Raw genomic sequence first — 56,484 nt, 5'->3', positions numbered from 1 at the left:
CTCGTCGGCGCGCCAAACGCCGAATAGGTGGTTGCTGGCGGCCACGTCCGCCTGCCCCTGTTGCACCGCCAAAAACCCCTCGGCGAAGCTCGCAACGCCTACCCACTGCACGTCGATATCGAAGCGCTGAATGACGTTACGCAGGTAGCGCTCCTGCACCGATCCCGACACGACCGCCACGCGCTTATCCTCGAGATCGAATAGCGCCTCGATGGGTTCGCCCTCGCCCTGATAAAGCTGCGACCAGCTATACATCACCGGCTCTTGATGGTAGGCAAAAAGCTCAGCGCGCTCGCTGGTCCAGGCTACGTCAGGCAGCAGGTCGAGCTCGCCCAGCTCCAGCGCTCTCAGGCACTCTTGAAACTCGCAGGTGAAGGGGATGAGCTCCCACTGCTCTTCCTCGGCCATGGCGATGAGCAACTCGCCCATGATGCCGCTGAGCCTTTGGTCATCGTCGGCGACGAGTTTGGGCGGGTTGTGATAGACCCCAACGCGTAGCGACTCCTGTGCCACTGCCATGGGTGCAGACAGCAATACGGGCAGCACTAATAGCCCGATAGCACGGCTGAGCAGGCAGGCGCGCACAGCGTTTATCGTCATGCGGGCGTCACATGCCAGGCATGGTCAAAGGCCCGGCACGCTTGACCGCACGCTGCCATGCGGGGTCGGCATTAATGCGTGCAACGAAGGCGGCAATTGCGGGGTAGTCTTCGAGCGACTGGCTGGACGCTACTGCCTGGAGCGGGAAGCTCATCTGAATGTCGGCACCACTTGGCCACTGACCAGCAAAATTACCGCGCTCTTCGAGATGGCGCTCGATGAAGCGCAAATGCTGACGAATTTGGGGTTTCAAAAAACGCTTGAGCACGCTGTCGCTGATTCCTTGGGCTACGGGGCGAATGTACCAGGGGGAGCGCTTGGGAACTTGACCAAATATCAGCCGCATCAGCAGAGGCGGCATCAGCGAGCCTTCGGCGTAATGCAGCCAGTAGCGATACTGGGTCCACTCTGGAAGATCATTACTATCAGGTCGGCTGCGCCCTTCGCCATAACGCTCGATAAGGTAATCGATGATGGCACCCGATTCGGCCACGGTCAGTTCGCCATCGGTGATCACCGGCGATTTACCGAGAGGATGAATCTGCTTCAGAGCATCGGGAGCGAGCTGGGTGTTTTCATCGCGTGGGTAGGTCACCAGCTCGTACTCCAGCCCTAGCGACTCTAGCAGCCAGACCACGCGGTGCGAACGCGATTTTTCCAGGTGATGTAGGCGAATCATAACCACTCCATGGGGACCATGGTCCCAGCAGCACAGCCGTTAGGATGTAGTACAAGACCTAGCTAAAGGCCCTTTACTGACCCTAACGTAAGCTTAGCCGATTGCAACGTTGAACCCCATGGCGCCGCCCGCGTCTCTAAGCGCGAGAATTACACGCAAGCGAATGATACTTAGCCTAATTTTATTTCTTTTAGCGGTATTTTAGTAGGCATTATTTAGCCGTATAAAGTTCTCGTAAGCGCTTAAAGCCCCCTCAAACACCTAGGTACGAGAAGTTTCCCGGCGCCCATTCAGCCACTCGCGCAGCGACCATTTGCCCTGTAGCCACGGTGCCAAAAGGCGCGTGGAAAGCGGAATGAACATACCGACCATTATCGGCGTCAGTATCAGGGTGCTGGCCATGACCCGTGGCACCAGCGCCCAATCGGCGATCACGCTACCAAACAGCCACTGAAACAGCAGCGAGATGGGGAAGAAGGCGATCCAGACCGCGATCATCTGCTTCCAGCGCGGCGGCACGGGGGCATGGGCGGCTGAAAACCAGCGATCGAGCCCCGTGGCACGGTGTTCCTGAGGCGCTGCAAAGAGGCCTCGTCCGCGCGCAAGCCAAGCACGGCGTGAAGCCGAGTGCTCCCAGGTGGCCAGGGTCGCCTGGCTGCTGAAGCGAAAGATGATCTGGTACTCGTCATCGTCGGCAGGCGGCGCAAGCACGCCGGAGCCCAGATAACCGGGGAAGTCGGCAGCCAGATCGCGACCCTCGTTGAGCCAGCGATTGAAGTCCTGATAGCGGCCGTTGGCAACGCGACGCGCCACCATCAAGGTAACGGGTGAGGCAGACATGGTATATCTCCTATAAGACACGCAGCCCCGCCGGGTAAGCGGGCTGCCGCCTTTCGACGGGTGAGCCGAAAGCGCGAGACGCGAAGTATAGAAGCAAGCGCGGTGCCAGTAGAGAAATATTTACGCCTTTACGGGCCGATGGACCAAAAACGGCAACTTCTACAAGAAAATGGCCTCTTCGATTCGCCTCAAGAAGGCGCATCGCCTGAAAAACGCCCTCTTTGAGTGCATTGTCTTAAGTCGGCAGCCGTGTGATCGACTGAAACTTGCCCGCTTCGCTAAAGCACAGCCGAAATACCCCGTTGATCCCGTCGGGCCCAACGATGTGACGTAGCGCCGTGGCAGGAAAGTGCACCCAGCGCCCCTCGACGCTGCGCGCGCGCACGTTATCAAAGCGCCCTGCGTAGTAGGCAAGGCACGTGGCACGGTCCAACTGCAAGACGATATCGATGTGGGGCATGGTGATTCCTGCGCTAATCGCGCCCTGCTAGCGCTTGCCACGCCGTGCTCGATGGCCAGCCCGCCATCCAGTCGCACAGCGCGTCGGCGGGCATGGGGCGGGCGATGCCGTAACCCTGGGCCAGCTCGCAGCCGAGCGCTAGCAGCGCCTCGGCGTGGGCCACGCTCTCCACGCCCTCGGCCAGCATGGCGCGTCCGAAGCGTTTGGCCATGTAGATGACACTCTCGACGATCGCCATGTCGTCGGCGTCGCTAAGCATGTCACGCACGAAGCTCTGATCGATCTTGATCAGCTCCACCGGGAGCTGGCGCAGATGCGTGAGCGAAGAGAAGCCGGTGCCGAAATCGTCGATGGCAAAGCGCACGCCTAAAGCGCGACAGCAGGTCATGCGCGCAAGCGCAAGCTTCACATCGTGCATGGCAGCACTCTCCAGCACTTCGAGCTTCAAAAGGCTGGGCGGCACCTCGGGGTAGCGCTTCAGTAGTGCCGCCAAGCGCGGGCAAAAGTCATGGGTGAGCAGGTGCGCCGGGCTGATATTGACGCTGAGCGGCAGCGCCATACCTCGCCGTTGCCAAGCGCTTAGCTGGCGTAGCGCCTGCTCCATCACCCACTCGCCTAAATCGACCTCCAGCGGCGTCGCTTCGATGATAGGGAGAAAACAGGCAGGCGACAGTAGCCCTTTCACCGGGTGCTGCCAGCGAATCAGCGCCTCGACGCCGATGACCTCGCCGCTGGCCATATTGACCTGGGGTTGGTAGTACAGGCATAGCTCGCCGTGGGCCAGCGCTTCGACGAAGCGTTGACGCTGCTCGTGGCGCACCTGGATCTGTCGGTCCTGATCGGCATCGAAGAAGTGGAAGGTATCACGTCCGCGCTGCTTGGCGCGGTACATCGCCTGATTGGCGTGGCGCAGCAACACGTCGCCCTGCACATGGTCGCTAGGGTAGCGGGTCACGCCCAGGCTGACGCTGAGGTGCACGCCCTCCTTGTCGATCATCAGCGGTTGGCGGATCGCAGCGAGCAGCGTCTCGAAAAACGCCTCATCGACATCGTGATGCAGCAGCAGGACGAACTCGTCGCCGCCGGTGCGGGCCAGAACGTCGTCGCCCACGAGCAGGTGGCTCACGCGCTGAGCGAATGCGGCCAGTAGCGCATCGCCGACCTGCGGGCCAAGCCGGTCGTTGATCCCCTTGAAATGGTCGATGTCGAGGGCGCAGAGCGTCAGCGAGCGCTGCTGCGCCTCGGCGTGCTGAATCGACTCCTCGATCAGCTGGGTGAGCAGCTGCAGATTGGGCAGGCCCGTGAGCGCATCGAAATAGACCTCCCGGTTGAGATGACGCGCATGGGCGGGAATCGCCGAGAGATCGCTGAGCACGATGACGTGGTGATCCACCGCCCCGGCTGCGTCGCGCACCCGGCGTATCGATAGCATCCCGGGATAAAGCTCGCCGTCATGGCCGCGATAGCGCACCTGGCTCTTGCTGCGATCACGACGCTGCAGCGCCTTACTGATGGGCGCACCCGGTGCATCCAGGTCCAGTTGGCTGAACGTCTCGAGCGAGCGGCTCTTGACGTCGTTAAGGCCAAGCCCCGTCAGTTCGCTAAAGGCGGGATTGACGGCGACGATGGCGTTGTCGCGGTCGGTGACGATGATCGCTTCATTGGCGTTGACGAAGGCGGTACGCGCCAACGTCTCGGCGTGCGCGTCTAAGCGCGGGGCTACCTGAGCGAGCGTGGATGGCAGCAGCTCGGACGAGGGTGACAAACGCGACTCCTTAGCTCCTCGAAAGCATATTTACGGCAGCCCCCGGCTCCCCTTCCGGGCATGCGCGTTTTATTGGAATAAGTCGCTGTTCTGATTACCTAAAAAACGACCCTACGGTGAGTATCTTACTCACCTTACACGAGCGCAACGCTTTCGTGGTAACCCAAAGTGAGGCTAGGGCGCCAACCTTGCGGCCCCGAGAAAGCGGTTTTGCCAGTAGTCGATGTCTAGCGGCACGCTGACCACCGAGCGCCCGCTTCCTGGCGCGTGGATCATCTGCCGGTTACCGCGATAGATACCAACGTGGGTCGCTTTACGCCCGCTGCCAAAAAAGAGCAGATCTCCAGGTGCGGGCTCGTTTACCGACGGCAGGGCGCGAAACTGCTCATCGGCGGTGCGTGGCACCTTGATTCCGGCGGCGCGGTAGGCCATCTCGACCAGCCCCGAGCAGTCCAGACCATCGGGCGTATTACCGCCAAAGCGGTAGGGCGTGCCGATGGCCTGCTGGGCGTGGGCGAGGATCAGTACGCGCTCCATCGACATGCCTTGCGCAGTGATCGGCGGTGGCGACTGGGTGCCCACGTCGCGGCTGGCGCAGCCCGAAAGCCACACCAGTAGCATGAGCGCGAGCCACATGCGTCCATCGACGCCTCTCCCTGAGTATGTTGTCCCGACCGCGAGCATCGACGAACCTCCTTGTTTCCGCGTGAATGTTCCCAATAAAGAGCGCCCTCCATCATCGCCCAAATGTGACCATCTCGCTACGTTCGCGCCGCATTAGCGGCCGATCCACTCGACGAAGGCGGTTTCACCCAGCGCGTGGCGCTCCACACGAGCCCGACTGATCGCCGCGTAGGGCAGATCCATCACCAAGGTGCGCGCCAGCGGCTGCTGAATGACCTGACGCAGCAGGCCATTGCAAACGAACAGGTGGGCAACGACGAGCACGTGCCGACCCGGAGGGGTATCCACCAAGCGCCTCCACGCCTCGTGCAGTCGCGCATCGAAGTCGACCAGGCGCTCGCCCTCCGGCGGCGCTACCGCCTCGGGACTGTTCCAGAACGCGGTCATGGGGCCTTCACCCTCCTCGGCGAATACTTCGGCGTGGGTCTTGCCTTCCCAGCGCCCCAAATGCAGCTCGGCCAGGTCGTCGTCGATTAACACCGGCAGGTCGAACTCTTCGCCAAGCCAGAGGGCGAATTCGCAGCAGCGCGACAGCGGAGAAGTGACGATGGCGTCGTAAGGCAGCTCTCCCTCCGCGTTGGCCTGGCGCATCACCGCCTCGGTGACCTGCTGCCAACCCCGCTCGCTCAAGGGGTGATCCGTGCGTCCACGCAGCATGCGCCCGCCTACGGGTTCGCCATGGCGCAGTAGATCGAAGGTGGTGATGTCGGCGTTGGGAAAGCGCACGTGGTACTCCTTTTAAGGACTTTGTCAGAGCTCGTTATAAGCACTAGATGATCGCATGGCGCACCCGCGCCGAGATCCATTCGGAGACCAGTACGGTGGCGAAGATCATGATGAAAATGACGCTGACCTGATCCCAAGCCAGCGTATTGATCGAGGCATTGAGCTGCAGCCCGATACCGCCCGCCCCCACCAGGCCCAATACGGTCGACTCGCGAATGTTGATGTCCCAGCGATACACGCTGATACCAGCGAAGGCGGGAAGCACCTGGGGCAGTACACCGTAGTTCATTACCTGTAGGCGGCTCGCGCCTGTCGCGGTGATCGCCTCCACCGGCGTTGGGTGAATCTCTTCGATGGCTTCGTAAAGCAGTTTGCCGACGAAGCCGATCGAGCGCAGTGCGATAGCGATGATGCCCGCAAGCACGCCAGGCCCCAAAATGGTCACCAACAGCATGGCCCAGATCAGCGAGTTGATCGAGCGCGAAGCGACAATGACGCCCAAAGCCGCACTGCGTACGAGCGAGTGCGGCGTCGTATTGCGCGCGGCCAGAAAGGCAACCGGGAAGGCCATGACGATGCCCAGCGCCGTGCCTAGCGTGGCGATGTTGAGGGTGTCCCACATCGGCTGCCACAGCCGCTCGGCGTAGCCCCATTTGGGCGGTACCATGCGCGCCAACAGGTCGCTCCCCTGACGCCCCGCATCCTCCACGAAAACCCACATGGTGTTATCGGAGATCACGCGCCAGCATAGTACGATCAAGCACAAACCAACGAGCCACGCCATAAAGCGTAGCCACTCGGCGCGGCGGGTACGCAGGCGCCAAACCGGCTGCCCCTGGGGTGAGGTGGAAACGGGCATGAGGGCTCCCTCAGAGCGTAATAGGTACGGTGTTAATAGGTAAGACGTAGTGGACACATCAAGGTGGGTGAAGGGGCTGCGTCATCGTCACTGGGTCCAGCGCCGTACGTAGCTCGATGCGTATTCGCAGAGCAGCACGATAGCGATAATGATCAATAAGATCGCGGCGGAGGTGTCGTACTCGTAGCGGCTGATCGAGGTATTAAGCGTCGCCCCGATGCCACCAGCGCCGACGATGCCGATGACCGCCGACTCGCGAAAGTTGATGTCCAATCGGTAAACCGACAGCCCGATCAAACGCGGCATCACCTGCGGCTGGATGGCGTGGTTCATGGTCTGCCACCAGCCTGCGCCCGTGGCGCGAATCGCCTCGACCTGCTTCCAGCTCACGTCTTCGATGTCTTCGGCGAGAAGCTTCGCCATGAAACCGATGGTGGCAAAGGCCAGCGTGAGCATGCCCGCCAGCGGGCCAAAGCCGAACATCACCACGAACAAGATGGCGATGATGATCTCCTGAAAGGTGCGCGATACCGCGATGATGCCGCGGCATATCAGATAGATCGGTAAAGGGGCGATATTGCGTGCCGCTCCCAGCCCCACCGGAATCGCCAGTAGAACGCCCAGGACCGTCGAGGTGAGGGTCATGGTCAGGCTTTCGAGTAGGCCATTGAGGATGTCGCGCTGGCGGGTAAGAAAATCAGGCTGGGCGAAGGCGGCAATGAAGTTGAGCCCCCGGCTCGCCCCTTCGGCGACACGCGCCCAGTTGACGCCGACCGACCCCAGTGCCAGCACAAGATAGAGCGCGACGGCCAGCGCGAGCCCCCAGCGCAGACGCGGATCACGAATTAAAGGCATGGGCCGCCACTGCCCTTGGCGGGCAAGGTGCATACGCGCGCTATCGAACGTCGCCTCGCTCGAGGCCGCTTGCAACGCCCTCATGTGGCTACTCCCAGGGTAAGCGACGCCGGTGTCGTCGTCGGCGTCTCATCCGCCTCATCGGCTACCCGGGTATCCCACTCCTCCTCGCCGTAGATGGTGGTGAGAATCTCTGCCGTCAGGGCCTGGGGTTTGCCATCGAAAACGATACGTCCAGCGCGCAGGCCGACGATACGGTCAGCGAACTGCTGCGCTAAGGCCACATCGTGAATATTGATGATCGCCGCAAGCTCACGCTCGGCGCAGAGCTCGCGAATCAGGCGCATGATCTGGCGCGAGGTCTTGGGGTCGAGACTCGCCGTGGGCTCGTCGACCAGCAGCAGTCGCGGGTTTTGCAGCAGCGCCCGCGCGATCCCCACGCGTTGACGCTGGCCACCGGAGAGGGCATCGGCGCGCTTGTCGATGGCGTGGGAGAGCCCCACGCGCTCGAGCAGACGAAACGCCTCAGCAACGGCAGGTGCGGGGTAGCGGCGCAGGAAACTGCGCCAGAACCCGACGTAGCCGAGCTGGCCTGAAAGCACGTTCTCCATCACGCTCAGACGATCGACCAGGGCGTACTCTTGAAAGATCATGCCCATGGCGCGCCGCGCTTGGCGAAGCTTGGCCCCAGAAAGGCGGGTCAGTTCGCATCCCTCCAGCGCAATGCGCCCTTCGCTAGGTTCGACGAGGCGATTGACGCAGCGAATCAGCGTACTCTTGCCTGCTCCCGAAGGGCCAATCAGCGCCAGAACCTGCCCCTTGGGCAGGCTCAGCTCGATATCGCTCAGGGCGCGGTCGCCGGTCGGGTAGCGCTTCCCGACGCCGCTTAGCGTCAACATGCTAGGGCTAGACATGATAGGGCTCGACATGGCAGCGCTCATTGGCAGTCGTAGGTTTCGCCGGTCGCCTCGGCGATGGTGCGAATCACCGCCCAGTTGTCGGCGTAGTTGACTGGAATGAACTGCGCCTCGCCCGAGTTGGCGAACTCGGCCTCCAACGGCGTGCCCTCCCAGTCATAATCGAAGAAGGCGTCCTGGATCTTCTGAGCAAGCTCAGGGTCAAGGTTATGGGCCAAGCCATACGCCGTGGTCGGGAAGGTTTCGGAGGTGTAGATCACCTGGTAATCACCTTCTTCGATCACGCCGCGCGCGAGCATACGGTGGGCCACGGAGTTGGCGATGGCCGCCGCCTCGTAGTCGTGGTTGATCACCCCAAGGATGGAGTTGTCGTGGGAGCCAGAAAACGCCGTTTGGTAATCCTCATCGGCTTTTAAACCGTACTCGGAGGCGAGCAGCGCCGAGGGGGCGCGAAACCCTGAGTTGGAGGTGGGCGAGGTGAAGGCCAGTTGGCGCCCGGCTAGGTCCTCGATGCGGGTGATATCGCTATCGGCCGGGGTGATGATCTCCATCTCGTAGCCAAAACTGCCATCCTCGGCGGCCATGATGGCGAAGGGGCGGAAACCGCCGCAGTTCACCGCAATCGGCGTGCTGCCGGTATTGAACCCGGCCACGTGCAAGCGCCCGGCGCGCAGCGCTTCGAGCTGGGCGGCGTTGGACTGCACCGGGAAGAACTGCACCTGCTTGCCGGTCGCCTCACTCAGGTGATCGAGAAAGTCGGCCCATACCTCGGCGTAAACCGCCGGGTCTTCCACCGGGGTGTAGGCGAAGATCAGCGTATCGGGGTCGGCCCACTGCGCTTCATCGGTCGGCGCATCGGCGACCATGTCACCATCGGCATCGGTATAGCGCGACGACAGGTTGGCGCTGGCGCTGAGTGCGGCCAGGGTAAAGGTCGCGGCAATCGCCGTACTCAAAAGCGTACGCGGCAAGGTAGGAGCATGCATGAGAGTCACCTAAGGCTAAGCCTGAATGGAAGTTGGAGTAGTCGGCGAAAACGTCAAACGGTGCGAACATTGGACGGGGTTCATCCTGCCAAGCGCAGATGACGCGCGCGCGACACTCCTGTGACGCTAAGGTGACGGTACTGGGATAGTTTGAACTTGGGGCGATATGAACTTAGCCCGACGGCATGTCGGGCAGTGGGAAGCGTACGTCGCCCCCACGGGCGTCGAGCTGGCGAATGTCGCTGGGGCGGCCTTCTTCGTCCAGAGTGACGAGGCCAATACCGCAGCCGTTCCACACCCGCTCGCCCGCCTGGGCGCCTTCGGGGTCGCGCGGATAGACGCTCAAGCGACGGCGCTTGGTGAACCAGTTGAGCGGTGACCAAGGCGCGTAGAGCCAGCGATTGAGGCGATCGAACACGTTGAGTAGCGTCACCGGGAAGGCGTTCTTGATCCCGCTGGAGGTGATTTGCCACAGCTGCGGGGCGTTCTGGCGCTGACGCACGACGATGTCGTAGGCGAAGGAGTAGTGCACGTCCCCGGAGAGAATCACGTAGTTGCCTGGGGTCTTGGAGTGCCGCCAGATTTGCAGCAGAACGCTTGCCGCCCCGCGATGCGCCATCCAGTTTTCGGCATCCACCACCAGTGGCTGCCCCACCAGGGTGAAGAGCTTCTGTACGCTCTCGATCAGCTTGACCCCGAACATCGGCGCGGGCGAGACGATCACCGCACTCGGCGCCTTGAGTAGATGGTGCTGCATCGCCATCAGCGCCTCCCAATCCATCAGCCCCGAGGGGCGCTTGGGGCTTCTTTCGCTGCGCCAGCGCCGAGTGCGCGTATCCAGCACGATGAGCGCGGGCGCCCCCGACACGTTGATCTCCCAGCCCTGGTGGCGCAATAACCGCTCGATCAGGGCATCTTGAGCCTCACCGTCGAGCATCTGACGCGCCTCGTCGTCGGTGAGAAGGGTCGCTGCGTGATGAACGAGCGGATTCATCGCCTCAGGGTCGTTGCCCCAGCCCTGGCACAGCAAATAAGCAAGAAGCGCATTGCCGATGATGCGCTTGGAGAAGGGGTGGCCGTAGGCGCAGCGCTCCCAGTCGGCGGTGAGGTTCCAGTCATCGGTGACGTCGTGATCGTCGAAGATCATCAAGCTCGGCAGGTGCGCCAGCAGCCGCGCGCTCTGAGGCAAGCCCGCAACGAACGCTTCTATTACCTTCTGTTCCTCGGTGTAGCGTGCTGCCTCTTTTTCATCGAGCGCCGGAGCAAACGGGGCGACGAGCGTCCAGGGCGTGGGCGACCAAACCAAGCAGTACATGGCAATCATCTCGGCAAAAGAGACCAAGTGATTGTGGGCGTTGGCCGAGGTGAACACCGGCTTTTCCACCCCACCGAAGAAGCGCTCGCGCAGCGCGGCGTTACTCTTGACGTCGGGCAGCAGCGCCTCGCGGCGATAGTAGGTATCGGCGTTGGCATAGAGCGCCTGGGTGTCATCGACCGTCGCGCCTTCGAGGCGCTCATCGACCAGCCCCAGGCGCTCGATCAGCGCGTGGATCGCCCTCAGCATGGGGCCTGCCACGTCGTCGACGTAGACCTGATCGCCGGTCATCAGTAGCCAGGCAGGCCACTCGGCGGGCGCCGCTTGATGCTCACCGATCCAGGTATCGGCACGCACTAAGCCGTCCGGCCCATCGAAATGGGGTTTGCGGCAGGAGCCGTGCATCAAGCGGTGATGCCGAGCGGCGAGCACGAAGCCTGGGTACGCCTGCCCATCGTGGCACAGCCAGGGCGCCCACTCGGGCAGCGAACGGGGCACGTTCGCAGCGTCTACCACTTCCAGGTCGTAGGCGATGCGCACGTCCGTCGGTAGCGGCGCATCGAGGGCGACATCGATAAGATAAAGATGCGCGTGACACCCCAGGCGCAGCCGCTGGCTATGCCCGCCTAGCGGATAGCGCTGTGCGGCGCCGTCGAGCGAGGCCTCGGGGTCGAGCACCAGGGTCATATCAAGCGGCCGGGTAGCGGCGAGCCACAGCACTAAACGATGGGGAGAGAGGCGACGCAAAAGCGGCCCCGCCAGTACATCGGGAAGTGCTGCACTCATGGGGTCACCACCGGCAGCGTGAGCGTGACGCGCAGCCCACCGGCGGCGCTGCGACCGAGTTCGAGCTGGCCGTGATAGAGCCGCACCAGATCATCGACGATGGCCAGCCCCAGCCCGCTCTGCGAGCGCTGCTGATCCAAACGCGCGCCGCGCGTAAGCGCCTGGCCGCACTCCTCCTCGCTCATGCCTGGTCCATCGTCCTCGACGACGATGACGAGCGCGTCTTTCTGGGCGTACTGGTTCTGCGCATACTTGTCCTGGGCCTGGGCATATAGCCGCAGCCAAATGCTGCCGCGTGCCCAGCGCAGGGCGTTATCCAACAGGTTGCCCACCAGTTCCTGAAGATCTTGAGCATCCATGCGCGCCTTGAGCGGCGTAGAGAGATCCGCCAGCAGGCGTAAATCGCGCCGCTCGGCCAGCCGCGTAAGGCCCTTGAGCAGCGGCGCAAGATTTTCGGCCACCTCGATGGGCGCAAGCCCGGTGCCCTCACCCACCGCCGAGGCGCGGGCCAAGTGATGACGCACGGCCTCATCGATGCGTGCAAGCTCGGTCTCCCATACCGGGCGCTCTGCCGGTTGAAGCTGGCGCAGCTGTAAGCGCAATACGCTCACCGGCGTTTTGAGCGCGTGGGCGAGATTACCGGCGGTGTGGCGCCCGCGCTCGATCAGGCGCTGGTCGCGCGCCAGCACCGCGTTCATCGAGCGGGCGAGCGCTGCCAGCTCGTCCGGCAGTTGGGTAGAGAGTTCGCCCTTGGTGCCCTGCTCCACCGCCTTGAGATCGGCGCGCATGCGTCTAAGCGGCGCCAGCCCCCAGTGCACCTGAGCCGCCAGTACGCCAAGAAGCAGCGCCCCAAGCCCCAGCAGACTGAACCCGAGCAGGCGCTGGAACTCCTGAATGTCGCCCACCAACACGTCGTCGCGACCTGCCAGGCTCACGTGGATAGAAGAGGGAAGCGGAGCGAGGAAGATATCGCGCTCGACCAAGCGCAGACGCTGGCCACGCGGCCCGGTAATCTCACGCACGGTAGCGCCGCGCGCATCATTGACCGGCAGGCGCTGATCCCATAGCGAGCGCGAGGCCAACGTCTGCTCGGCATCGTCGGTGATCTGCCAATACCAGCCCGAATAGACTTGGTCGAAGCGCGGATCGCCCAGCGCCTGATCGTAGACCAGTTGCCCCGCTACCGGGTCGAAGGTGACCCCAGCGATGATCACGTTGAGCATCGCTTCCAGGCGCTCATCGAAGTTTTCGGTGGCCGCTTCGCGGTAGGTATGGGCAAGCCAAGCGCCGCCGAGCGGCAAGGCGACGCCCACCAGCACGACCACGGCCAGCAGCAGGCGCAGCTGGATCGAACGCCGCTCCCAGCGCTGGCGCAGGGAGGGCGAGGTCGCGCTCATGGGGCATCCTGAGGAGCGTCGAGCAAGCGATAGCCCTGACCGCGCTGGGTCGCGATCCGCCAGGCGCCGAGCTTACGTCGCAGGCGGCTGATCTGGACGTCGATGACGTTGGAGTCGGGTTCGTGATCGCGATCGTAGACGTGTTCGGCGAGCTCGCTGCGGCTGACCACGCGCGGAGCGGCGTGCATCAGGTAGCTGAGCAGGCGCGTTTCCTGGGCGGTGAGCGAAACCGGGCGCCCGGAGAGGGCAACGTGCTGGGTGTGGGTATCCAGGCTCAGCTCGCCAAGCTTGAGGACCGGGTGGGCGTGGCCGTGGCTGCGGCGCACCAGGGCGCGCAGACGAAACAGCACCTCAGCGGGCTCGAAGGGCTTGGTGACGTAGTCGTCGGCCCCGGCAGTAAACCCGGCGGCCTTGTCGGACCAGCGTTCGCGCGCGGTAAGGATCAGCACCGGAAGCGTAATGTCATCGTCGCGCCAAGCGGTTAGCCACCGCGTACCCTCGCCGTCGGGCAAGCCAACGTCCAGAATCACCGCGTCGTAGACTTCGGTACGGATGAGAAAGTCGGCCTCTTGGCCATTGGGGGCGTGCTCGACGATCCAGTCGCCATCTTCGAGTATCTGGCCAAGCTCCCGCGCCAGCGCCTGGTCGTCCTCTACCAGCAAACACTTCATCCGTATCCCTCGTTGGTCGTGCCCTCAGTCGCGGCGCATGGCGTCGATGCGCACGCCCTCGATCGACATCAGCTGGCCGCTATGGCCATCGAACTCGAACTCCACCACCTGCCCTTGGGGGCCGAGCATCTTGATCTCGTACTCGACCTGGCCTTTTTCCCGCTCGACCTCGACTTCGAGAATATCGCCCTGGTAGTGCGCCTCCAGCCAATCGAGAATGGCCTCCAGCGGCACCACTTCGCCCCGCCCCACCTCATCGTGCAGCGGGCGCCAGGTTTGCTCGCCAACGGCACTGGGGGCAAGCCCCAGCGCCAGCATACCCGCAAGCGCCCACGCCCCGATGCAGTAGCGTTGCGGGCAGCGAGCGGCGCGCAAAAAACGGCGCAAAAACGAATAAGGCGTAAGGAGCGTGTTCATGCGTCAAGGATGCCAAAGCCAACATGAATGCAAAATGAATGCTTCGGTCAGCTTCGTGACAGACCCCACTTGGTATAAGTCATCTTGTCACTTTCATCGAAGCGACATACTCGCAGTGAAACGACATACTCGTTGATGCCGATGTGCGCTTAATCCAGAAAAGGATATTGCCATGAACGCTATGCAAAAGATGCTTCTCATCCCCTCTTCCGCCCTGCTGCTGGCCGCTGGCGTAGGCAGTGCCCAAGCCGATTCGCTGCCGGTCGATCGTCTCGACGACGTGCTCAATCAGGCCTCAAGCTACGGCTTCACCCACTATGAAGAGATCGGCATCAAGAGCCGCGGCCGCGCCGAGGTCGAAGGTTGGATCGACGACGAGTGGTTCGCCGAAGTCGAAATTTCGCTGGATAACGGCGAAGCGCTGAAAGAGCAACGTGAACGGCGCATTTCCGGCGCCTGGGGCATGACCGATGACGACGTGCGCCAAGCCATGGACGTCGCCCGCCAAGAAGGTTTGGTCGAGTTCGAGGACATCGAAATCGACCAGCGCGGGATGATCGACATCGACGGCCGCGATGCCAATGGCCGCGAGCTCGAGATCAGCGTTCGCCAGGGTGCCGACAGCGCCAGCGGCATCGATCGGGACTGATACGTCAAAGCCGATCGCTTAACCTAGCGTATGCAGCAGGCTCCCTTCGAGGAGCCTGATGCGTTTTGCGGTATCAAGAGAGAAAATCGCCGCCTCAGTGGCCGCCTCAATGACAGTGTTTAATGACAGTGCTTGCAGTTGCCGCGCGCGAGAATCGCCTCGCTGATGCGCTCGATGCCCTGGCGGTAGGCCGCTTGACGCAGGGTAATGCTTTCATGCGCAGCACGGTCGAATACGCGACCGGCTTGATCGTCCAGCAACGCATCGAGGCGCTCGTTGACCGTCTGCTCCGACCATGCCTGCCCGGCGCGATTTTGTAACCATTCGAAGTAGCTCACCACCACCCCGCCGGTATTGGCGACTACGTCAGGCAGCACGGGGATTTTACGCTGAGTAAGCACGGTATCGGCGTCGCTGGTCACCGGGCCATTGGCGATCTCGAGCACCGCGCCTGCCTGCACGCTTTCGACGTTATCGCCGTGGAGCTGGTTTTCCAGCGCCGCCAGCACCAACACATCGACATTAAGCGCGAGGAGTTCCTCTCCCGTAAGCGCCTTGCCGCGGCGCGTCTTGGCGAGTTTGCCGTGCTTATCCTTGTCGCCTTTGAGGGCCTCGACATCGAGGCCTTTGGCATCGTAGCGCGCGCCACTGGAGTCGGAAATGGCCACCACTCGATAGCCCTTGGCGCTGGCCAGACGAGCAAAGTGGTAGGCCGCATTGCCAAAGCCTTGGACGGCAAGCGTGGTCTTCTCGGGCGTGCGCTTTTCGCGGTCGGCCCACAGATCGAGCACCTTCAGTGCGCCGCGCCCCGTGGCTTCGACTCGCCCAGGAGAGCCGCCAAGCGACAGTGGTTTGCCGGTGATCGCCCCAGGTGCCTTGGCACGCACGATGGCCTCGTATTCGTCGATCATCCAGCCCATGACCGTGGCATCGGTATTGACATCGGGCGCGGGAATGTCGCGATCAGGGCCGATGACATCAGCCACGGCGCGCACATAGCCCCGCGCCAGACGCTCGCGCTCAAGCGACGACAGCGCCTTGGCATCCACCTGCACGCCGCCCTTGCCGCCGCCGTAGGGCAGCCCGGCAACCGCGCACTTCACCGCCATCCAGAAACTCAGGGTGGTGACTTCGTGCTGGTTGACCTCGGGATGAAAGCGAATGCCGCCCTTGGCGGGACCAAGGCTGGTGTCGTACTGCACGCGCCAGGCGGGAAACGACTTGAGGCTGCCATCGTCCATACGCACCGGCACGCTCACCTGTAGCGAAAGGCTTGGCTGGCGCAGGCGCGCCTGGGCATCGGGGTGAATATCGAGCGCTTCGAACACCTCTTCGAGGCGCGAGCGGGCGTCTTCGAATAGCGCCGCTCCTGACTCGGGCGTCAGCGCGCGGGGGGCATTCTCGGGGTGGGGGTCTTGCGCCTCGCACCGGTTATCCGGGGTATGCTTGGCATCCTGCTTGGCCTTCGGCGATGCCGCGCTCTTCGCTGGCGCTTTCTTTGTCGATGTCTTCTTTGCGGGTGCTTTCTTTACCGCTGCTTTATCCGTACTTTTGCCGCTCATGCTGCGAGCTCCTTTCGCCGAGAGAGAAGTACAAAAACGGGCGTACAAACCGTTACGTTCTCTGTCAGCGTAGCAGCTAGGCGGTCACCGGCGAGCCGCGAGTACGCTCAGACGATGACCAGGTTGTCGCGATGAATCAGTTCGTGGGCCTCGACGTAACCGAGGATCGCCTCGATCTGGTGGCTCGGCTGGCCTGCCAGCAGTCGCGCCTCGTCGGCGCCGTAGTTGACCAGCCCTTTGGCCACCGGCACGCCCGCATCATCGACGCAGACCACCATGTCGCCACGACGAAAGCCGCCAGCCACGCCGCGTACGCCCACGGCCAAGAGGCTCGAGCCCTTCTCGCGCAGCACCTTGACGGCACCGGCATCCAGCGTCAGCGTGCCGCGCACCTGTAGCTGCCCGGCAAGCCAGCGCTTGCGCGCGGCCATGGGCGCCTGCTCGGGGTGCAACAGGGTGCCGAGCGCCTCGCCCGCCATGAGCCGCGTGATGACCTCGGGCTGACGCCCGCTAGCGATTACCGTTACCGCCCCCGAGCGCGCCGCGAGCTTGGCCGCGCGCACTTTGGTGCTCATCCCGCCACGCCCGAGGGCACCGCCGCTGCCCGCCACTGCCGCCAAGCGCGGATCGTCTGCCCGCCCTTCGGCGATCAGTTGGGCGTCGGGGTTATGGCGTGGGTCGGCGTCGAAGAGCCCTTCTTGGTCGGTGAGCAGAAGCAAAGCATCGGCTTCGAGCAGATTGGCGACCAAGGCACCGAGGGTGTCATTGTCGCCAAAGCGAATCTCGTCGGTGACCACGGTGTCGTTTTCGTTGATCACCGGTACCACGCGCATCTCGACCAGGGTGCGCAGCGCCGAGAGCGCGTTGAGATAGCGCTTGCGGTTGGAGAGATCGTCATGGGTGAGCAGAATCTGCGCGGTGAGCATGGCATGGCGGGCAAAGTGCTGTTCGTAGCACTGAGTCAGCCCGTTCTGGCCCACGGCGGCGGCGGCCTGCAGCTCGTGCACGGCACTCGGACGAGCCTGCCAGCCCAGGCGCACCATGCCCGCCGCCACCGCGCCCGATGACACCAGCACCACCTCGACGCCGCGTTGATGCAGCGCGGCAATCTGATCGACCCAGTGGCCGATGGCCGCTTCGTCGAGCCCCCGGCCGTCGTTGGTCAACAGCGCGCTGCCGATCTTCACCACGACCCGGCGGGCGCCGCTTAGCGTCGTCCGCCCTGCCATCCGCTCAAGACTCTCCATGCGCCTTCTCTCCCTTGCCGTCTCAGGGCGCGTATTCGATCTCGACGTCGTAGTCATCGTCGTCGAAGTCGTCGTCATCTTCGTCATCGCGACGCTTCTTGCGCCGCCCCAGACGTGCCTCGGTACGCGCGACGGACTCCTCCTCCATACGCCGACGCATCTCTTGCTCGCGCTCGAAGGCCTCTTCGTCCTCGTTCTCCAGGCGCTGCTGCTCGGTCAGCCAGCGGTAGGCGGCCTGCACCAGCTTATCGGTGCCGTCGCTACCGATGGCGGAGATGCGAAACACCGGGCCCTCCCACGCCAAGGCATCGATGATCGCCTGGGCACGTGCGTCGCGCTCCTCTTCCGGCAACAGGTCGAACTTATTGAGCACCAGCCAACGCGGCCGCTCGGAGAGCGCAGGCGAGAAGGTCTTGAGCTCGTGGACGATGGCCTTGGCCGCCTCGACCGGATCGCTCTCATCGAAAGGCGCCACGTCGACCACGTGGAACAGCAGCCGCGTGCGGGTCAGGTGCTTGAGAAAACGCAGCCCCAGGCCCGCGCCGTCGGAAGCGCCTTCGATCAATCCCGGCACGTCGGCCATCACGAAGTGCTCGTGCATGCCCAGCTTGACCACGCCAAGGTTGGGCACCAGTGTGGTGAAGGGGTAGTTGGCGACCTTGGGCTTGGCCGCCGATACCGAGCGGATCAGTGTCGACTTACCGGCATTGGGCATGCCCAAAAGGCCAACGTCCGCCATCACCTTCATCTCCAGGCGCAGGTTGCGCCGGTCGCCTTCGGTGCCCGGCGTGGTACGCCGAGGCGCGCGGTTGGTGGAGGATTTGAAGTGAATATTGCCAAGACCGCGCCGACCACCCTGGGCGACCAGCACGACCTGGCCAATTTCGGTGACGTCGGCGATGACTTCGAGGGTCTCCTCGTCGATCACCGTGGTGCCGACCGGCACCTTGACGTGCAGATCTTCCCCGGCCTTACCGCTCATTTGGCGGCCCATGCCGCCCTGGCCGTTCTCGGCCTTGTAGAAGCGCTGGTACTTGAAGTCGATCAGCGTATTGAGGGCATCGTCACCGATCAGGTAGACGCTGCCGCCATGGCCGCCGTCACCGCCGTCGGGGCCGCCCTTGGGCACGTACTTCTCGCGGCGAAAGCTCAGACAGCCATTGCCGCCTTTTCCCGCCTCCACGATGATGGAGGCTTCATCGACGAACTGCATTGGTTTCTCCCGGCCGCTTCCGCCGCCCTGTTTAAGAACCGTTTCGACCAACCGTTTCTACAAACCGTTGCTGCGAAAACGGATACTACTTACAAATACGGAGCCTACTGACAAAAAAGCCCCGCAATGGCGGGGCTTTTTGTCTGGCAAGTGCTAACCGCTAGCCCTTGCTCGGCGCGTCTCAGGCAGAGACGACGCTGACGAACTTACGGTTGTTCGGACCTTTGGTCTCGAACTTGACGACACCGTCGTTCAGCGCGAACAGGGTGTGGTCACGGCCCAGGCCAACGCCAGTGCCTGCGTGAAAGCGTGTGCCGCGCTGACGCACGATGATGTTGCCCGCCGTTGCGGCTTGGCCACCGTAGAGCTTGACGCCCAGGCGTTTGGATTCAGAATCGCGACCGTTACGCGTGGAGCCGGCTGCCTTCTTATGTGCCATTGCAAAATCCTCCTCTTGGGGAATTGGCCGCTTACGCGGAGATTCCGGTAATTTTGACTTCAGTGTACCACTGACGGTGGCCCTGACGCTTCATGTGGTGCTTACGGCGACGGAACTTGATGATGGTCACTTTATCGCCACGGCCGTGAGATACGATTTCAGCAGACACCTTGGCACCGCTGACCAGCGGCGCGCCGATGTTGAAGTCGTCGCCATCGGCAACCAGCAGCACTTGGTCGAACTCGATGGTTTCACCCGTCGCCACTTCGATTTTCTCGAGCTTGAGGGTCTGGCCTTCCTGAACGCGGTACTGCTTGCCACCGCTTTTGATAATTGCGTACATGTCACTCTCCGGTACGGTAGTGGTGCCGCGACCGGCAGGCCGGGCGGCGCTCATCGGGAATCGCTCTTGTCGACCTGCGGCGAGTGGCGCCCCTTTTGGCAGCCATCTGACAGGGAGCATGATGAGTGGGCCGCGGATTATAACGACTCTTGCCACATACCACAAGACGCCCGTGCATTGTCAATCCACGCATGCCCGCGAGCGCGGCGCCTTTTCTTGACGGCCACGGGGGCGCCCCATAGCATGAGCCAAGTTCACGGCGGCAGCGGCCGCCCTCACCTCCCGCGATGAACGGAATCCATGACCGCCAACGTCTCTTCAACCCAGCCTGCAAGCTCTCCGTCTTCACCGCTGCATGCCGTCGTGGCAGACGATTTCGACGCCGTCAACCAAACGATCGTCGCGCAACTGGCCTCCAAAGTCCCGCTGGTCGAGACCATCAGCCAGTACATCATCGCCAGCGGCGGTAAGCGCCTGCGCCCGCTGCTGGTGCTGCTGGCCGCGCGTTCGCTGGGCTACCAGGGCGACAAACACGTAACGCTCGCCACCTTGATCGAGTTCATGCACACCTCGACGCTATTGCACGACGATGTGGTCGATGAATCTCACCTACGGCGCGGCAAACAGACCGCCAACGACCACTGGGGCAACGCCCCCTCGGTGCTGGTGGGCGATTTTCTTTACTCGCGCTCGTTCCAGATGATGGTCGACGTTGGCTCCCTGCGCATCATGGCGATTCTCTCGGCCGCTACCTGCATGATCGCAGAAGGCGAGGTGCAGCAACTCACTAACATCGGCAACCCCAATATCTCCGAAGCCGACTACTTCGAGACCATCAAGGGCAAGACGGCCATGCTCTTCGAGGCCGCCTCGCAAAGCGGTGCCGTGGTGGCCGAGGCCACTTCCGAACAAGAAGAAGCGCTTAAGCTCTACGGTCGCTATCTGGGGCTCGCCTTCCAGCTCATCGACGACCTGCTCGACTACGAAGGCGACGCCGACGCCATGGGCAAGAACGTCGGCGACGATTTGGCCGAAGGCAAACCGACCCTGCCGCTGATCTACGCCATGGAGCAGGGTACACCCGAGCAGACCAAGCTGATTCGTCAGGTGATCCGCAAGGGCGGGCTCGAACAGCTCGACGACGTATTAGAAATCGTGCACGCCACCGGCGCGCTCGACTACACCCGAAAGCGCGCCAACGAAATGGCCGATTTGGCACTGGCCCAGCTCGACGCCCTGCCGCCCAGTCCCTACCGCGACAGCATGGCCCACCTGGCCCGCTTGGCCGTCGACCGTCAGGCATAAAAAACCGTACAGCGCTTCCCAGGGCTTGAAAAACGCCCCGGCAGCGCGTATGATCCATCTCCGTCGTTGAGCCTCTCAACGACCCTCGGAATATAGCTCAGCTTGGTAGAGCGCTGCCTTCGGGAGGCAGAGGTCGTAGGTTCGAATCCTGCTATTCCGACCATATTATTGAAAACGGCCACTTAGCTAATATAGCTAGTGGCCGTTTTTGTTTATGTCTGCTTCTAGGTTCCAAAGCCAGCCCTTGATGAGAATCCACTTAAGAAAATGCATATTGCAAGCTCCAAATCCGTGGATCATCCTCACATACCGATATGGCATAAACTGAAAGCACGAAATTATAGAACCAAAAAGAGTGGCGCACAAGTGAAAACCGAAACCTTAAATCTTATACAGGCAACTGCCTCAGTTGCATCGCTAATTGGTTTATTTGTTGCCATATACGTTGCATGGCTAAGCAATATATTAAGGAAAGAGGAGTTGTACAGCAGAGTCCTTGAGAAGGCCACGCGAAATGCAATAGAAGCTAAGAAAATTCTAATCTCAACAAGTGATCTAAGGTCAGAGCTGAAAAAGAAAAAAATCAATGACCCTGTCAAGAAGGCAGCATTTAATAAAGCAAAGGAGTGGCTAAAGCAGCTACATGAGGTAGAAGTGATTGGAATGAGAGAGGATGCTGAAAGTGCACAAAATTTTATAATTGAAGGAAGGAAAAATCTTAAAGTTGCGGATTTACACCAAATTTCAGCACGCTTAGATAAAACTTACTCACGCATGGCTTTAAACTCTGACAACATCGTAAAGAAAGTTACGTCTCTAACAGATGAAATCATTAATTCCGAATAGGCTTTTCAGCACACCTAATGAACTGGTGATTAAAGCGTGAACGCCGCCCAAAAATTAAGATATTCCGCTACTCCCTGCGCGAAACGCCCACCGGCGAGCCCACTATCGTTTTTGATATCCGCCTGCAGAACCAAGGCGCGAAAGTAGGCCTTACTCCCTCCGACACAGTGAAACTATGGATAACCTATGCCGAAATGCCTCACGTGATTGACCACCTAATGGATGAGCGAACCTGAGAGGCTCACCGAAAAAACATCTTGAATCTGCTCGCCTCGCACTTCACCCCACCACCTTGTTGAACACTGCGAAAAAGTGCATAAACGCGCATGAAAACGCATAAAAAACAACTCCTTAGAACCGCCTTCCCGCCCAGCAGTGGCACGGCTTGAGAGCCTACCGCAAGGGTGCATAAAAACCTCTACATTTAGCGCGCGGGCGGGGCGGGGTGACGATGGCGCGGCGTGGGAAAGCTTTTAGCTCGCCTGATGCTCATCTACTAGTCTCTTTAGCTCTTGAACATGCGACTCCAAAGAAGCACTCTTAGTTGTTATTACTGTGATATAGATACCATAAGCTCCTGTACTGATAAGTGCAGGGCCTAACGTTCCAAAGAAAAAAGTAAAAAATAAGAGAACTTCTTTTGAATCATGGAAGTCACTGAGTGAGGCTTTAACCCATAGCACGATCACTTCGGCTACAGCAAAAAAACCTGTGAATAGCAGAAACGCGGATGCAAAAAACAGGACAGGAGTTGAGAAAACTGAAAAAGCTCTCCATATTTTTGGATGCTTAAAACCCCACTTTTCTTTAATTGAATGGTTTGCATGGTTCCATTGAATTAGCGCCGGGCTTGATTTGCCGAAAACTTCCCATGCATTCATGGGTCCCCATGACACCTGAGCAAGGTCGTCTATAAGCTTTGCAGAGGCTCTTTTTTTATAGCAGCGCCAGTAGGCTACCTCTAGGCCAAATTGTGATGGTCGGTGATTGGTGTTAAATAGATACTTATCATAAGCATTCTCTAAATACTTATAATCCTTCGCTTTAACTGGCAACGATACTCCTGGGAGGCTAAGTGTAATCATTTGGCTTTTCCTGTATCTATCGAAAAACACCGCCCCTTTCGGAGCGGCTTAGCATGGGTAGCTGGCTAGAGACTTACCGGTTGGTGATAATGAGCTCTCCGCGTGGCTCGGTCGCTTGCTGCCCCACAGTATACCTAATTAAAGTTGTTTGCAGAGTTAAGCCCTTAAATGCATCACGCATCTCCGGCGTATCGTTAACGCTAATAGCAAACTGCCCCTGCCCTGTTCGGGCTAGCTCGCCCATCCGATAGTACTCTTCCAAGGTGAAGTCGCAGCCGTACCCAGCGGTGCCCCAGTATGGCGGGTCGAGATAGAACAGCGTGCCTTCCCGATCATAACGCCGGATGCATTCCGCCCAATCCAGGTGTTCGACCACCGCCCTTGATAGGCGTAGGTGGGCATCGCTTAAATCTTCCTTAATGCGTAACAGGTTCATGCGTGGTGGAGAAACCGCTGACCTTACCGCCAAACGCCAGCTTCTGCAGGTAGAAGAAACGCGCCGCCCGTTGGATATCGGTTAAGTGGCGTGGCTCGATCTCTTTTTGAGTGAGATACTCTTCGCGGCTAATCAGCCCCCCACCGGAACTGCTTCACCAACTCATCAGGGTGGTGCTGAAGTGACCCCCTCCCGAGCTGCACAGGCTATAGTGCAGCCATTAGGAGGATAAAATGAGCAATGAACCTACCGTCAAACGTTGGACGGCGAAGCGCAAAGCCGCCGTCGTCATGGACATATTCAAAGGCAAGGCTACCGTCGCTGAAGTGGCTCGGCAGCACGATCTCACCGTCTCCGAGCTTGAGGGTTGGATGAATGAGGCCCAGCGCAGTATGGAAAACGGGTTCAGAGCTCGCCCGAAGGACGTCCGCGAGCAGTGCGAATCTGAACTACGGGAGACCAAAGAGGCGCTGGGAGAGGCCCACCTGCAGATCTATGCGCTAAAAAGTTTCGACGCCTGCTCGACGAGGACGAGAACTCGTAAGGTCGCTGCAGGCGCAACTGGCCGAGGAGGGCCATGTGGTGTCGCTGGTCAAGCTCTGCCGATGGCTGGGGTTACCCCGGCGAAGCCTGTATTACCGGCCCCAGTCGCGGCAGCGTGTCATCAGTGACGACTTAGCGGCGCGGGTGAAGCTGACGTTGGAGCGGTTCCCCACCTATGGCTATCGCCGACTGGCGTGTGTGCTGGGTGAAAACCGTAAGCCGATTCAGCGCATCCTGCAGCTCAAGGGCTGGCAGGTACGCAAACGGCCTCAAGGCTTCCGCCCTCGCGCTAAGAGCTTGCCATCCGCTGCCTCGAGGCCTGATGAGCGCCGGGCGACAGACCTCACCCATGTGTGGTGCGGTAAGAATCGGCGAGCTAGTCTGGCAGTGATCATTGACCGCTGTACACGAGAGATCCTCGGCTGGCGATTATCCGATAATGGCAGCAGCAAGGCGGCAGAGGCTGCGCTGGAGGAAGCACTGATCTATCGGCTGGGAGCGCTAGAACGTATTCAGCAACCGTTGGCTCTTCGATCAGATAACGGGCTTGTGTTCAGCAGTCGCCACTACACCGGTACGTTGAAGGCCTATGGCCTCAGGCAGGAGTTCACGATGCCGTATACCCCGGAGCAGAACGGGCTCGTCGAGCGCTTCTTCCGCTCCTTGAAGGAAGAGTGCATCTGGCTCCATCGCTTCGAGTCTCTGGGCCAAGCCCGAGCCGTGATTGATCGCTGGATCCGGTACTACAACGAAGAGCGGCCGCATCAGTCTCTAGACTATGTGGGCACCCCGAGCCCACCCCCGCAGTATCTGCGTAGGGTGTGCAGAAACCAGGGGGGGCATTACACGGAACGCAAGGAAGTGCTGGTGGGCAATAGCGAAAATGCAAAGCGCCTACGCCATACCTACGCGACAGAAGCGCACGCCATTGAAGAAGCCACCGCCGAGCTCACGCGCCTGCAACGCAAACATTCCGAACTGACGCTAGACCTGGCCGAAGGGCGCGCCGACATCTACCCAGAAACCCCGGTGGCCACCGTGGGCTACAAACCCGAAATCGATGCCACGCCCTGGATCATTGACGAAGTGCGCCACGATCTGAACGACCGTGGTTACACGTGCAGTATCAGGATGGAGACGCTTTCTTCTTGCGCTGTCCACGTAAAGTGTCAGACTATAGCCATGTGCAACAGAGTAAAACACTCTAAAATACACCCGTTCAAGCCGCCGTATTTCATACCTAGCGCTACGCTAGGGGGTAGACCATGACCGCATTCACTAACATCGGGCTTTACAGCCCCAAGCAAGCAGAGCGCCTGACTGGCGTAGAGGCGGATAAAATTCGCCGCTGGCTCATGCCTGCGCGGTCGTCTAAAGGGCCTCTCTGGCAGCCAGAACCCCAAGCGTTAGGCGCAGAAGACACACTCAGCTTTAAAGACCTGCTCGAACTCCGTGCCGTGGCACAGTTCCGCCGCCACAACGTCAGCCTGCCGGTAATTCGTGAAGCACTGCATGTACTCAGAGACTACCTACAGCGTGATTATCCCCTGATCAATCCGCAGCTCAGCACCGATGGCAAAAAAGTATTTTTAAAGGTGCTGGAAGAAAGTGGCGAGACGGCTATCACCGACTTGGTGAAGCGTCAAAACGTGTTTCACGATGTGATCTCACCCTCACTAAAAGCGGGCATTGAGTTCGACGCGGCAGGCTACCCCATTCGCTGGCAGCCCGACCCCGAAGACACAAGTGTTGTGATCGATCCGCGCTTTGCCTTCGGCAAGCCCATCGTGTTACCAAGCCACATGCCCACCGCCACACTGGCCCAAGCGGCTAAGGTAGAAGGTAGCGCAGCAGATGCAGCGCGTGCGTATGACGTAACGCAAGAAGAAGTAGAGCGCGCAGTAAAATTCGAAGAAAGGATTTTATCGGGTGCACTTCTTCATTGACGAAAATATAAGCCATCACATCGCCAACGCCCTTAACCAACTAGCCAAACTCTGCAGTGAAAGCCACACAGTTTTGCATGCCCGTGAGGTCAACGGCGGCCCTGGCATGCCAGATGAAGTGTGGCTGGAACAGCTCAAGCAATCAGATAAGAGCTGGGTGATCGTGTCAAAAGACCGTTTCCAAAAAGGGAACCGTGAAAAATTTGTATTTGAAAATTGCGGTATCACCACGATCAACCTGGGCAATGATTGGAAAAACGCTAAGGCATGGGAAACTGCCTTACGGCTGATTGAATGGTGGCCAACCATTTCAAAAGAAGTATTAGATACGCCAGGCCCTATGCACTATGACCTTCCATGCAAGAAGCCCACCAAGCTGAAGGGCCGTAAGAAAGCCGTAAAGTAGTGTACACACCAACCACTCCAATACCTCTAAAGGCGATATAGCAAATATTCACCTCCTAAGGCAACATAATTCGACTAGCGGGATACAACGCTAGCTTTCACATCTAAGGGAAAAACGCAAAATGAAAAAAATACTATTATCTACTTCAGTAGCAGCCTTGCTAACAGGGTGTGCAGCCCCCTCCATACAAGCCCCCTATGATCCAGGCCGCAATTATATTGAGACCTACAATGGCGAGTTTTCACAAGTTTGGGAAGCCACAGTAGACTGGTTTGCGACAAATAACATACCCATTAAAAATATTGAAAAAGCGTCAGGTATTATTGGCTCTGATTACGCCCTAGGTGCTAGCCATAGCCAGATTGATTGTGGCGCTATTGATGTAGGAAGTATGTACGTACTGAGAGACGTAAACGCCACAGCAAACTTGAATGTCCTGGTGCGAGAGCAAGCTGGTCGAGTATCCGTACAGCCAAATATCTTCGGCAATGCAAGCTATACGTTGCAAAGCACGTGGGACGGCAGCCTAGCCGTCGTAAAACCAGATCGTTGCATCTCAACGGGAGAGCTTGAGAGAAGTTTGCATCAATACTTATCATCACGATTTTAAGCAACCATGCCCCATCGCAGATGGGGCAATTATCCCTACACCGCCCAGCACCGCGCCTGTCTCACCACCACCCCCTTGAACTGTTTCGTATTGACAAAACACCCCTGCCCACCATTAGCAGGCAGCAACCGGCAGCGGCTGCCCACCCGGTGCGATTTAAACAGCCGGTATTCGCCCTCTACTTCCGCCACCACATGATCGACATGGCCAAACGAGCGCGCCTCATCCACCACCAGCACATCGCCTTTCAGCCATAACCCGCCGGGTTTAGCCTCTTCACTCACCTCAACAAAAAAATAACTGGGCGGAAATTTCTGCTTATCAATATCGGCTACGGCTGGGTGCTCCACGCCCACCACTGCTGGCCCCAAGTAATTCACTCGCATGCTGTTGCCCTGTGCTTTCTCCACATTAAGCGACGACGATTAACGCTTGCATGCCGCTTTCCTTAGCCATAATACTATATAAAAAACATATATCAGCTAAAAAAGCGATTGATCAATCGCACAGCATACCGCCAGAGCAAAAGAGCAAGTGGAAAGCTAATTTGTGGGAGATGTCTGAGCACCCCGGGCTTGTAGCAGCGCTTGGTGCTGTATTAGGCGGGTAGAAGGAAGAGGGCGATAGCCCCCTAGCAACTACATTGCGCGAGCCGAAGTCCGCGCTATACAACGAACTAGGATGAATTGACGAAGGCTCATAAAGGTGAAGAGACAACTCATCGAACACTCACTACTCAGTCAAAATTTAAGTAGTTGAGTACTTTTTATTATTCTATACTAGACGTTTTTTACTCATATTTTAAATATGATACTTAAGCACTACTTTGCTTTTTTCTCTTCAACTTGGTCATCATACTTCGCTAGCTGCTTGTTAATAAGCTTATCTGGCAATGTAATGGAAAACAGAAAAGCTATAACTGAAAAGAATATAAAGGAACGTTCCAGCCATAAGTGAAATAAAGGATAGGAATTATCATCAACCAACCGTGATAAGAAAATCAATGCTAAAGTAATAAGATAAGCATGAAAAAGATCCTTATGCCTAATCAAAGATTTTACATAATTATTCCTTGCTGCTCTATTATACCTCCATGTTTTCTTACGATAAAAAATAGGCTCTCCTATAATAGTCATCACCGCTATAAGAAAACCAGCAAGAATCGAAAAAACATTTATCAATACATCCGAAGCATCAGAATTATCATGAATTAATGGCTGGCCATAAAAAGCCCCTACCGCAGCAACGAGGCATACAACAAGGAGCTTAAGTGACAAAAACCAATCAATATTTTTCATCTCATTGCCCTAACAAGCGATCTCCTTCCAGCTTTCTATAATAAGCCTTCAGCTTAACCCAAACACTATCATAGTACACACTTTTCCCATATCTCTCTACGGATGCTTTCGTTTGCAATCTCATATCAAAAGAACGAAGAGGTTCCCCATCATGGGTATAAATAACTATTCCGTCATCTTCTATTGCTTCTTCTGCAATCTCTCTGAGCTGGGATTTTGCAATATCATTAGCTCTTGTATTACCTTTTAACTTAACTGTCCCCTCGACGATCAAGTCTTCCATCGCAGTCATTTGAGATTCATCATCATATCTTCCAAGTCTGTTTTTAACAGCATCAGCGGTCGCTTGTAAAACATACCTTCTAAACCAGTTCTCATGATGACCATGTTCATAGTAACTGGCATTATATGCACTAGCGGAAAACTCCACCCTTGAGACACCATGTCTTTCTATCACACGATACTTCTCTAAGTTCAATGCAGTACTTAATTTAAAACTATACTCAATACCTTCTGGGTTAATATTATCAGTTGTTCCAATTTGCAAGTAGTACTTAAGATATTGCGTGATTTTAGAATGATGCATACTTCTACCATGAGCCGTTCCAATCACATCATGGCCGCAACAATACATAAAAAAATCACCATCTTTATACTCCATGCCTTGGGGGGCAGGATAGGGTTCTTCGTTATCCTCTTCACTTTCTGCGCCAGGTGTAAGTGTGTCACTGCTCTCTCCAGGCACATAGCGAACAAAATGCAAAAGTACTCCGTGATTTTCCTGCCGATAATGTTGAATTCGAATGACCTCTCCAGCTTGGCGCCACTCTGATTCACCAACTGTGCCCACTTGCTCTCTACAGAAGCTTATTAATGACTCCAAATCAAAGGGATTATTATCACTAACGCACCTAAAGTAACGTAAAACTTTATTAGTTGTAGCCATAATTATACCTTGTTGAATTTTCCTTTAGTTTCATTACACCACTTAACACCGAATGTTTCTCAAAACTATAATTACTACAACCAACAGATTTATTAAACTAATTTTCCATCCATTCCATAAACTCATCCCAAGAAACTTTAATTCCATTTTCCTTTTTGATTCGACCTTTACACCAAATTAGTCCAGAACTGACAACGTACATATCACCTTTAAAGTTGCCTTGGTTATCGTAAACACGAAATTCAACACCACGTTGTTTTACTTCCATATCAACGCTAAGCTTATTAATATTGACTTTCATATATATTCCCTAATGTTTTTGAAGTATTCAAACCACCCGCCCAATCCGAATCTCACATCGCCCCAGAATTTCCATATCCCCCATATCCTGCGGCTTGATCATCTCGGGCTGGTACAGCTCGTTATCACTGATCAGGTACAACGCCTCCCGGCGAGGCGCTGCACGCGCTTGATCCGCCGCTCCCCACTCACCAGCAGCAAAAACACCCCTCCTGCTTCGGGTCGCGGGCCGCCCGGTTCACCAGCACCCAATCGCCATCAGCTAGGGTGCCGTCCATCGAATCACCCCGCACCTGCACCCCCACGACCTGCGCGGGGTCCAGCCCCTGGGCGGTCTGCTCGCTGCGCGGGAACTGCAAGGAGGTCTTGATCGGCTCGCCCTCGAAGCTGCGCCGCGTACCGGCGGCGGCTTCGATTTCGTATATGGATATGAATACCATACCTTCGGTTAGATCAACTAGCTCAACGCTCGACGAAATCGAACGGTTTCCAGCCAGAACGTACTTAACGTCAGCACTTTGAGCTGCAATCGTTACCAGATAGTCGCCTTTTGGGCTGAGCTGATCAGCCTAGCAAAACATTTGAGACTTTTTAATCACATGGGCAAGGTCGCCGAACTGGGTTTGAGCCCCCGTCGCTCTCTCTTCCTTTAATTAACGTTAGGGCTAACGCGCCTCCACCGCCGCGCGGCCTTTGATCAATGAACGCGCGAGCAGTAGATACGCTACCGCGCCGCAGGCGGCCATGGCCAGCACGACGGATTCCAGCGATTGGGGCAAGGCGGTGGAGAGACCACTCAGTATACCGGCGATGCCGAACTGGGCTGCGCCCAGAAGGGCTGCGGCGGTGCCTCCGCTGGTGGGGAAGAATTCCAGGAAACAGGCCTGGATATTGGGCGAGATAGCGCCTACCGGGCCGATGGTCAGCATCATGGCGGGTAGGAACAGATAAAGCGGCGCCCCCAAGAACGTCGCGGCCAGCAGCGCGACCATACCCACCGCCTGGCACGCCGTTGCCAGCTGGAGAATACGCAGCGATGGCAGCCGCGATAAGAGCACCCGGTTGAGCACGTTGAACAGGAACATGGCGACGATATTGGCAGCGAACAGCAGCGAAAACGTAGAAGAGTCCTGGGCAAAATGGCCCTGGTAGATGAACGAGGCGTAGGTGATGAACATCATCATCACCGAGAACGACCCTGCCTGCCAGGCGATGAACGGCAGCGCCGGTTTGGTCGAGAGCACGAGTTTATAGCGCGCCAATAGGCCCATTTCAGGCCCCTTAGCCCGCGAGACCCTGCCCGGCCCGGTAAACAGCACCCGGATCAGTAGCGGTATCAGCGCTAGCGCATACGCCGCCAGCGCAAAGAAGATATAGTGCCAGGAGCCCAACGCAAGGATCGCGCTGCCCACGCTAGGGGCGATTCCGGGAGCCAATACGATGATGAACCCCATCATCGAGAAGAGTTTGGCCGCGTCGCGCCCGGTGACCCGGTCGCGCACGAGCGCAGGTACCGATACCAGCGTCCAGCCAGCGCCGAAGGCTTGCACTATCCGTCCGCCCAGCAGCATGCCAAGCGAGTCAGCGGTACCGATGGCGATGCTCGCCACGATAAAGATCGCAAGGCCACCCATCAGCACCCGTTGACGTCCGAAACGGTCCGACAGTGCCCCACCCACCAACTGCCCCAGCGCCAGAGCAAGCACGTATACCGACACGCTTAGCGACACCGCATGCTGAGAAACCCCGAGTGATTCGCCGATAGCCGGAAATGCTGGCAAATAGGTATCCATGGAAAATGGGCCCAGCATGATCGTCAGCGCCAAGGTCAGCACGACGATGAAGGGTGTTTTAGCGTGGGTCATGAGCACTCGCAACGGGGATAGGTTTGACGGATTGGGCCTTATGATAAGGGCCGCTAGGCTTCGCGGCCAGTCGCTACCGACCAAGAGCCTTGGCTGGCGACAAAAAGTAGCGGGCTAACCGCTGTGCTAAGCTGGGCGCTTTCCTACCGAACGTCTAAGGATGTCCACCATCATTCATAACGCCCACACCAAGGCCGTACTGCTGCTCGCCAGCACCATGACCGTGATGTCCGGTGCGATCATCTCCCCTGCGCTGCCCGGCATTGGGCGATTCTTTAACGAGGCGCCACAGGTAGTGATTCAGTTGATCCTGACTCTGCCTGCGCTGATGATCACGCTCTTCAGCCCCTTGATGGGTTATCTTGCCGACCGTTTTGGGCGCAAGCCGCTCTTGCTCGCCATGCTCTCCGTCTATGGGCTGGCTGGGGCTTCCGGCTTTTTGATCGATCAGGTCGGCCTGCTGCTGGCCTCGCGGGCGCTGATGGGGGTGGCAGTGGCGGGCATCCTGAGCATCAGCACGACCCTGGTAGGCGACTACTTCAGCGGTACGGAGCGGGTGCGCTTTCTGGGCCTGCAGAGCAGCGCGATGGCGCTTGGCGGGGTGATCTTTATCAACCTCGGCGGGCTCTTGTCGGATTGGAGCTGGCGCGGCCCTTTTCTGCTCTATCTCACCGGTGTCTTACTCTTCCCTTACGCCTTGGCCGTACTTAGGGAGCCGCGGACAAGCACTGCCTCCAGCCCTGAAGCCAGCATACCTACCGCGCGGGTAGACGTCGGCCGTACCGCGCTCGCCTACTTCATCGCCATGATCAGCATGGTGATGTTCTACATGTTTCCCGCCCAGTTGCCCTTTCTGCTCTCCGAGCAGGACGAGGTTAGCGGCGTGGCGATCGGCATTGCGCTCTCCATGGCAGCACTGACCGCCAGCATCGTCAGTTTCTGCTATGGCCGCCTCAAAGCCAAGCTCTCGGTGATGAGCATCTACGTGCTGGGCTTCGCCATCGCCGCCTCTGGCTTGGGAATCGTTGGGGCAACCCACAGCTACGGCGCGTCGATCCTTGGTGCGGCGGTGGCCGGCAGCGGGCTTGGGCTATTCATGCCCAACACCACCACCTGGCTCATGCGCATCACCCCGGAGCGGGTGCGCGGGCGTGTGTTCGGCGGCTTCACCTCGACGTTTTTCTTTGGTCAGTTCGTCTCACCCATCTTCGTCGCCTGGGTGTCGGGCTGGCTACCGTCGCTACGTGACGTCTTCATCGCGATGGCGCTCGTGTGCCTGGCGCTTACCCTCATCGTCACCCTACTCGGCAAAACGCTGCTCAAGGCCGATAGCCAGCACTGAGGGCGCGGGCGCCACCCTTTATCAAGCGGTGAGCAGAGCGCGATAGAGCGCAACATAGTCGTGTGCCATCCGCTCTGCGCCGAAGCGTTCGAGAAACGCCTGGCGCACCCGGCGACGGTCGAGCTCGGGCAGTCGCCCCACCGCCTCGACCGCTTGGGCGTGCGACTCGACGATGAAGCCGCTTACGCCCTGCTCGACGATCTCCTCCACGGCACCGTTGCGCCAGGCAATCACCGGCGTACCGCAGGCCATCGCCTCGATCATCACCAACCCAAAGGGCTCCGGCCAGTCGATAGGAAAGAGAAGCGCGGACGCCTCGCCGAGAAACGTCTGTTTTTGCCGATCATCGAGCGCGCCTACGTGCTCGATGCCTGCGCCTAGCGCGGGGGCTACGTGACGGTCGAACCAGCCCGGGTTACCCACGTCGACCTCACCGGCAAGCTTCAGCGTGCGCCCGGTGGCGCGCGCCACCTCAATGGCGCGATCAGGGCGTTTTTGGTCCGTCATCCGACCAATGAAGGCTAAATATTCTCCCGAACCTTCACCTAAATTAAAGCGCCTGGAATCGAGGCCGTGATACACCGTTCCAAGATGGTTGCCCGTGGGGATCGAAATTCCCTGGGCGCGCGATATGGAGGCCACCGGTAAATCGGGAAAATTGGCGAAGAAAAGCTGACGATCCAGCTCGTCGACGCGCCAGTGTACGGTGGTTAGGCTTTGCCGCCGCCGCTCGCCTAGAAGCGCAGCGTGGCCGAACTCACCGTGGCAGTGAATGACATCGAACTCGTCGAGATGGCGCCGGAGAAGTTCGAGCACACAGGCTTCCAAAACGCCGGGCACGCCGGGCGGCACTTGGGCCTCGCGCGCCTGCCAGTGGTGCAAGCTAGGCGGTGTTGCCAAGTGTCGCGCTCGCGTACGGCTATCGGCGGGGGCAATGAGGGTCACCTCATGACCCAGTGCGACCAGCGCCTCGGTCAGGTCGGAGACGATCCGCTCGGTGCCGCCATTGTCGATAGGCGGCGTGGGGTAAATGACAGGCGCTACCTGAGCAATGCGTAAGGGCGTTTGCAAGAACATAGCGAGGAAGACACCTCTTTAGTGAAAAGGAATTCACGATATGCATATCGTACATCTGGCGTTACAGGGTTGCCTGCGCAGCCATGATATCGAGTATGGCATCACCGCCGACACTGGGGGCCACATTCGTTACCTGCTCGAATTGGTGGAAGCCTCGGCCGAAGATCCGGCCATTACACGCATCACGCTCGTCACCCGCGCATTTGAAAACGACTTTAGCGCTATCGACTACGCCTGCCGTGAGGAGTACGTCGGCCCCAAGATCACGCTGATTCGGCTTCCCACCGATCAGCCGGGCTATTTGCCCAAGGAGGCGCTGTGGACCGAACTCTCCTCTTTCGTCACCGCCTTCGATGCCTGGCTTGCCGCCCTACCCGCGCCTCCCGACATGCTTCACGCTCACTATGCCGATGCCGGTGAAGTTGCCGCCCGCCTCCATGCGCGCCATCGCCTCCCCTTCGTTTTTACCGCGCACTCGCTGGGACGCAGCAAACTGTTCTGCCTTGAGCAAAACGGCAGCCGTATCGGTGCCGCCACGCGCGCAGCGCTCGAGCGGCGCATCGCCTTCGAGGAGCGTGCCATCGAGCACGCCGCGCTGATCATCGCAAGCTCACGCGACGAGGCCGAGCGTCAATACGCCGACTACCACCACTACGACCCGGGCAAAATACGCATCATCGCTCCCGGCAGTCATCTCACCGACTTTCTCGATGCCGAGCCCACGCCTGCGGTGGAAGCGCTGCTGCATCCGTTTTTACGCCAGCCCGAAAAACCCGCCTTACTCGCCATCGCCCGCCCAGTCACGCGTAAAAACCTAGCCACGCTGGTACGCGCCTTTGGTGAGTGCGCGGCACTACGGGCGCGGGCTAATCTCGTGATCGTCGCTGGGGTGCGCGATCACATCGACACCCTAGAGCCAGAACTTGCCGATAACCTGCACGAACTGTTGACGCTGATCGATGACTACGACCTTTACGGCCACATTGCCTATCCCAAGCATCACGCCCCCGAGGACGTGCCCGCGCTTTATGCCTGGGCACGGGCGCGCGGCGGCATTTTCGTCAATCCAGCCTTCAACGAGCCCTTCGGGCTTACGCTACTCGAAGCCTCGGCGGCGGGCTTGCCACTGATCGCCACCGATAGCGGCGGCCCTAACGATATCGTCGAGCAGTGCGGCAATGGCGTTTTGATCAACCCACGCCACCACCAGGCGCTCGCCCAAGAGGCCATGGCGCTCTTCAACGACCACGACCGTTGGCAGCAAATGGCCGTACGCGGGCGCGATGCCGTCAGGGCTTTCGACTGGCAACGCCATGCCCAGCGTTATCACGATTTACTCACACGACTGCGCCGCCCAGTGGTCGATCCCAAGCCGATCACGTCGCTACTGATCTGCGACATCGACAACACCCTCACCGGCTCTGCCGAAGGTATCAGCGCTTTCAATGCGTGGTACGCCGCGCAGGGCGGGCTTGCATTCGGCGTTGCCACCGGGCGCAGCTTTCACAGCGCGCTATCGATACTCGAGCAAGCGGGTATTGCCTATCCACGCGTGATCATCGCCTCGGTGGGTGCCGAGGTGTACTACCGCCAAGCCGACGGCGTGACCTATCGCCAAGACACCGCTTGGTCGGCCCATCTCGATAGCCGCTGGCAGCGCGAAGCGATCCAGCGCGCGCTGAGTGAAATAACCGAACTAACGCCCCAAGGCTCACTCGAGCAGCGCCACCACAAGCTAAGCTACTTCAGCGACGGCGATAGTGCCCTTCCCGACCGTCTCAAGGCCGTTCTGACGGCGCGTGGTCTTAAAGCCAACGTCATTCACAGTCACGGTCGCTATCTCGACGTTCTACCATTGGACGCCTCCAAGGGTCTGGCAGTCGATTACCTGCGTGCGCAGTGGGGGATTGCAAGCGAAGCGCTCTACGTTGCCGGTGATTCGGGCAATGATCTCGACATGCTGCGCGCAGCGCCCTGCTCGATCGTCGTCGCCAACTACAGCGATGATCTCCTCGACGCCCCTGGCATGGCGCACGCCTACTGTACTCAGGCAGCCCACGCCCAGGGTGTCATCGAAGGGGTCGAGCACTTTCGCCAGCAGCACGCTCGCCGCCTAGGAGACATCGCCTAATGAAGCTCAGCGTGCTGACCCTGGTGCGCCACCGGCGCGAGCATCTAATCAATCTGATGAAAAGCCTCGATGCCCAAACGCAGGCGCCTGACGAGTTGGTGATCGCCTGGATGCAGCCAGCCCCCGAGAGAGACCTTCCTGCAACGCGCTTTCCCGTGCGCCACGTCATGGTCGAAGGCGATGTGCTGCCCCTTGCCAAGGCGCGTAACGCCGCCGTGGCGGCGGCCCGCTTTGAGGCCCTGGTGTTTCTCGATGTGGACTGCATCGCTTCCCCTCGGCTCGTCGAGCGCTATGGCGCCGCGTTGCGGTCACGCGCAGCGCTCTATTTGGGCGAGGTTCACTACCTCCCCGCCGACGCCGTACGTCTAAACGAAGCAGGCGCTCTCGATCTCGGGCGCTTGGCCGCCTTGGGCGAGCGTCATCCGGCGCGCCCTGCCATCGCCGAGAACGCCACTATTTCAGAGGCCGATCACGGCCAGCTTTGGGGGCTATCGTTTGCCTTGCTGAAAGAGGATCACCACCGCGCGGGCGGTATGGACGAAGGCTATATTGGCTATGGCGGCGAAGAGACCGACTACGCCTGGCGTCTGGCCAAGGCGAAGGTGCCGCTCTATTGGATCGGGGGCGCGCTTGCTTGGCATCAGCATCATCCACTTTATGCTCCGCCCTGGCAGCACTTCGATGCCATCATCGCCAATGCGCGACGCTTTCATGCTCGCTGGGGGCGCTGGTGCATGGAGTACTGGCTAGGTCAGTTTCGTGACGCGGGTGCCATCGACTGGACGCCGGATAGTCCCCGAATCGACGTACGCCGCCAGCCGAGCGACGCCGATATCGCCGCCGCTCGCCTGCCCGACAGCGCGCGCTACTGCTGAACCCGAGCTAGGGTCGTAAGCGCTCCATCTTCGGTCTTCTCAGTGGCTTGAGCATCGTCTTGGGCATCGTTTTGTGCATCGATTTGTGCCTCGGCCTGGAGATCGTTGGCGGCTGCAACCGGCGCTACGGGGGCATTTTCCCACAGCCTATCGACGCACGCTTCGAGCCAAGCTGCGGCACGCGTCGCCGCATCGGCGGCGTAAAGCGAGGCCAGACGCTCGACATCGAGCGCTCGCGCCTGGGCGAGCACCCTTTGCCAGCCCGCAAAGTCACTCGGCCATACCGGCATGTCGACCGCAGCCCCCAACTCGGCGAGGCGTTCGGCCTTGCGCGTCTGCTCACCGAAATAGCGCCACTCTGGTGCGACGATGTAGGGGCGCTCGAGCATGGCGATCTCGTGCACCGTGTTGTCGCCCGCCGAGGCTAGCACGATGTCGCTGGCCGCCAGGTACTCCACCACGTTATCCACCCAGCCGATGTTAATGAGATTGGCGAAGTCGGTCTCGTGTCCCTCTCTATGCAGTGGCCCAAGCGTCAGAAAGAGCGTTTCCGGCGCCGCCCGGGCAGCGACCGTGAGCGGCGCATAGGGGGTTCCCGCGCCACCGCCGCCGGTCAGCGCCACGACGATCTCGCGCTCGGGGTCGAGACCCAAGCGACGGCGGGCGTCGGTGCGCTCCGGCATACGCGAAGACGTGGTGCAAAGCCCGCCGGTATAGAAGGTCTTCTGGCGCAAATCGGCAGGATAGTCGGCCTGTTCCAGGCGCTCGTCGAAGGGCGCGAGCATGCCCACGCAGGCCTCGTAGGCGCCCAGATGGCCGGGGTCGTTGCGATCGCCGTGCATGCGTACCTTGACCGCAGGTACGCTGGCGATGCGCGAGAGTAGCGCCAGCTCCGCCGACACGTCGATCACGAAGAGCCCCACATCACGCTCGTCGAGGTGATCTAGAATGCTGCGCATGGTTTGGCGCATTTCACGCACGCCCATGGGCACGCAGTGCATCACTGAAGGCGTAGGCTGATCGAACAGCGCCTGGGTAGGCACCGCCGCGCCGATCATGTCGGGCAGGGCGATGAGCTCGATGTCGCGCTCGAAACCGTCGAACAGCGATGGGTCGGCAGTCAATACGCTGACCGGGCGCTCGGGCGAAAGGGCACGAATGATGGCCATGGCGCGACGGGCATGTCCGCGCCCCTGGTGATGCACGAAAAAGCTGATCGGTTTTTGCATGACACGTCCACTGTGTTAGCGAAAAAGACATCGGCCACCACGATGGCAACGAAGAGGCCACCGTAAGCATAGTCGCACTAAGGCTAAGTAGACCTGAGCGGACGCAAGTCCGAGGCAAAATAGAACCCAGATAACATAGAATCGGGAAAAAGGTCGTTTGGCTACAGCGCCCACCAGCGCGGCAGCATTGCCTGAACGTCACGGTGGGCGAAGCGATCATCCATCAGCACCACCACGCCTTCGTCATCTGGGCTGCGGATGACGCGCCCGGCGGCTTGGACCACTTTGATCAGGCCGGGGATGCGGTAGGTGTAGTCGTCGGGTGTGGCAAAGCGGCGTGCCAGACGCGCTTTGATCGCCTCGTTGAAAGCGTTGAACGGCGGCAGGCCCAGCGTGGCGATAAAGGCGCCGATGAGCCGGTCGCCGGGCAGATCGATCCCTTCGGCAAAGGCGCCGCCCAGCACGGCGAAGCCAACGCCCTGGCCACCAGGGGAAAAGCGTTCCAGAAAGGCCTCGCGCTCGGGTTCGCGCATGCCGCGCGTTTGTGCGAAAGCGGGAATATCGGGGACCTCGAGGCGAAAGCGGACGAGCACGGCCTCGAGGTAGGCGAAGCTGCTGAAAAACGCCAAGTAGTGTCCTGGGCGCTGGCGAAACTGCTGGGCGATCTCACTGGCAATGGGCGCAATTGAGGCGTCGCGGTGGCGAAAGCGCGTGGAGATATCCTGGCGGATGCGCACGTCGAGCTGGCGCGCGATAAAAGGCGCCTCCACCTCGCACCATACGGTAGTGGCAGGAAGCCCCAGTAGATCGCGGTGGAAGCGCGCCGGATGCAGCGTCGCCGAGAACAGCACCAACGCCTTCGCCGCCTCGATGCGTGGGGCGAGAAAATCGGCGGGAATCACGTTGCGAATCCCCAGCACCGCCTGGCCGCGGCCATGGCGGATCAGATCGCACAGCGAATGCTCGCCGAAGCGCTCTGCCAAGCGGCAAAAGGCCAGCGCTTCGAACAACAGCTCCTGAAGCTCAGCGCTCGCGCGCTCGGGATGCTCGCCGAGATAATCGGTGATCGCCGAGGCGAGCGCCTGCAGCGCTGCCACCCACGCGGAAGGCAAGGCGTCGAGCACCCGGTAGGGGGCGCTCTCGCCCTCGGTTTGCGTCTTGAGCACGGCCTGCCACTGACGCCCCAAGCGGGCTAGGGGCTTGGCAAGCGCTGCCGGTGCCATTTTGCGCGCCCGGTTGAAGCGGCGCTGGTCGATTTCGGCGCTGTACATGCCGCGAGCGCGTTCGACCAAGTTATGCGCTTCGTCGACCAAAACGCCCACGCGAGCATCGCTTGCCTGCGCCAGGCCGTGCAGCAGGGCATGCGCATCGAACCAGTGGTTGACGTCGCCAACCGCCACGTCTGCCCAGCGCGCAAGCTCCTGCCCCAGGTAGTAAGGGCAGACGCGGTGGGCGAGCGCGATCTCGCGCAGCGCGGCGCGGTCCCACCAGGGTGCGGCCACCGCCGCTTCGCGCGCTGCCGGTAGCCGGTCGTAAAACCCTTGGGCCAGCGGGCAGGCATCACCGTGGCAGGCAAGGTCGGGATGCTCGCAGGCCTTCTCTCGCGCCACCAGTTCGAGTACGCGCAAAGGAGTCGCCGAAGAAGACCCACCGGCAAGCGTGGCCAGCGCGTTTAGCGCCAGCTGCCGCCCTGGCGTCTTCATGGTGAGAAAGGCAACGCAGTCGAGATCCTTTGGCGGCATGGCCTTGAGCAGTGGGAATAGCGTACCCAGCGTCTTGCCGATGCCGGTTGGCGCCTGGGCGAGTAGACAGCGCCCGGTGCTGGCAGCCTTGTAGACGTTTTCGGCAAGCTCACGTTGGCCGGGGCGAAAGGCAGCGTAGGGAAAGATGAGTGAGGTTAGCGCCGCGTTACGCGCCTGGCGGTGCGCCGCCTCCTGCTCGGCCCAGGCGAGAAAGCGCTGGCAGTGGTCGACGAAAAACGTCTGCAGCGCCTCGGCCGAGGCTTTATGGGTCAGCACCGTCTCCTTCTCAGTGACAATATCCAGATAGACCAGCGCCAGCGTCAGGGAGTCAAACCCGCGCTCGGCGCACAGCAGCGCACCGTAGAGTTTGACCTGCGCCCAGTGCAGCGCGCGCTGGTTCTCGGCCATACGATCGAGCCGCCCGCGATGGGTCTTGATCTCCTCCAGGCGCTGGCGTTCGAGGTCGAAGCCGTCGGCGCGCCCGCTAACGGTAAGATCGCCATAGCGCCCACTAAGCGGCAGCTCGGTGACATAGCCCTCACCCCGCCGTCGCGCTACCAGCGCATGGCCCGCGATGCCCTCCTGCGCGCTTGGGGCGGGGGTAAAGCGGTGATCGAGATCCCCCGTGCGGGCGGTAAAATCGCACAGTGCCCGCACCGCTACGCGGTAGCGTGGCTCGTTCACGGTGTGAGCTCTTCGCCTTCGCTTGGCGCTTCGCGCTGCCAGCGCACATGACATACCGCCACCGGCAGTGCGTGACGGGCGAAAAAGCCAAGCCAGCGCCGCTGGTTGTCCTGCAGGCGATCCCCCGGCCCCTTCACCTCGATCATGCGGTAGCGCGGCGCACCGGGCGCGGCCTGGGGAAACAGCTGGATCAAATCGGGTAACCCTGCCCGGTTGGTCTTGAGATCACTCAACAGCCGAGTAAACAGCAAGCGCAGGTGCGCGGCGGGCAGGCAAACCAGCGCTTGGTCGAGCAGCGTTTCGGGCAGCGCCGCCCAGTGCACGAAGGGCGAGGCCAGCCCCCACTTCTCGGTCCAGGTAGCGCGAATGCGCTGGCGGTAATCGTCGCCGGGGCCGTCGAGTAGGGCCAGGCAGGCATCAAACGCCTCGCGGCGACGGCTGACGAAGTCGTCGCGATAGAGATCCGCCGGGCCGTGGTGAAAGGGGTGAAAGAACGCACCGGGCAGCGGAGCGAAGATCGCCGACCAGCAAAGCAAGCCAAAAAGCCCGGTGATCAACGTGTTCTCGACGTAGTAGACTGGCGCGTGCGGGGTAGCGACGTGGGCCGCCACGGCCGCTTCGACCGGCTGCGGCCCCGGCAGCGTTAGCTCCCAGCGCTCGAAGGCAGGCGCCTGCGCGCGGGCGACGGGTGCAAGGCCTAGGCGCTTGGCCAAGCGCGGCATCAAACGCTCGAGCGCCTGGGCTTCGTGCTCGCCCGGCCCACCGGCAAGCGCCCGCTGGGCCACATCCAACGCCTCACGATGGTGCCCCTCGCGCTCGAGCACGCGTAGGCGGCGCACGCGCGCCTCAGTGGTGTCGGCCTCGGCGTAGAGCGTTACCGCAAGCCGCGCCTCCCCTGCGCGTTCGGCGCCCTGCCCCAGCTGAAACAAGAATCGTGCGCGGCGGGCGTCGAGCCAGGCGTTATCAGCGCGCGGCGGCAGCTCGGCATAGACACTAGCGGGCGACTCGCCCTCGTCGAGGCGTTGGCGCAGCCAGTGCAGGTGAAGATAGACATCGACCTCGGCGCGGCTTTGAAAAGCGCGCGAGGCGGCGTTAAAGGCCACGCGCTCGAAGCGCTGCAGGCCAAGCTCGGTAAGCACGAACTCGGCCCAGTCCTGACGAAGGTTGCCAAAGAACATCAAGCGTAGGCGGTCGCATAGCGCCATGACCTGCAAGCGCACGACGACCGTGGTCGCCTCGGGCCACCAGCGCGCCAGCGGCTGCTGAAGATGAGACAGACGCGCGGTCAGCTTTTCTCTTAGCAATGCTTTGGCGCTCGAAGGCTTGAGCGGCGTTTGGCGTATTTCGTCCGCCAGCGCCTGGCGCAGCTCGGACAAGCGCAACTGGTCAAAGAGCTCGTCAAGCGTGAGTTCAGGGGCGTCGTCCACCCAGCCCAGCGCCTTGAGCGGCGCCATGGCCGTGGCGCTATCGCCAATTTCGGCGTAGACGAGCTTATCGAGGCGAAAGAGCTCGCCTTTGCGCATCACCATGCGCACCAGTAGCGCCTGGGAGGCACGCGAAAGCGCAGCGAAGCGTTCGATGAAGTGCCGCTCTTCGACCGCTAAAAGATCATGATGGCGCTTTTCTACCCAGGCCAACACGAAGCGAAAGTTCGCCAGATAGTAGAAAGGGTCGTCGAGGGAGGCCGCCGTAGAAGCCGGAGCAATACTGTTCATGCATCCATTGTATAGCGCCGAAAAGACGGCGTCATCGGCACTTTAGCCAACGCGGTGTTGGCGCAGCCAAGTCAGCGCATCGGCGTCGGTGTCATCATGAGCAGCAGTGGGCGGCGCGGTAGGTTTGGGGCTCGTCAATACGTACCATTCGGCTTCGCTGAGGTAGACCCGGCACCAGCGGCCAAGCGCTGCGGCCGTAGCGTCGCTGGTGACGCGGTTGCTGCGATAGCCCTGGGCGAGATGAAGCAGGTCTTGGCGAGCGGTGCGCGCACGGGCAGTGCCACCGTGCACGCTGGCCAGTGGGCAGCGGCGGTCGAAAGCGGCATTGATTAAGGCGTTGAGCCAGCGATCCAGCTCCCGCGCCCGTATCTCCCCGTAAACTGCCACGCCCTCTCCTGTTAGGTTGTGAATGCGTTAAAAGGCGTCAGCCTGCCCTAAATCACGCCAAGTGTCATCTACTGCGCTGCGTCGGCCGTGCTTTGTTGAAAGCCTTTCAGCACGTTGACCACGTTAAGGCCGATCTCATCGACGGCGTAGCCGCCCTCCATCAAGAAGGTGGTGGGTAAGCCCGCCTCGGCCAGCCGCTGCCCCAGGGTGATAAAGTCTGCGCTTTGGAAGGTGAAAGCGCTGATCGGGTCGCCTTCGAAGATATCCACGCCAAGTGAGACGATGACTAGCTCCGCGCCGTAGCGCTTGATGGCATGCAGCGCCTGATCGAGCGTCTGCATCCAGGTGTCGACGTTCGTACCTGGGGGCATAGGATAGTTGATGTTGAAGCCTTCGCCAGCGCCCACGCCGGTTTCGTCGGCGTAGCCCAGGTAGTAAGGAAAGGTGACAGCGGGGTCGCCGTGTAGCGAAACGAAGAGCACATCGTCGCGGCCATAGAAGATCTGCTGGGTGCCGTTACCGTGATGGAAGTCGACGTCGAGAATGGCGACGCGTCGTCTCCCTTTATCCAGCGCGTACTGCGCGGCGACAGCGGCGTTGTTGAAAAAGCAGTAGCCGCCGAACTGATCGACGGCGGCGTGGTGGCCGGGTGGGCGGCACAGCCCAAAGCTCGGCTCATTGCTCTCCAGCGTGTATTCGACCGCGCCCAGTGCCACGTCCTTGCTTGCCAGCGCCGCCTCGAAGGTGCCCTCGGCAATCGAGGTCTCCGCCGCCAGGGCGTAATAGCCGAGCTTGCCACACACGGTCTCTGGAATGCGATCGGCACGCAGAGTGCGCGCGGGCCAGATGTTGGGAATCGCCTCGCCCTCGCGACCGGCTGCCTGCCACTCGCGCCAGCAGCTTTCGAGAAAGGCGACGTAATCACGATCGTGCACCGCCAGCACCGGCGCTAGCCCGTAGTCACGCGGGGCGTGGATCTCACCGACCTCGGCCCGGCGCAGATGATCGAGCACCAGTGACACCCGCTCGGGACACTCGAAAGGGGACACCAGCACGCCATCGTGCAGCTCGGTGCGCACCTGGCGCAGGCGGGTGGCGTCGGAATGGAAAATGCGCATGGGGATTCCTCGAAGAATGGGGCGATCAAGAGGTGGCGTCAGTGGCCGCCAGGGCCGCAACGACCTCGGGCGGCAGCGGCGCAGCGGCGATCCAACGACGCTTATCTTCCGGCGTCTGGCGTTTGAGCCAGTACTCCATGCGACTGGCTTCGGCGCGGTCGGCAAACGCTCGTGCGCCCAATATCGCCTGGGGCGGATTGGCCCGAGTGTAGCGCGCCCCGCGGCCGGCGCAGTGGGCGCGGTAGCGGCGCAGCAGATCGTTGGTGATGCCTACGTAGGTGCCACGACGACACGCCAGCAAATAGACGTACCAGGGGCGAGGCGCGGTCGTGGGCATGGCGGTTTTTCTCACGTATTTTCTCACCTACTATTCTCACGTACTTCTCTTACACGGTGACGTTTCAGGTTAGCGCTTGGGATGCCAGGCGGGCAATGAAGACATCGAGTGCGCCAAGCGGCATGGGCCGCGCCAAACCAAACCCCTGAAACGCATCGCAGCCGTAGGCCAATAGACGCTGATACTGCTCGTCGGTTTCGACGCCTTCGGCGACGACGTTCAAACCCAAGTGATGCGCCATGGAGATGATGCCCTGAACGATGGCGGTATCGTCGGCGCTGTGCGGTAGCTCCTGAATGAAGCTGCGGTCGATCTTCACCGTGGTGATTGGCAGGTGTTTCAAGTAGCTCAGGCTCGAATAGCCGGTGCCGAAGTCATCGATGGCGACGCCGATTTGCATACCGCGCAGGGCGTGAAGAATATCGATGGCACTCTTGGTATCGTCCATCAAGATACCCTCGGTAAGCTCCAGGCGCAGCTGCTCCGGGGGCAGGCCCGTGCTCGCCAGCGTCTCACGCAGGGTGGCAAGAAAACTCGCGCGCTGAAACTGCAGCGGCGAGAGATTGACCGCAACGCGCACGGGCCCCCGCCCCTTCTGCGCCAGGATTTTCATGTCGAGACAGGCGCGTTTGAGTACCCACTCGCTGATGGGAATGATCTGCCCGGTGGTCTCGGCCAGGGGAATGAAGCGGCTGGGCGAGATCGCCCCCTTCACGGGATGCTCCCAGCGCAGCAGAGCCTCCACGCCGACCAGCGCTCCGTCGCGGCCGATGAGCGGCTGGTAGTGCAGCGAGAGCTGTTCGCAATCGATTGCCTCTTGCAGGTCGTTACGCAGCACCATGCGCTCGCTCATGGTGTCAGTGAAGGCGTGCGCAAACCACTCGTAGGCATTGCGCCCCTGCTGTTTGGCCTTGTACATCGCCATATCGGCCTGCTGGATCAACGTTTGCGGCTGTAGCGTTTCGGCCTGACTCATGGCGATACCGATGCTCGCCGTGAGGCGAAGCTCCTGGCCCTCGAGGCGGTAGGGCCGGGCCAGAATCGGTAACAGCCGCTCGACCAGGGTCACCACCTCGCTGGGCGCGGTGATCGCACTTTGCAGCACGACGAACTCGTCACCCCCTAAGCGCGCCACGGTATCCTTGGCTTCGACGGCGGCACTTAGGCGCCTGGCGACTTCTACCAGCACCTGGTCGCCCACATTGTGCCCCAGGTTATCGTTGATCGGTTTGAAGTCATCAAGGTCAACGAACAGCACCGCCACCTGACGCCCTTGACGCTGGGCCTCGACGCAGCTGGCCACCAGCGCTTCTTCGAAGAGGGTGCGGTTGGGCAGGCGCGTTAGCGCATCGTGGGAGGCGTGGTAGGCCAGTAGCAACTGCTGCTCGCGCGCGGCGGTGACGTCCTGAGCAATACCGTGCACCCCCTCGACCACGCCATTGACGACCATCGGAATATGCACGACAGCGAGAATGCGCTTGCGCTCGTCGCGCTTTTCGAGCGTGAGCTCGTAGCGGTTGATCTGCCCTTCTAGGGTGGTCGCAATGTAGGCCTCAATGCGCGTAGCGTCGTCGGCCCCAATGAACTGGGTAAGGGGCTCGCCAAGGAGCGCCTCGGCCTCATGCCCAAGAAGCTCCGCGCAGGTCGCATTGAGGGTGACGAAGTGCCCCGCGCCATCCAGAGTGAAGACCGCATCGGGGTGATGGGTGAACAGCGAACGGTAGCGCTGCTCGCTATTTTTCAGCGAACGCCGCACCTCAAAACGCTCGATGGCCAGCGCCACGAGCCCAGCGGCCTTGTCGATGGCATCCAAGTCGCTGCTTTCGGGGGCAGTTGGCCGGGGATGGTAGATCGCGATGGTGCCGACTAGTTGGCCATCACCTATAAACACGGGGCTCGACCAGCAGGCTGCAAGCCCCGCCTCCTTAGCCACACCTCGAAAACCGCGCCAACGCTCGTCTTCGGCAATATTGGGGCACACGACACGCGCTTGCCGATGCGCCGCGCTGCCGCAGGCGCCGTTACCAGCGCTGATGAGAATACGCTGAATGGCGCTACGGTAGAGCCCCGGTAGGCGCTTACCCGCCGCAAACTCGAGATAGCTCCGGGTCTCGTCGACCTGCATCACCGAACACAGCGCGCCAGGCAGCTCGCGCTCGAGCATTTTGCAGACCTCTTCGAGAATGGTGTCGAGCGGCTGCTCTTGGGCGATGGCGCGTTGGATCACCTGCTGATCCTCGAGCCGCTGGCGCGCACGCGCAAGCTCCCGCGTGCGCGCCACGCTGATCCCAGCCACCCCAAGGCCAAAGGCGAGAAAGCCGCTGAGCAGCAGCGCACCCAACGACACCAACACCGGCATCAGGCTCAACTGGTACCAGGGGTAGTGAACGCCGGGATAGACGTGAAGCACCAAGTTGATGCCACCCGGAAGCCCCAGGTAGCGCGTTACTAGCGCACGGTGCTCATCAGGCGCATTGGTGGGAAACCCGGTTGGATGGAGCATCAACAGCAGCGACTGATGACGTCCAACGCCTACCTGAAAAGGACCCAAGGCCAGACGCAGCTCGTTTTGCAGCATGATGGCCAAATCGAAATTGGCGAGCAGATAAAGTCCCGCGCGTTCGACCGGCGTCGCCAGCAGCACCATGGCGGGCTGGGCGCTATCGGCCATTAGCAGGCGCGGTCGGTCGAGCGGCACCCGAAGCCAGGACCGCGTGGCCTCATCGTCGAGCTGACGGCGCAGCCAAGCCTGATGGTCGCTGGTGCGCGCCTGGAACCAGCGCCAGGTCAGCGTATCGGCATCGACCAGCGCAATGGTGCCAAGGCTTGGCGTGTCACGCAGGTAGTTGGCGGCGTCACGCTCCAAGGGGGCAAAGTCCCAGGCAGTGCCTTGCACATCGAGACGCTCGGCCATCCGATGCATGAGGTTCAGGCGCGTCTGCATCGCCTGCTCGGCGTTGAGCTGGACGCTGTCGAGCAAGTAGCTGGCCTGTTGTTTCACGGAAAGCTGCTGGTGATAGCTCAGGATCAGCCAGATGAAGCAGCTGATCGCGACGCCGCACAGCGAGGCAATAAAGGTTTCGCGCCCAGGATAGAGCCGCTCGCGGGTATGCCGAGCCGTCGCGGCAAACAAAGCGGCACCCAGCAGCCCCCAGAGTACCATCGCCGATACCGGCGTCGACGAAGAGAGCGCGCCCACCGAGGCATCGCGCCCCAGCCGCATGCCAATGGCGAATGCCAACCCCCATAGGCAAAGCGCCGTTGCGCGCCACAGCCAGCGGCTAGGCCGGCCGTGCAAGCCGACGGCTACGCACCCACCCACAAGCAAGAATGCACCCGCCGACCAAACGGACATGCGCAGGCTGCCGCTGAGCCAGGAGTGCCCGCCACCACCGCCAAGGGCATAGTGCCCCAGGCTATAGAACGCCAAAACGATCAGTAAGGCAGCGCAGCCCCATCGCGTGCGTTTTTCGCCCTGAAGCGCGGCGATTAGGCCAACGCCCGCTAGCAGAGTGCCCAGAGCGGCATCCGGCACCAAGGTGGCGAAAAACGGCGAATCGACCATGAAAAACCCGGTACCCAGACCGACAAGGCCTAAACACAACAGCATGGTCGAAACCATCAACAGCAGTGTTTCCAGAGCCAATTCGCGCGTTTTCAGTGCATACCGCTCCATTCACTCTCCTTACGGCATGACGGTCTAGCGCCCAAGGCGGATACGTTCCGCCTCGGGGGCCAGCCGCTGCAACTGATCGTCCAAATAGTCACGAAAGGCATCGTCGGCGCGATAATCGACCACCGAGCCGTAGGCGTACAGTAGACGAAAGCGCAGTTCGGGGTCCTCCAGCGCCTGACGAAACGCATCGGCCAGGACAGCAATGTGCTCGGCGGGCGTGCCTAGAGGCGCAAAGATTCCCCGGTCGCTGGTGTGGACGAGATCGATCCCCTGCTCACGCAGCGTTGCCACCCGAGGCAGAGCGCTTAGGCGCTGCTCGGCCGCCACGCCCAGCGGGCGTAATACCCCACGCTCGAACAACGCGTGCGCCGAAGGCAGGTTGAGCATGGCAAAGTCGATCTCCTCCCCCACCAGTGCCTCTACCTGAGCGCTAGTGTCGGGAAAATGTACCCAGCGCACGGCCTCAGGGTCGATCCCCGTACGGTCGAAGAACGCCGACCAGAAGAGATGATCGGTAGAGCGGGCGATGATACCGAACGCCAGCGGCTCGGGCGACTCAGCGACCAAGGCGGCAATCTCACTGGCATCGTGCGCGTTCTGGCGCCGGTAGGTGGCGGGTACGTTGATGGTGTGGGCGAGCAAGGCCACGGGTTCGAAATCTGCGTGGGAGTAGGCCGAAGCCCCGGTGAGGTAGGCAAGATCGAGGGTTTGATGGCTGCCGAGCAGCGTATAGCCATCCGGCGCGGCATCCTTGACGTACTGTGAGCCGCGCGTACCACTCCCACCGGCCAAATTGAGCGGTAGCAACGGCTGGCCCAGATGAGCTTCGACAGCCTGAGCGATCTCGCGCAGCAGCACGTCAGAGGCGCCCCCTGGCCCAAAGGGAATGACCAGCGTCACCTCCTCGTCAGGAAAATTCGCCAGCGCAGGCAGCGCCAAGAGCCATAGCAGCAGCGCCCACAGGTGCGGCACTTTTCGCCGTCTCGATCCTCGCCTCGAACGCGGTTTTGCTCGCATTCCCCGCCCTCTTCGGCTCGTTTTGCTTAACTTTAATTATCGCTTAGGGCTCAAAGCAAGCGGTTGGAAGATAAAGGCCTCTCGTCGTCTGGCCTTTTTAGCAGCAGCGTTTCAGCTTGCGTCCGCTGCCGCAGGGGCAGGGGTCGTTACGCCCCGGCTTCAGGCGGTGTAGACGCGGGTCACCGTCGACGTACCACCAACGCCCGGCCTCGCACACGAAGCGCGAGTTCTCCTCCAGCACCTGCCAGCGCTCGCCCTCCTTGAAGTAGGCGCGAAAATGCACGTGCCCCTCGTCATCCGTGGGTGCAGGGGCATCGACGATCTCCAGCGCCTTCCACTGGGTAACGGGGTCCGGCGCAAGCGTCAGCGGGCGGGTGGTGACATGCCAGGTGGCTTTTAGATAGTCGAGCGCATCGCCTACGAAGGCGGTGTAGCGCGAACGCATCAGCGCCTCGGGCGTTGTTGCAAGGTGCGTGCCGTCGAGCAGTGGCCCGCAGCAGTCGGAAAGGCGCCTGCCGCTGCCGCAGGGGCAACGCGTGGCACAGTGGGCATTCATGGTCAGCGTGGCTACCTCGCAACGAAAGAGATGAACAGCAGCGCACGACCCTGCTAGTATCGACCTGAGCCGCGATGACGTTAGTAGACCAAGGTCGTCGAGCGCCTTTAACACCACACGGAGTATGCACCACTATCCATCTCTCTTTCCAAAACCGCGCGGAGGTTCACATGAAGGTCTATAAACCGGAATGGCAGTGCACGTTTAGCGTCAATGAAGGTGCCGATAACTCAGCCACCTGGAAAGAGCGGATCGCGTGGCGATTACGCGCGATGGCCGACCGCCTCGAAGGCGGCGGACGTACCCTCACGATCGACTGTCGCGTCTCTCCTAGCGTCAGCCGCGATGAGGTGGATACTTGCCTGGGCAAGGGGTTCGAGGTTACCCAGCAATTGCTGACTCAGCTGGCGCACCAGCAGGCCTGCGAAGACGTGCTGCGCGACGCCAAATCCGAGCTCTACGAGCAGCACCCCTCGCCCTAGATCACCTGCGTTAGATCACGCGCTTACTCGATGTATCGAAACACCCGCTGCGGCGGGTGTTGTCGTTTTTTTTACCCCTTGAAGGGGGCTTCCAGATCGCGTGCCATGCGCGTCATGAACGCCACGCAGGCTTCGATTTCGCTCTTCTCGATGTACTCGTCGGGCTGGTGGGCCTGGGCGATGCTGCCGGGGCCCAGGATGATCGTTTGCAGGCCCTGGCCCTGGAACTGCCCCGCTTCGGTGGCGTAAGCCACGGCGTGGTTACAGCAGGGTTCGGGAAGGTGCGCCTTGGCAAGCGCCAGAACGCGGTCGTTATCGCGATCGGCCAGGCCCGGCACGGTGAGGCTCAAGGGTTCGGTCTTGATCTCTACCGTTTTGCCCTGGCGCTTTAGCTCTTGCGTCAGGGTGTCGCTGTAGGCAGCCACGCGGGCGAAGACATCGTCGAAGGTTTCAGTGGGCAGGTGGCGAATCTCCCACTCGAAGGTGCACTCTCGCGCCATGATGTTGATCGCCGTGCCACCCTGGATCTTGCCCACGTGAAGGCTGGTATGGGGCACGTTGAAGGCTTCGTCCACTCGGCCTTCTTCCACAAGAGCTGTCATGGTGTCCTCGATGAAGGTCACAAGCCTTGCGGCCACGTGAATCGCCGAGGTGCCTTGGTTGACCTGACTGCTGTGTGCCTCGCGCCCGGTCACCGTGGTACGCAGGTTGGTCGCCCCCTTTTGCGCCACCACCGGCTGCATGTTGGTGGGCTCTCCAACGATGATCTGCGCCGTGGTGGAGTAGCGCTCGCAGAAGTGTTTGATCATCGCGGGTGCCCCCACGCAGCCGACCTCTTCGTCGTAAGAGAAGCCAAAGTAGATCGGCTGCTGTAAGGGCGCCCTCACCCACTCGGGCACCAGCGACAGCGCGCAGGCGATAAAGCCTTTCATATCGCAGGTACCGCGCCCGTAGAGGCGTCCGTCATTGCCATCCACCAGCGTGAACGGATCGGTGGACCAGGGTTGGCCATCGACCGGCACCACGTCGGTGTGGCCCGAGAGCAACACTCCACCCGGCGCCTCGGGGCCGATACGGGCGATCAAATTCGCTTTGGAGTTGCAGGGGCTCATCACCCGCTCGGAGGCGACACCGTAGTCGGCAAGATAGCTCTCAACGAAATCGATCAGTGCCAGGTTGGAGCCACGGGAGGTGGTATCGAAGGCAATGAGATTGGCAAGCAGTGAAATTTCTTCTGTCATAGTGGATCTCGATGATTATACGCATGGCTTAAACCTATCATCTCCCATCCAACGCACACATTGCCAGCATTACCTAGGGTTTTGGCATTTACCTTTAGCTATAAATGTAAAATATTTAACCACACTTTTAAAAAAATTATATAAAAGAGAGGTAAGTATTCAGCTATCTTCCTGCATTAAGCAATGATCAAGAAAAAATCAATTAAAATCAATATTCAGCTTATTTATCCAACCAAGACCTTTAATAGTCTCACCAACTGGCCTGTACTCACAACCGACCCACCCTTGGTAACCGAGTTCTTTTAATCGTTTTAACAACGATATGAAGTTAACTTCACCAACATCTGGTTCATTACGTTTGGGCACTCCTGCAATCTGGACATGACCGATAGATGAAAACTGTCGTTCCATATGGTGAGTCAGGTCACCGTCCATAATTTGGCAGTGATAAAGATCGAATTGAAGATATAAGTTGTCGGCTCCAACGGCTGTTAGCACTTCCATAGCGTGAGCTTGATGGGAGAGGAAATAGTTGGGCATGTCTCGGATGTTGATGGGCTCTATCAGCACCTTGCAATCAATTTTAGCTGCCTCGGCTGCTGCAAATCGCAGGTTTTTCACATACGTTTCCTGGTGAGCTTTATACGCTTCGCTATTGGCGCTCTCTGATAATAGCCCAGCCATGGCGTGTAGCTGTGGGCAATTGAGCGCCTCAGCATAACGTAGCGCTTCGATGACGGAATCGCGAAACTCGGCTTCACGTCCCGGTAGGCTTGCCAAGCCGCGCTCACCGACTTCCCAATCGCCAGGGGGTAAGTTGAATAGCACCTGCTCCAAGCCCGCATCATCTAGCTTTTCTCGTAATATTTTGGGCGCATAAGCGTAGGGGAATAGATACTCAACGCCTTTAAAGCCCGCTTCGCTGGCAGCAGCAAAACGATCCAGAAAGTCATGCTCGTTGAATAGCATGCTGAGGTTAGCGGCTAGTCGGGGCATCTTGGGCTCCTAGATAAATTCGTTGACGATATATCAATCTCGCGGAAACCTGGCTTCGAGTTCAGCGATCTGCTCTGGGGTTAGCAAGCGAGGATTTGTACCCCGCAAAAGCAAATAGAGTTTGGCGGTTTCTTCCAGTTCTTCGGTGGCGAAAACCGCCGCTTCCAGATTTTTTCCCGCCACTACCGGACCATGGTTTGCCAATAAGACTGCACTATGCTTGCCTGCCAGGCTTCGCACAGCATCGCCTAGTTTTGGGTCGCCAGGCATGTGATACGGTACGAGTGGTAGTTTGCCTACTCGCATAACATAGTAAGCAGTAAGTGACGGAATACAGTCACAATGATCAACTTCTGGAAGGCAAGAAACGGCAACAGAGTGCGTAGAGTGCAGATGCACGATAGCGCCCGATTGTGGGCGCTCGTCGTACATGGCCATATGCAAAAAGTGTTCTTTGGTAGGTGTATCGCCGCTAAGGAGGCGCCCGTTTTTATCCAAGTGAGATATCCTGGCGGGATCTAGTCGCCCTAAACAGGCGTTAGTGGGCGTCATCAGCCAGCCACCATCCTCCAAGCGTACGCTGATATTTCCGCTAGAGCCCATAGTGAGGCCCCGGTCAAACAGTGATTGGCCTAAAGTGCTTATCTGTTCTCGTAGACAATTCTGTCGATGAATACTCAAGGTAGCACCTCAAATGCCTTGGTGAAAAAATTAACTTCTCCGAAATTTCCTGACTTTAAGGCGAGCGATAAATAGGCTTTACTATTTTCCAATGCCGTTTGGGTCCAAGGCACGCCGGGGTCAATCTGTTCTCCTATGTGTAAAGCGGTAATACCTAGTGCTGACGTTACGGCGCCTGAAGTTTCTCCTCCGGCCACCACCAATCGACCAACACCTTTATCTACTAGAACAATGGCCAGCTGGCTCAGCGCTTCTTCAACTAATGCGCCAGCGCGCTCTCTTCCTAAGATTTTCTGTGCGATACCAACATTCGCAGGTTCGGCCGACGCATAAATCAGTGTAGGAGCATTACGTGATACATTTTCCAATGCAAAAGCGAGCGCCTGCTTCCATTGTTTATCATCCTTGGCAAGCGATAAGGGGTCTAGTGCGAAGCCGCTATCAGGATAACGCTCTAAAAAGTTTGCTACTTGCGCTAACGTGGCGCGAGAACAACTGCCAGATAGAATCAATGCAGATCCTGAAGCAGGCTGTAGTCGGCCCGGTTCATTGATTGAGTCTAACCAGCCTTGATTGCGATACTGGGCAGGTAATGCTTGACCCAACCCTGAACCGCCAGTGACCAAGGGAAATTGCACGGTTGCTTCTGCTAATATATCCAGATTGTGTTCATCAAGAGTGTCACAAACCACATGGCGAACGCTTTGTTCTTCTAGCGACGCTAGGTGGGCGCGGGTCGCTTCAGCCCCTAGAGCAAGAACAGTGTGGTTCGTTAAACCAACTTTGTGTGGTGTTTGATGTGATAGAACACGCACCAAATCCGCATCCTTCATAGGTGTTAGTGGATGATGTTGCATTCCACTATCGTTAAGTAAGCGGTCGCCTACAAATAAATGTCCTTGGTAAACTGTTCGCCCATTTATTGGAAAAGCAGGTACCATTACCGTTTGAGACGCTTTCAGTTCATCTAACAAGGCATCCGCGACTGGTCCTATATTTCCCTTGTCAGTAGAGTCAAAGGTAGAGCAATACTTAAAAAATAGTTGTTTGGCCCCTTGAGCACGAAGCCATGCTGCAGCTTGCAGTGAGTCGGCGATAGCTTCATTGACTGTACAAGAGCGAGTTTTTAACGCTATTACCACAGCATCAATCTCGTTGAGATTAATGTCTTCTTTTGGAACACCAATGACTTGTAGGCAGCGCATTCCACCGCGTACCAGATTATTGGCAAGATCGGTAGCTCCTGTGAAATCGTCTGCGATGGCGCCTAGCGTGATAGCCATACTCACTTTCTTCCGTTGTCGTCAGCGGCCTCAGGCAGCATTCTGCCGGCGAGCCTATGATAAATACATGTTTGGAACAGCATGTTTCGATGGCTAAACATTAAGCCGCTAATTAAATATCTTTTTTAAAAAAATTGTTCATAAGCCATGTATTAAGCAGTCAACTTGTTTGCGTTGGATGCGCTATAAGTAATTGGCATTCAAGCGATGCGATCAAGAACATAAACGTCGCTTGAAACCAGCCACTCTTTTGTACGTTCTTGATGAGATGATAGGTGCTCAGATATAGAATGCTTATCAAGCGAGCTTTGGTTATCCCATATCTCGTAAAATATGAAATGCGACGCGTTTTCCTTGTCTTGATGTAGATCGTAGAGCAGGCAGCCTTTTTCTTTTCTTGTTGGCGTAACTAGCGATATAAGAGATTCTCGGTAAAGATCCTCGAATCCTTCTTTGGCAATAGACGTGGCGACAACATAAATCATGAAATTCCTCTCATGTATAAGAGGGAGCTCCCCCCCTCTTATACGTTGCAACGTTATGTAAGATTATTTTCGAAACATGGCTTCCATTTCGCGACGAACTTTTACTGCTTGCGAGTCCGTAACATTTACATCTGCCCATGTAACAACTTGTCCTTTGGGTACACCACGCTTAAGTGACATTCCATGAGCCAAGCCGATAGGTAGCCCACCCATGGCTAAAGAATCTTCCGCACGAGCAATACGCCCCCAAACGGTGTATCCACCTTCTCCGTCAAGCTTTTCTCCAGGCGAAAGATCTTTCTTGGCCACTGCTACTACATCGGAACTCAGTCCCGAAGGTGTGCCCGTAGGCTCACCACGAATAACGGCGTTAGCGACACTTACGCCAAGTTCCAATCCAATAAGGTGTGAAGGCCGGAATAACGTGGCGTAGCGTCCTGTTGAATCAGTCATTACCTGGTATTCTCGGAAGCAACGGCGTACATACTCTGCTCCCCGGCCATCATCCTCCATAGCTTCAAACGTGATATAGACACCCCAGCGTAAATCACCAAATACGTGACGGCCGTCGCGCTCTTGACTGGAAACGACCTCTACCATCCCGGCTTGCTCCAGGATTCCACCTTGGGATGTTGGTTTTAGTATCTGGGGGAGGTCATGAACACCAACGGGCGGAAAACTTAGCCCATCTTTTGGGGCAATAAGTCCTGAAGCGTTAGAAATAGCGGCCATCTCAATGGAAGACTTGGTACCATCGAGAAATGAGTTAAACATCTGTGGGTTCATACCACCCTGGGCTGCTTCTTCCGGAGATAGACCATAGTGCTCCCACACCGTGTCCGGAGTTGATGAGGCATAGCCGGGAAGGTATTTGGTTCCTTTACCGGCCGCTACCACACGGAAGCCACACGTTCGAGCCCAATCGATCATCTCGCAAACGAGAGCAGGCTGATCACCATAAGCCATAGAGTAGACTAAGCCTGCATGCCTAAACTGCTCTACCAGATAGGCACCCGCCAGTACGTCGGCTTCGACGTTTACCATCACGATGTGCTTGCCGTTTTCAGCGGCAAGCAAGGCATGACGAATGCCCGCCGCAGGGTTCCCGGTAGCATCAATCACCACATCTAGTTGCTGGTAACGAATCAGCGCCTCGGAATCCTCAGTGAGGCATGTTTTTCCAGATTTATAGGCATCATCCAAGGAGTTAGTGGTTCTTATTGCCGTATCCCAGCCGGTATTATCAAGAGCAGCCATGGCTCGGTTTCGGTCAAGGTCGGCAATACCCAAGAGGTGCATACCGGGAATATGCCTCACTTGAGAAAGAAACATTGAGCCAAATTTTCCAGAGCCGATAAGACCCACACGGATAGGCTTGTCATCGGAAGATAACTGCTGAAGTTTGGAGTAGAGGTTCATAATTATTCTCTCTTAAAACGTTGTGATTGGAGGGAAGAAGGCCACCAAAAGAAGCACGGCGGTAGCAACGAGATAAAAAGGCCACATTTCGCGCGCAACAGCGCCGACGTTAACTTTGGCAATCGCCGAAGAAATAAATAAAGTGGTGCCTACAGGCGGGGTAAATAAGCCGATGGCGAGATTGATCGTCATCATTACACCGAGCTGGGTAAGATTCAGTCCTATGGCATTCGCCATGGCAACGAACAGTGGTGCCATAAGTAAGATGGCGGCGGATAAGTCAATAAACATGCCGACGACAAGCATCGCCAGATTCATCATCAAAATGATCTGCCAAGGGTCTGAGAAAACCGTCAAAGCCCACTCTGAAACGCGATTAGGTATGTTCTCAAATGCCAAGACATAACCCACCAGGTTTGAAGCGGAGATGACGATCATCACCACGCCTGTAGTGACTAAAGTTGCGAGCAGGTTGACGACTAAGGACTTCATCGTCAGGTCACGATAGATAACAGTGCGGAGCATCAGAGCGTATCCCACAGCGAGCACGCTGACTTCTGTAGGTGTAGCGATCCCCATACGCAGTAGAACAACGATTAATAAAGGAAGCGAGATGGCTGGGGCTGCAGTCAATAGTGCCCGACCAATGGATGGAGCATCAGGGCTATTACTAAACAATGGAAGGTCACGAAGATAGCCCATTAACCAACAAACCATTGATAATCCCACTACTAGTAAAATCCCTGGAATGATGCCTGCCATAAAGAGGTCAGCCACCGACTGATTGGATACAGTGGCGTAGAGAATCAGTGGTATGGAAGGTGGAATCAGGACCGATATAATGGAAGAGGATGCGGTAATAGCCGCCGAAAGTGACGGCGGATACCCTTCTCGTGTCATCCAGGGGAGGAGCATACCGCCTATTGCCGAAGCATCAGCTACTGCAGAGCCTGAGACGCCTCCGAACAGAGCCGAACCGGCAACGTTGACTTGTCCAAGTCCTCCTCTAAAGCGT

General features: G+C 59.1%; 57 protein-coding genes and 1 tRNA gene (2 of these 58 running past the window's edge). 13 read left to right on the top strand and 45 right to left on the bottom strand.

All coding sequences use genetic code 11. The features are described 5' to 3' along the window. The 15 genes from LLY24_RS14115 to LLY24_RS14045 all read right to left on the bottom strand — a co-directional run. A protein-coding gene (locus tag LLY24_RS14115) for a putative bifunctional diguanylate cyclase/phosphodiesterase (RefSeq protein ID WP_259036936.1) crosses the window boundary here: on the bottom strand, positions 1-600 show its start. 1,626 nt of this gene lie to the left of the window's left edge; 600 of the gene's 2,226 nt are visible here — the first part of the coding sequence; its start codon is at positions 598-600; the stop codon falls past the left edge of the window. A 7-nt stretch (positions 601-607) separates the two neighbouring features. Then, entirely contained in the window at positions 608-1,279 is a 672-nt protein-coding gene (locus LLY24_RS14110; RefSeq protein WP_259036935.1) for a glutathione S-transferase family protein, read from the bottom strand. Between the two features lie 261 nt (positions 1,280-1,540). Beyond that, entirely contained in the window at positions 1,541-2,119 is a 579-nt protein-coding gene (locus tag LLY24_RS14105) for an antibiotic biosynthesis monooxygenase (RefSeq protein ID WP_259036934.1), read from the bottom strand. 235 nt (positions 2,120-2,354) lie between these two features. Beyond that, a complete protein-coding gene (locus LLY24_RS14100) occupies positions 2,355-2,579 on the bottom strand; it encodes a DUF2835 domain-containing protein (RefSeq protein ID WP_259036933.1) in 225 nt (74 codons plus the stop codon). A gap of 13 nt (positions 2,580-2,592) precedes the next feature. After that, positions 2,593-4,344 (bottom strand): putative bifunctional diguanylate cyclase/phosphodiesterase, encoded by a 1,752-nt coding sequence (locus LLY24_RS14095; protein WP_345799653.1) that lies wholly within the window; start codon positions 4,342-4,344, stop codon positions 2,593-2,595. A 174-nt stretch (positions 4,345-4,518) separates the two neighbouring features. Continuing rightward, positions 4,519-5,028: a C40 family peptidase gene (locus LLY24_RS14090; RefSeq protein ID WP_259036932.1), complete on the bottom strand. Its 510-nt coding sequence runs from the start codon at positions 5,026-5,028 to the stop codon at positions 4,519-4,521. Positions 5,029-5,121: 93 nt separating this feature from the next. Further along, positions 5,122-5,754: a histidine phosphatase family protein gene (locus LLY24_RS14085; RefSeq protein ID WP_259036931.1), complete on the bottom strand. Its 633-nt coding sequence runs from the start codon at positions 5,752-5,754 to the stop codon at positions 5,122-5,124. Positions 5,755-5,797: 43 nt separating this feature from the next. Further along, entirely contained in the window at positions 5,798-6,613 is an 816-nt protein-coding gene (gene phnE, locus LLY24_RS14080; RefSeq protein ID WP_259036930.1) for a phosphonate ABC transporter, permease protein PhnE, read from the bottom strand. Between the two features lie 87 nt (positions 6,614-6,700). After that, a complete protein-coding gene (gene phnE, locus LLY24_RS14075) occupies positions 6,701-7,552 on the bottom strand; it encodes a phosphonate ABC transporter, permease protein PhnE (protein ID WP_259036929.1) in 852 nt (283 codons plus the stop codon). After that, entirely contained in the window at positions 7,549-8,367 is an 819-nt protein-coding gene (phnC, locus tag LLY24_RS14070) for a phosphonate ABC transporter ATP-binding protein (RefSeq protein WP_259037001.1), read from the bottom strand. The genes phnE (LLY24_RS14075) and phnC overlap by 4 nt, the downstream gene beginning before the upstream one ends. A gap of 38 nt (positions 8,368-8,405) precedes the next feature. Beyond that, positions 8,406-9,371 (bottom strand): phosphate/phosphite/phosphonate ABC transporter substrate-binding protein, encoded by a 966-nt coding sequence (phnD, locus tag LLY24_RS14065; protein WP_259036928.1) that lies wholly within the window; start codon positions 9,369-9,371, stop codon positions 8,406-8,408. Positions 9,372-9,543: 172 nt separating this feature from the next. Further along, entirely contained in the window at positions 9,544-11,472 is a 1,929-nt protein-coding gene (locus LLY24_RS14060; protein WP_259036927.1) for a metallophosphoesterase family protein, read from the bottom strand. After that, positions 11,469-12,869 carry an ATP-binding protein gene (locus tag LLY24_RS14055; RefSeq protein ID WP_259036926.1) on the bottom strand — a complete coding sequence of 467 codons (1,401 nt, stop codon included), beginning with the start codon at positions 12,867-12,869 and terminating at the stop codon, positions 11,469-11,471. The genes LLY24_RS14060 and LLY24_RS14055 overlap by 4 nt, the downstream gene beginning before the upstream one ends. Then, a complete protein-coding gene (locus LLY24_RS14050) occupies positions 12,866-13,540 on the bottom strand; it encodes a response regulator transcription factor (RefSeq protein ID WP_259036925.1) in 675 nt (224 codons plus the stop codon). The genes LLY24_RS14055 and LLY24_RS14050 overlap by 4 nt, the downstream gene beginning before the upstream one ends. Before the next feature lie 24 nt (positions 13,541-13,564). Beyond that, positions 13,565-13,858, bottom strand: coding sequence for a PepSY domain-containing protein (locus LLY24_RS14045; protein ID WP_259037000.1), 294 nt, complete (start codon positions 13,856-13,858; stop codon positions 13,565-13,567). Between the two features lie 271 nt (positions 13,859-14,129). On the opposite strand from LLY24_RS14045, the gene LLY24_RS14040 reads away from it, so the two are divergent. Then, complete coding sequence (locus LLY24_RS14040) at positions 14,130-14,606, top strand: PepSY domain-containing protein (protein ID WP_259036924.1); 477 nt, start codon at positions 14,130-14,132, stop codon at positions 14,604-14,606. Positions 14,607-14,725: 119 nt separating this feature from the next. Here LLY24_RS14040 and LLY24_RS14035 read toward each other — a convergent pair whose 3' ends face one another. From LLY24_RS14035 to rplU, 5 genes are all read right to left on the bottom strand, one after another. Further along, the gene (locus LLY24_RS14035) at positions 14,726-16,168 is read right to left on the bottom strand and encodes a Glu/Leu/Phe/Val family dehydrogenase (RefSeq protein ID WP_259036923.1); all 1,443 of its coding nucleotides are present in this window, start codon (positions 16,166-16,168) and stop codon (positions 14,726-14,728) included. A 107-nt stretch (positions 16,169-16,275) separates the two neighbouring features. Beyond that, a complete protein-coding gene (gene proB, locus LLY24_RS14030) occupies positions 16,276-17,415 on the bottom strand; it encodes a glutamate 5-kinase (protein ID WP_259036922.1) in 1,140 nt (379 codons plus the stop codon). A gap of 22 nt (positions 17,416-17,437) precedes the next feature. Beyond that, entirely contained in the window at positions 17,438-18,628 is a 1,191-nt protein-coding gene (gene cgtA / locus LLY24_RS14025) for an Obg family GTPase CgtA (RefSeq protein ID WP_259036921.1), read from the bottom strand. 181 nt (positions 18,629-18,809) lie between these two features. Continuing rightward, complete coding sequence (gene rpmA, locus LLY24_RS14020; RefSeq protein ID WP_259036920.1) at positions 18,810-19,067, bottom strand: 50S ribosomal protein L27; 258 nt, start codon at positions 19,065-19,067, stop codon at positions 18,810-18,812. Positions 19,068-19,098: 31 nt separating this feature from the next. Next, positions 19,099-19,410, bottom strand: coding sequence for a 50S ribosomal protein L21 (gene rplU / locus LLY24_RS14015; protein ID WP_259036999.1), 312 nt, complete (start codon positions 19,408-19,410; stop codon positions 19,099-19,101). A gap of 300 nt (positions 19,411-19,710) precedes the next feature. On the opposite strand from rplU, the gene ispB reads away from it, so the two are divergent. From ispB to LLY24_RS14000, 3 genes are all read left to right on the top strand, one after another. Then, entirely contained in the window at positions 19,711-20,715 is a 1,005-nt protein-coding gene (ispB, locus tag LLY24_RS14010) for an octaprenyl diphosphate synthase (RefSeq protein WP_259036919.1), read from the top strand. Positions 20,716-20,801: 86 nt separating this feature from the next. Continuing rightward, positions 20,802-20,878 (top strand) — tRNA-Pro (locus tag LLY24_RS14005). A 203-nt stretch (positions 20,879-21,081) separates the two neighbouring features. Next, positions 21,082-21,561: a hypothetical protein gene (locus LLY24_RS14000; RefSeq protein WP_259036918.1), complete on the top strand. Its 480-nt coding sequence runs from the start codon at positions 21,082-21,084 to the stop codon at positions 21,559-21,561. Between the two features lie 473 nt (positions 21,562-22,034). Here the strand turns inward: LLY24_RS14000 and LLY24_RS13995 are convergent, their stop codons facing one another. Both LLY24_RS13995 and LLY24_RS13990 read right to left on the bottom strand, forming a co-directional pair. Further along, complete coding sequence (locus LLY24_RS13995; RefSeq protein WP_259036917.1) at positions 22,035-22,646, bottom strand: hypothetical protein; 612 nt, start codon at positions 22,644-22,646, stop codon at positions 22,035-22,037. Between the two features lie 73 nt (positions 22,647-22,719). Next, positions 22,720-23,082, bottom strand: coding sequence for a DNA adenine methylase (locus LLY24_RS13990; RefSeq protein WP_259036916.1), 363 nt, complete (start codon positions 23,080-23,082; stop codon positions 22,720-22,722). Between the two features lie 233 nt (positions 23,083-23,315). Here LLY24_RS13990 and LLY24_RS13985 point away from each other — a divergent pair, with 233 nt between their 5' ends. From LLY24_RS13985 to LLY24_RS13965, 5 genes are all read left to right on the top strand, one after another. Beyond that, entirely contained in the window at positions 23,316-23,753 is a 438-nt protein-coding gene (locus LLY24_RS13985; protein WP_259036915.1) for a DUF1153 domain-containing protein, read from the top strand. Continuing rightward, complete coding sequence (locus tag LLY24_RS13980; protein ID WP_259036998.1) at positions 23,644-24,894, top strand: IS3 family transposase; 1,251 nt, start codon at positions 23,644-23,646, stop codon at positions 24,892-24,894. The genes LLY24_RS13985 and LLY24_RS13980 overlap by 110 nt, the downstream gene beginning before the upstream one ends. Then, entirely contained in the window at positions 24,891-25,571 is a 681-nt protein-coding gene (locus LLY24_RS13975) for a helix-turn-helix domain-containing protein (RefSeq protein WP_259036914.1), read from the top strand. The genes LLY24_RS13980 and LLY24_RS13975 overlap by 4 nt, the downstream gene beginning before the upstream one ends. Beyond that, a complete protein-coding gene (locus tag LLY24_RS13970) occupies positions 25,555-25,977 on the top strand; it encodes a PIN-like domain-containing protein (protein WP_259036913.1) in 423 nt (140 codons plus the stop codon). The genes LLY24_RS13975 and LLY24_RS13970 overlap by 17 nt, the downstream gene beginning before the upstream one ends. Before the next feature lie 121 nt (positions 25,978-26,098). Next, on the top strand, positions 26,099-26,587 hold the full coding sequence (locus LLY24_RS13965) for a hypothetical protein (protein ID WP_259036912.1): 489 nt from the start codon (positions 26,099-26,101) through the stop codon (positions 26,585-26,587). A 35-nt stretch (positions 26,588-26,622) separates the two neighbouring features. Here LLY24_RS13965 and LLY24_RS13960 read toward each other — a convergent pair whose 3' ends face one another. The 6 genes from LLY24_RS13960 to LLY24_RS13935 form a co-directional block, all read right to left on the bottom strand. Then, positions 26,623-26,973 (bottom strand): LexA family transcriptional regulator, encoded by a 351-nt coding sequence (locus LLY24_RS13960; protein ID WP_259036911.1) that lies wholly within the window; start codon positions 26,971-26,973, stop codon positions 26,623-26,625. Positions 26,974-27,408: 435 nt separating this feature from the next. After that, positions 27,409-27,885: a hypothetical protein gene (locus LLY24_RS13955; RefSeq protein WP_259036910.1), complete on the bottom strand. Its 477-nt coding sequence runs from the start codon at positions 27,883-27,885 to the stop codon at positions 27,409-27,411. A 1-nt stretch (position 27,886) separates the two neighbouring features. Then, positions 27,887-28,831 carry a hypothetical protein gene (locus tag LLY24_RS13950; RefSeq protein WP_259036909.1) on the bottom strand — a complete coding sequence of 315 codons (945 nt, stop codon included), beginning with the start codon at positions 28,829-28,831 and terminating at the stop codon, positions 27,887-27,889. A gap of 97 nt (positions 28,832-28,928) precedes the next feature. Beyond that, a complete protein-coding gene (locus tag LLY24_RS13945) occupies positions 28,929-29,132 on the bottom strand; it encodes a hypothetical protein (RefSeq protein ID WP_259036908.1) in 204 nt (67 codons plus the stop codon). Positions 29,133-29,319: 187 nt separating this feature from the next. Beyond that, a complete protein-coding gene (locus tag LLY24_RS13940) occupies positions 29,320-29,571 on the bottom strand; it encodes a S24 family peptidase (protein ID WP_259036907.1) in 252 nt (83 codons plus the stop codon). Between the two features lie 225 nt (positions 29,572-29,796). After that, positions 29,797-30,996, bottom strand: coding sequence for a Bcr/CflA family efflux MFS transporter (locus tag LLY24_RS13935; RefSeq protein WP_259036906.1), 1,200 nt, complete (start codon positions 30,994-30,996; stop codon positions 29,797-29,799). A 160-nt stretch (positions 30,997-31,156) separates the two neighbouring features. On the opposite strand from LLY24_RS13935, the gene LLY24_RS13930 reads away from it, so the two are divergent. Beyond that, positions 31,157-32,338 carry an MFS transporter gene (locus LLY24_RS13930; protein WP_259036905.1) on the top strand — a complete coding sequence of 394 codons (1,182 nt, stop codon included), beginning with the start codon at positions 31,157-31,159 and terminating at the stop codon, positions 32,336-32,338. Between the two features lie 21 nt (positions 32,339-32,359). Here LLY24_RS13930 and LLY24_RS13925 read toward each other — a convergent pair whose 3' ends face one another. Beyond that, positions 32,360-33,415 carry a glycosyltransferase family 4 protein gene (locus LLY24_RS13925; RefSeq protein WP_259036904.1) on the bottom strand — a complete coding sequence of 352 codons (1,056 nt, stop codon included), beginning with the start codon at positions 33,413-33,415 and terminating at the stop codon, positions 32,360-32,362. Positions 33,416-33,455: 40 nt separating this feature from the next. Here LLY24_RS13925 and LLY24_RS13920 point away from each other — a divergent pair, with 40 nt between their 5' ends. Together LLY24_RS13920 and LLY24_RS13915 are read left to right on the top strand one after the other, a co-directional pair. Then, positions 33,456-35,546 (top strand): HAD-IIB family hydrolase, encoded by a 2,091-nt coding sequence (locus tag LLY24_RS13920; protein ID WP_259036903.1) that lies wholly within the window; start codon positions 33,456-33,458, stop codon positions 35,544-35,546. Then, positions 35,546-36,421 carry a glycosyltransferase family 2 protein gene (locus LLY24_RS13915; protein WP_259036902.1) on the top strand — a complete coding sequence of 292 codons (876 nt, stop codon included), beginning with the start codon at positions 35,546-35,548 and terminating at the stop codon, positions 36,419-36,421. The genes LLY24_RS13920 and LLY24_RS13915 overlap by 1 nt, the downstream gene beginning before the upstream one ends. On the opposite strand, the gene LLY24_RS13910 is transcribed toward LLY24_RS13915, so the two are convergent. From LLY24_RS13910 to LLY24_RS13870, 9 genes are all read right to left on the bottom strand, one after another. Beyond that, positions 36,412-37,650, bottom strand: a complete 1,239-nt coding sequence (locus LLY24_RS13910) for a glycosyltransferase (protein ID WP_259036901.1) — start codon at positions 37,648-37,650, stop codon at positions 36,412-36,414. The two genes, LLY24_RS13915 and LLY24_RS13910, sit on opposite strands and share 10 nt — an antisense overlap. Before the next feature lie 161 nt (positions 37,651-37,811). Continuing rightward, positions 37,812-40,076 (bottom strand): ATP-dependent DNA helicase, encoded by a 2,265-nt coding sequence (locus tag LLY24_RS13905; protein ID WP_259036900.1) that lies wholly within the window; start codon positions 40,074-40,076, stop codon positions 37,812-37,814. After that, positions 40,073-41,791 carry a VRR-NUC domain-containing protein gene (locus LLY24_RS13900; RefSeq protein ID WP_259036899.1) on the bottom strand — a complete coding sequence of 573 codons (1,719 nt, stop codon included), beginning with the start codon at positions 41,789-41,791 and terminating at the stop codon, positions 40,073-40,075. The genes LLY24_RS13905 and LLY24_RS13900 overlap by 4 nt, the downstream gene beginning before the upstream one ends. Before the next feature lie 42 nt (positions 41,792-41,833). Continuing rightward, positions 41,834-42,178 carry a hypothetical protein gene (locus LLY24_RS13895; protein WP_259036898.1) on the bottom strand — a complete coding sequence of 115 codons (345 nt, stop codon included), beginning with the start codon at positions 42,176-42,178 and terminating at the stop codon, positions 41,834-41,836. Positions 42,179-42,246: 68 nt separating this feature from the next. Beyond that, positions 42,247-43,296, bottom strand: coding sequence for a histone deacetylase family protein (locus LLY24_RS13890; protein WP_259036897.1), 1,050 nt, complete (start codon positions 43,294-43,296; stop codon positions 42,247-42,249). A gap of 25 nt (positions 43,297-43,321) precedes the next feature. Further along, positions 43,322-43,633: a GIY-YIG nuclease family protein gene (locus tag LLY24_RS13885; protein WP_259036896.1), complete on the bottom strand. Its 312-nt coding sequence runs from the start codon at positions 43,631-43,633 to the stop codon at positions 43,322-43,324. Positions 43,634-43,697: 64 nt separating this feature from the next. Continuing rightward, positions 43,698-47,309 carry a putative bifunctional diguanylate cyclase/phosphodiesterase gene (locus LLY24_RS13880; protein WP_259036895.1) on the bottom strand — a complete coding sequence of 1,204 codons (3,612 nt, stop codon included), beginning with the start codon at positions 47,307-47,309 and terminating at the stop codon, positions 43,698-43,700. Between the two features lie 24 nt (positions 47,310-47,333). Then, a complete protein-coding gene (locus LLY24_RS13875) occupies positions 47,334-48,281 on the bottom strand; it encodes a tripartite tricarboxylate transporter substrate binding protein (RefSeq protein ID WP_259036894.1) in 948 nt (315 codons plus the stop codon). Positions 48,282-48,423: 142 nt separating this feature from the next. Continuing rightward, positions 48,424-48,882 carry a YchJ family protein gene (locus LLY24_RS13870; protein WP_259036893.1) on the bottom strand — a complete coding sequence of 153 codons (459 nt, stop codon included), beginning with the start codon at positions 48,880-48,882 and terminating at the stop codon, positions 48,424-48,426. Between the two features lie 170 nt (positions 48,883-49,052). On the opposite strand from LLY24_RS13870, the gene LLY24_RS13865 reads away from it, so the two are divergent. Next, positions 49,053-49,364, top strand: coding sequence for a hypothetical protein (locus tag LLY24_RS13865; RefSeq protein ID WP_259036892.1), 312 nt, complete (start codon positions 49,053-49,055; stop codon positions 49,362-49,364). Positions 49,365-49,435: 71 nt separating this feature from the next. Here LLY24_RS13865 and argE read toward each other — a convergent pair whose 3' ends face one another. The 7 genes from argE to LLY24_RS13830 form a co-directional block, all read right to left on the bottom strand. Next, the gene (gene argE, locus LLY24_RS13860) at positions 49,436-50,605 is read right to left on the bottom strand and encodes an acetylornithine deacetylase (RefSeq protein WP_259036891.1); all 1,170 of its coding nucleotides are present in this window, start codon (positions 50,603-50,605) and stop codon (positions 49,436-49,438) included. A gap of 198 nt (positions 50,606-50,803) precedes the next feature. Then, positions 50,804-51,601, bottom strand: coding sequence for a 2-oxo-tetronate isomerase (gene otnI, locus LLY24_RS13855; RefSeq protein WP_259036890.1), 798 nt, complete (start codon positions 51,599-51,601; stop codon positions 50,804-50,806). Positions 51,602-51,634: 33 nt separating this feature from the next. Beyond that, entirely contained in the window at positions 51,635-52,282 is a 648-nt protein-coding gene (gene otnC, locus LLY24_RS13850; RefSeq protein ID WP_259036889.1) for a 3-oxo-tetronate 4-phosphate decarboxylase, read from the bottom strand. Continuing rightward, positions 52,279-53,565, bottom strand: a complete 1,287-nt coding sequence (gene otnK / locus LLY24_RS13845; protein WP_259036888.1) for a 3-oxo-tetronate kinase — start codon at positions 53,563-53,565, stop codon at positions 52,279-52,281. The genes otnC and otnK overlap by 4 nt, the downstream gene beginning before the upstream one ends. Positions 53,566-53,765: 200 nt before the next feature. Further along, a complete protein-coding gene (locus LLY24_RS13840) occupies positions 53,766-54,050 on the bottom strand; it encodes a putative quinol monooxygenase (protein ID WP_259036887.1) in 285 nt (94 codons plus the stop codon). Positions 54,051-54,113: 63 nt separating this feature from the next. After that, positions 54,114-55,469, bottom strand: a complete 1,356-nt coding sequence (locus LLY24_RS13835; protein WP_259036886.1) for an NAD(P)H-dependent oxidoreductase — start codon at positions 55,467-55,469, stop codon at positions 54,114-54,116. A 12-nt stretch (positions 55,470-55,481) separates the two neighbouring features. After that, positions 55,482-56,484, bottom strand: the 3' portion of a protein-coding gene (locus tag LLY24_RS13830) for a TRAP transporter large permease (RefSeq protein WP_259036885.1). 257 nt of this gene lie beyond the right edge of the window; 1,003 of the gene's 1,260 nt are visible here — the last part of the coding sequence; its start codon lies off the right edge, out of view; its stop codon occupies positions 55,482-55,484.

The organism is Halomonas dongshanensis (genome assembly GCF_024790395.1).
In the GTDB taxonomy this organism is placed as follows: Bacteria; Pseudomonadota; Gammaproteobacteria; order Pseudomonadales; family Halomonadaceae; genus Vreelandella; species Vreelandella dongshanensis.
Note: the sequence above shows the minus strand (reverse complement) of the source record. Positions and strands in the feature narration are given on the sequence as shown.

Bases quoted from the DNA above. Each gene is read 5' to 3' on its own strand.
- LLY24_RS14110 (WP_259036935.1), bottom strand. From the start codon at position 1,279: ATGATTCGCCTACATCACCTGGAAAAATCGCGTTCGCACCGCGTGGTC.
- LLY24_RS14105 (WP_259036934.1), bottom strand. From the start codon at position 2,119: ATGTCTGCCTCACCCGTTACCTTGATGGTGGCGCGTCGCGTTGCCAAC.
- LLY24_RS14100 (WP_259036933.1), bottom strand. From the start codon at position 2,579: ATGCCCCACATCGATATCGTCTTGCAGTTGGACCGTGCCACGTGCCTT.
- LLY24_RS14090 (WP_259036932.1), bottom strand. From the start codon at position 5,028: ATGCTCGCGGTCGGGACAACATACTCAGGGAGAGGCGTCGATGGACGC.
- phnE (WP_259036930.1), bottom strand. From the start codon at position 6,613: ATGCCCGTTTCCACCTCACCCCAGGGGCAGCCGGTTTGGCGCCTGCGT.
- phnE (WP_259036929.1), bottom strand. From the start codon at position 7,552: ATGAGGGCGTTGCAAGCGGCCTCGAGCGAGGCGACGTTCGATAGCGCG.
- phnC (WP_259037001.1), bottom strand. From the start codon at position 8,367: ATGTTGACGCTAAGCGGCGTCGGGAAGCGCTACCCGACCGGCGACCGC.
- phnD (WP_259036928.1), bottom strand. From the start codon at position 9,371: ATGCATGCTCCTACCTTGCCGCGTACGCTTTTGAGTACGGCGATTGCC.
- LLY24_RS14060 (WP_259036927.1), bottom strand. From the start codon at position 11,472: ATGAGTGCAGCACTTCCCGATGTACTGGCGGGGCCGCTTTTGCGTCGC.
- LLY24_RS14055 (WP_259036926.1), bottom strand. From the start codon at position 12,869: ATGAGCGCGACCTCGCCCTCCCTGCGCCAGCGCTGGGAGCGGCGTTCG.
- LLY24_RS14050 (WP_259036925.1), bottom strand. From the start codon at position 13,540: ATGAAGTGTTTGCTGGTAGAGGACGACCAGGCGCTGGCGCGGGAGCTT.
- LLY24_RS14045 (WP_259037000.1), bottom strand. From the start codon at position 13,858: ATGCTGGCGCTGGGGCTTGCCCCCAGTGCCGTTGGCGAGCAAACCTGG.
- LLY24_RS14040 (WP_259036924.1), top strand. From the start codon at position 14,130: ATGAACGCTATGCAAAAGATGCTTCTCATCCCCTCTTCCGCCCTGCTG.
- LLY24_RS14035 (WP_259036923.1), bottom strand. From the start codon at position 16,168: ATGAGCGGCAAAAGTACGGATAAAGCAGCGGTAAAGAAAGCACCCGCA.
- proB (WP_259036922.1), bottom strand. From the start codon at position 17,415: ATGGAGAGTCTTGAGCGGATGGCAGGGCGGACGACGCTAAGCGGCGCC.
- cgtA (WP_259036921.1), bottom strand. From the start codon at position 18,628: ATGCAGTTCGTCGATGAAGCCTCCATCATCGTGGAGGCGGGAAAAGGC.
- rpmA (WP_259036920.1), bottom strand. From the start codon at position 19,067: ATGGCACATAAGAAGGCAGCCGGCTCCACGCGTAACGGTCGCGATTCT.
- rplU (WP_259036999.1), bottom strand. From the start codon at position 19,410: ATGTACGCAATTATCAAAAGCGGTGGCAAGCAGTACCGCGTTCAGGAA.
- ispB (WP_259036919.1), top strand. From the start codon at position 19,711: ATGACCGCCAACGTCTCTTCAACCCAGCCTGCAAGCTCTCCGTCTTCA.
- LLY24_RS13995 (WP_259036917.1), bottom strand. From the start codon at position 22,646: ATGATTACACTTAGCCTCCCAGGAGTATCGTTGCCAGTTAAAGCGAAG.
- LLY24_RS13990 (WP_259036916.1), bottom strand. From the start codon at position 23,082: ATGAACCTGTTACGCATTAAGGAAGATTTAAGCGATGCCCACCTACGC.
- LLY24_RS13985 (WP_259036915.1), top strand. From the start codon at position 23,316: ATGAGCAATGAACCTACCGTCAAACGTTGGACGGCGAAGCGCAAAGCC.
- LLY24_RS13975 (WP_259036914.1), top strand. From the start codon at position 24,891: ATGACCGCATTCACTAACATCGGGCTTTACAGCCCCAAGCAAGCAGAG.
- LLY24_RS13965 (WP_259036912.1), top strand. From the start codon at position 26,099: ATGAAAAAAATACTATTATCTACTTCAGTAGCAGCCTTGCTAACAGGG.
- LLY24_RS13960 (WP_259036911.1), bottom strand. From the start codon at position 26,973: ATGCGAGTGAATTACTTGGGGCCAGCAGTGGTGGGCGTGGAGCACCCA.
- LLY24_RS13955 (WP_259036910.1), bottom strand. From the start codon at position 27,885: ATGAAAAATATTGATTGGTTTTTGTCACTTAAGCTCCTTGTTGTATGC.
- LLY24_RS13950 (WP_259036909.1), bottom strand. From the start codon at position 28,831: ATGGCTACAACTAATAAAGTTTTACGTTACTTTAGGTGCGTTAGTGAT.
- LLY24_RS13945 (WP_259036908.1), bottom strand. From the start codon at position 29,132: ATGAAAGTCAATATTAATAAGCTTAGCGTTGATATGGAAGTAAAACAA.
- LLY24_RS13940 (WP_259036907.1), bottom strand. From the start codon at position 29,571: ATGGTATTCATATCCATATACGAAATCGAAGCCGCCGCCGGTACGCGG.
- LLY24_RS13935 (WP_259036906.1), bottom strand. From the start codon at position 30,996: ATGACCCACGCTAAAACACCCTTCATCGTCGTGCTGACCTTGGCGCTG.
- LLY24_RS13930 (WP_259036905.1), top strand. From the start codon at position 31,157: ATGTCCACCATCATTCATAACGCCCACACCAAGGCCGTACTGCTGCTC.
- LLY24_RS13925 (WP_259036904.1), bottom strand. From the start codon at position 33,415: ATGTTCTTGCAAACGCCCTTACGCATTGCTCAGGTAGCGCCTGTCATT.
- LLY24_RS13920 (WP_259036903.1), top strand. From the start codon at position 33,456: ATGCATATCGTACATCTGGCGTTACAGGGTTGCCTGCGCAGCCATGAT.
- LLY24_RS13915 (WP_259036902.1), top strand. From the start codon at position 35,546: ATGAAGCTCAGCGTGCTGACCCTGGTGCGCCACCGGCGCGAGCATCTA.
- LLY24_RS13910 (WP_259036901.1), bottom strand. From the start codon at position 37,650: ATGCAAAAACCGATCAGCTTTTTCGTGCATCACCAGGGGCGCGGACAT.
- LLY24_RS13900 (WP_259036899.1), bottom strand. From the start codon at position 41,791: ATGAACAGTATTGCTCCGGCTTCTACGGCGGCCTCCCTCGACGACCCT.
- LLY24_RS13890 (WP_259036897.1), bottom strand. From the start codon at position 43,296: ATGCGCATTTTCCATTCCGACGCCACCCGCCTGCGCCAGGTGCGCACC.
- LLY24_RS13885 (WP_259036896.1), bottom strand. From the start codon at position 43,633: ATGCCCACGACCGCGCCTCGCCCCTGGTACGTCTATTTGCTGGCGTGT.
- LLY24_RS13880 (WP_259036895.1), bottom strand. From the start codon at position 47,309: ATGGAGCGGTATGCACTGAAAACGCGCGAATTGGCTCTGGAAACACTG.
- LLY24_RS13870 (WP_259036893.1), bottom strand. From the start codon at position 48,882: ATGAATGCCCACTGTGCCACGCGTTGCCCCTGCGGCAGCGGCAGGCGC.
- LLY24_RS13865 (WP_259036892.1), top strand. From the start codon at position 49,053: ATGAAGGTCTATAAACCGGAATGGCAGTGCACGTTTAGCGTCAATGAA.
- argE (WP_259036891.1), bottom strand. From the start codon at position 50,605: ATGACAGAAGAAATTTCACTGCTTGCCAATCTCATTGCCTTCGATACC.
- otnI (WP_259036890.1), bottom strand. From the start codon at position 51,601: ATGCCCCGACTAGCCGCTAACCTCAGCATGCTATTCAACGAGCATGAC.
- otnK (WP_259036888.1), bottom strand. From the start codon at position 53,565: ATGGCTATCACGCTAGGCGCCATCGCAGACGATTTCACAGGAGCTACC.
- LLY24_RS13840 (WP_259036887.1), bottom strand. From the start codon at position 54,050: ATGATTTATGTTGTCGCCACGTCTATTGCCAAAGAAGGATTCGAGGAT.
- LLY24_RS13835 (WP_259036886.1), bottom strand. From the start codon at position 55,469: ATGAACCTCTACTCCAAACTTCAGCAGTTATCTTCCGATGACAAGCCT.